The following is a 57671-nucleotide window of genomic DNA, read 5'->3' as shown; positions in this document are numbered from 1 at the left end:
TTTGCCAGCCTGGATCCAACGCTGCTGCTGGCTTCGATTGCCCGCGAGACCTCGAGGATCGGGCTGCTTTCGACCGCGTCGACGACCTTCTTCCCGCCTTATATCGTTGCCCGACAGATCCAGTCGCTGAACTGGCTAAGCAACGGCCGCGCGGGCTGGAATATCGTCACGGCGCTGGACGGCAACGGCAATTTCGGGCTCACCGAAATGCCCAGTCCGGAAGACCGCTATGCAAGGGCAGCCGAGTTCACCGAAGTCGTCCGCCAACTCTGGGCGAGTTTCCCGCAGGATGCCCTGAAGCTGGACAAGGCGAGCGGCCGTTTTGCCGACCCGGACGAGGTCAAGGCGGTCGATCATCAGGGGGCTTTTTTCAGCGTCAAGGGACCGCTCAACCTGCCGCGCTATGACAAGGCCCCGATCCCGCTGGTACAGGCAGGCGCCTCGGATGCCGGTCGGGCTTTCGCCTCCTCGGTGGCCGACGCGATCTTTGCCTCGACACCGGACATGGCCGCCGCCATCGACCTGCGCTCCGACCTGCGCAGCCGCGCCGAGGCACAGGGACGGCACGGAGACGACATCCGCGTCCTGCCGGGCCTGAGCCTTTACCTGGCCCCGACACAGGCCGAAGCGCAGGATCTCTTTGCCGAGACGAACGCGCGCATGAGCCGCCAGCGGGCCTTCGCCACGGTGCTGGAGATGACGGGACTGGACCTGTCCGACTGGCCGACCGGCAGGAATGTGACCGCGTCGGATCTGCCGCCACCGCCGGAAAAGGTGCGCAGCCGGACCCATTCCCAGCTGCTGCGGCGCATGATCGAGCGGGATGAGCCGACCGTTGAAGACCTGCTTCGGCGACCGGAAGTCATCGGCTCCGCCCACTGGCTGGTTGTGGGTACGCCAGCCGATGCGGTGGCCGCGATCAAGGACTGGGCGACCGGGGGAGCCATCGACGGTTTTGTAGCCTTCCCGGGCGGATCGGTGGAGTCGGTGCGGTTGTTCCTGGAACAGGTCGTTCCGGCGCTCGGCGATCTTGGCCTCTTCCGCAAGGACTACCGGGGCACGACCTTTTTCGATCATCTGAACGACCGCTGACCGGAAAGAACCAGCCGGCACCGCTGCCGTTCAAGGGGTGCCCGAACAATCGAGGGAGACGCGCGCAGCCTGCAAACAGGCTTTCCGAACCGGAGGAGATTCGAATGACCACGAAAAAGATTCTCAATTTTCTGGACCGCCGCGACCTCGCCGACGGGCCATGCCTTGTCGTTGATCTGGAGATCGTCCGGAAGACCTACCGCGCGCTGCAGCGGTCCCTGCCGCAAACCAGAATCCACTATGCGGTCAAAGCCAATCCCGCGCCCGAGATCCTGGAGTTGCTTGTCGGGCTCGGAGCCTCGTTCGATGTCGCTTCCGTTGCCGAGGTGAACATGGTTCTGGAGGCGGGAGCTGCCGCCTGCGACATTTCCTATGGCAACACCATCAAGAAAGAACGCGACATCGCGCAGGCGTACCGTATGGGTGTTCGGCAATTCGCGGTCGATTGCCCGGCGGAAGTCGAAAAGATCGCCCGCGCCGCCCCCGGCTCTCAGGTGTTTTGCCGGCTATTGACCGACGGGGCCGGCGCCGAATGGCCGTTGTCGCGAAAATTCGGCTGCGATCCTTACGTCGCGATCTGCGTCATGCATCTTGCCCGGCAACGCGGTCTCGATCCCTGCGGCCTGTCCTTTCATGTCGGTTCCCAGCAGACCGATCCGGCCGCCTGGCAGCGCAGCCTGGAACAGGCAGCGAAAGTGGTTCAGACGCTGGCCGACGAAGGCGTCCTGATCAGGTGCCTCAATCTGGGCGGCGGCTTTCCGGCGCGGTATCTGAGCGACGTTCCCGGACCGGGCGATTACGGCCGGGAAATCCGGCGCGCCCTGAGAGCCCATTTCGGCAACGCGCTTCCCGACACGGTGATCGAACCGGGCCGCGGTCTCGTCGGCAATGCCGGCACCATAAGGTCCGAAGTCGTGCTAATTTCCAGTAAATCCCCAGGAGACCCGCTGCAATGGGTTTACCTCGACATCGGCAAGTTCGGCGGTTTGGCGGAAACCATGGACGAGGCTATCCGCTATCCGCTGACGACCAGATACGGAAACACGGCAACGGTCCCGTATATTCTCGCGGGACCGACCTGCGATTCAGCCGATGTGCTTTACGAACAAAGACCCTGCCGTCTGCCGCACAATTTGCAGATCGGCGACGACGTCCTGATCGAGGGAACCGGCGCCTACACGTCGACCTATGCCTCGGTCGGCTTCAACGGCTTCGGGCCGCTTGCTGTTCATGTCGTGTAGGACTGTTTGCCGTGCGCCCATGTGGCCAGATCAGCTCCAGCTTGCCAGCGCTCTCTAGCTTCACCCGGCCTGGCGCTCAAATCCGGGCATGAAATGCTCTGTTTTCGTTTCGCGGTTTCTGGCGGTGTCGGCGAGCCAGGTGAACAGCCCGAGTTGATTGCGCGTGAAGGGCATCAGTTCGGGGTGCCACTGGACGCCAAGTATCTGCGGGCGGGAGACCGACTCGATGGCCTGAATGATGCCGTAGTCATCTGTGGCGCTCACTCTCAACCCCTCTCCGAGAGAGTCCACCGACTGGTGGTGCAAGGCATTCACACGGCAGCCGTCACACTCCAGAATCGTGTCGAGCCATGAGTCTTTCGACACTGTGATCCGCTTGCGCGGCAGCACAGTGCGTATTTCGGGCGCGCTCTTGAACGCTTCCCAAACGTCGGCATGGAGATTTCCGCCAAGCGACACATTGATCATCTGCGCGCCGCGGCAGATGCCCAGAACGGGCAACCCGCGGCTGACCGCCGACCGGATGAGCTTAGTTTCGAGCGCATCGCGTTCCGGATCGAGCCGGACGTCCGGTATCAGGCTGCCACCGTAGAGCGTCGCGGAAATATCATCGCCGCCGCCGGCGATGATGCCGTCAAGCTCGTTCAGATCATATGGTTTTCCGGCGGTGATGCGCCTTGCGGTCGCCCCGGCGCGCCAGAGCGCAAAGCGGATCGCCAGAAAGGACCGCCAGCCGCCGCGCGCGGATGTGGAAACTCCGATCAGCGGTTTCATTTGCCGATCACCCGCTTGAGTATCCGGGTAAAGGTCCCCGTCTCTTCCTGTTTGGTGTCGGGCATTTTTCGTGCGGACAGAGCGGCCTTGAGCCTGTCCTCATCCACTGCCAGCGCCTCCACGGACAACCAGCGATCCCATTCCTTTTCGATCGACCAGTTGCTCTCGCCAAGGGAGGCGTTGGGCAGACGGTAGTGGAACGCGGGGCGCACGGCCTCCGGCGGGTGACCGAGCGCTTCCGCGACGGTGTCCTCATCAATCGAAGCGAGCAGCGGCAACAGGTCCAGCTCGCGGTTCTTCGACGGGTTGGCGCGGCAGTAATCGACGACAAAGCGCTTGAAATCCGGTTGGTAGTCCGGGGCCAGAACCTTGTCCTGATAGTCCTCCGGAAAGTGACCGATAAACGGCAGCAGTGTCCTCATCGGATCGGGCGCAATCTCACGGCGGAGGTCAGGCGAACTGATCAGGTAGGCCTGCAGGATACGCAAGATGGGCAGGATATCCCGGTCGTTCCACTCGACATTGAGATGCAGCCCGCAGGCCAGATGAAGCTGCTGCGTGCCGAGCGCCCCGGCTGCGACGAGGCGGTCAAGCAGCGCGTCGATTTCCCCGATCCGGGAAACCGGCAAAGGATCGGTGACCAACTCGGTCGGAACGATCGGTCCTGTCAGATCACCGGCAAAGCTGCGGACCTTGCGTTCCAGGTCCGAGGCGTCGTCCTCGCTGTGCACGTATTTGCTGTCGAGCTCGACCTTGAAGTCTCCCAGCGCCGTACCAACGAGACGGTAGCGGTGCCTGTCGATCTTCTCGATATCGCCCCCAAGCTGCGCAACGACGACTTCGGCTGCTTCAATCGCGGTCAGTCCGCCGAATTCGATTTCGACGCCGACGCGACGTGTGGACCGGGCGCCAGACGGCTCCGGCAGCTCCTGCCTGTTCTCTTCAGAAAATTCCATGCGATATACCCCGCTGTTGCGGGGCAAACGCCTGAAGTGAAGATCCGTTCCAACTTTAGGGAAAATGCGCGGAGATCAGCGGAGCGGCGGGGCGCGCCGCGCCTGCAGCATGGCTGCACACCGGAAAACATCGAACCGCAGCGGGCTTTCCAGGCGGAAATTCACCCGGATACCTTCAGGCGGCTGACCGCATTGCGGTCAGGAAATCGTCAGTTCCAGGGCGGGGTGCAGACGCTGCAGGTTACGGAGGGATTTCGATTGCCAGGGGATCGACTTCGACCCGAGAACCCGGACGCCGACTTCCGGCTGCTTCCTGATTTCGATGGTGAATTTGGCAAGCAGGTTGATGCCCGAGCTGTTGAGAAACTGCAGGCTAGTCAGGTCAAGCGTGATGAGTTCCGGCTTGGCGGCCAGAATGGAATTCATGGCTTCCAGGATCGGCGCGTAGGCATCCGTGCCGGAGAGCCGCATCGTACCTTCATAGTGGATGGTCGAACCTTCAGTCCAAACGCGGTAATCGTTCGTGCTGATTTCCATTGTGGTGTCTTCCTTTGGAATATTTCAGCGATCAGGAAAGTCGCAAAGACGCATAGGTCGTCAACTCTACGCCTTCACTTACATGCTCGGAGGCGAAAGACCAGCCCAATTTGGCTTCGTAATCGCTCATGAGCGTGAGGATTCCAAGTCCCGAACCGGTCGAGTCCGGATTGAGAGCATTTTCCTCGATGCGCTCCAGCAACAGCTCGCCCGGCTCACGCTCGAGCAGTTGCGCAAGGTGTGCCTTGAAGCTTTCCGCCGTGCCCGCATCGATCCGGTTCCTGATCAGGAGTTCGAACGTCCCGTCCTCCAGGCTGCCGGTGATGTCGATATTGCCGCCTTTGCGGAACTTGATGGCGTTTTCCAGGATCTCGTTGATCATGTAGCTGATGCTGTGGCGGGCGTCCACAGCATCCACGCTGCCGTCGCAGGCGCGGCTGAAATACTCGCCGAAGAAATCGGAGGTGACACCGCAATGATGCCAGCTCAACTCCAGTGGCTCCGCCATCAGCTTGAGGGCAAAGCGCCTGGCATCGGCGCCGTTGACTGCAGCCGTATTTCCGTAATCCTCGACCATACCCTACCTATGCTTCAGTACGACAAGTGTGATGTCATCGAATACCTTATGCCCGCCAATATGCGACTTGACATCAAGTATGACCGCTTCCGCAATACCCTTCGCCGATTTCAGCCGGTTTTCATGTGCACTCTCGCTGAGCCGATCGATGCCGAACATCTCGCCCTTGTCGTTTTCCGCTTCGGTGATGCCGTCCGTGTGCAGGATGAGAACATCCTCCGGCCCGAAGGGCATGTCCAGGGTGGCGACGAAGGGTGAGATGTCCTCTTCAAGACCGACCGGGAAGCCGAGATCGATGGTGTCGATGCGTTCCGTTTCGCCGTTCGCGCGAATGATCAGAACCTCTTCGTGCTGGCCGGACAAGGTCACCTTGCCTTCGTGATAATCGACAAAGGCCAGCGTCAGGTGCTTGTCGGAGCGGGTCCTGGTGATGTTCTTGAAGACCGCCCGGTTCAGGACATCGAGAAAGGCGACAGGATCCCTGTCACCCTTTTCCTGCAGCGCCAGGGCGACAGACTGGACCATCAGCATCAGGACGCCGCTTTCCAGCCCGTGACCGGTCACGTCGCCGATACCGACCTTGATGTGCTCGCCGTCGAACAGAACGTCGTAATAGTCTCCGCCGACCTCGTCCGCCGGCTCCATGAAGGCGGCGATCTCGATCTGCGGGATGATTTCCAGCTCGCTGAGGCGCGGAAGCACCATCTCCTGAATACGCTTGGCGATGTCGAGCTCGGCGCCCAGCCTGCTGTTTTCGGACTTCAGGCGTGCATTCAGCGCGACGATCTCGCTGTTGGCGGTCTCCAGCTTTTTGGTGCGTTCCTCGACCAGGTTTTCCAGGTTCTCGGTATGATAGCTGATCTCTTCCGCCATGCGATTGAACGCCAGGCCCACCGCCGCCACTTCGTCACGGGTGGGGATCTCGACGCGGACGGAATAGTCCTTGTTCTGCAACGCCCTGGCAGCATCTGCCAGCCGCGACAGGCCTTTGGTGATACGACCGGAGATCGCGTAGACAGCCAGGAAGACCACCACGATGCTGAAGAAGAAAGCGATGATCTGATAGTTCAGGATGCGCGTCGTTGCGGCGGAGATATTGTCGGTCGCGTCGATCAGGGACTGGTAGATTTCCCGCTCCGAGACGACGAACCCGAGGGTCATCGTTTCACCGGTGATCCCCGCCCCGTCCCACAGGTTGGTGGGATTGAGCTGCTTGAGCACGAGAAGATAGGGCACTTCCTCGCCGCCCTGATCGAGGAAGATATGCTCGATGACCGTTTCATGGGTCGCATTGAGCTCAAGCGAGGCAATCGCGGCCTGGCTGCTTTCCTTCAGGTTCCGGTTGACCCCGGTGACGCCCTGACCGCTGACATCGGTGGAAACGAGACCCAGGGTTTCCTCGCCTATGGAGTTGGTCGCCACCACATTGCCGTCGGACATGGCCAGGAAGCCGAAGCCGGTCTCGGAAATTTCAAGACTCTCGACCAGCGATGTGAGCTGTTCAAGGGTGATGTCGACCGCCACCATGCCGGCCAGGTCCTTGCGGTCGCTCGACCATAGCGGATGAAAGAAGCTGACGATCAGTTCGCCGGTGATCGCGTCCACATAGGGCGCCGTGGTGACGATGTTGGAGTCCACCGGCTTCGAGGACGGGTCCGCGATCCATGCCTGCCAGCCTTCATAGACGCCGGGGAAAAAGAAGTCCCAGAAGTTCGGGCCTTCGTTGTGTCCCGGATAGAGCAGATCGAACGTCTGCGCCTGTTCGGAATAAGGGGTCGCCCGCATGATCGAGGCGTCTTTCGGGCCGACATAATAGATTTGCAGCTTGGGCGCGCCCGTCGACATCATCGAAGGGCCGACGAGGCTGAGGAAGGCACTCTTTTTCAGCTCTTCGGCGGCTTTGGGCACCGGTTGCCTGTTTTCGTCGAGCAGGTATCCCCAGACGCTGACGGCCGAGGGCACGCCGGCCTCGTTCTGGGCCCATCCACCGTTGGCGTCATAAGCCAGAGGCGAGGAAAAATCCGGGCTGCCGGTCACGGTATCGCCGACCGCTTCCTGGATTTCAGGATGATCGATCAGCGTCTGCATGGTGGTGGCGAGCGTCGCGAGTTCCGAGTGCACCCGCTCGATCAGCAGATCGGCCCGGAACGCCGTCGTGTCGATATAGGTCTGGAGATATTCCTCGGTCGCCGTGGTGAGACCGTCACCGACCTGCTGGGTGGCGTCCTTAGACAGCCGCTGGACGTTCCAGATGCCGATGCCGCCTGCAAGCGCGAGGTCGAACAGAACCGCGGCGCCCACGACCAGCATGAACTTGGCGCGGAAGCTGCGCAGCGAAAAGCGGCCGATCTGCTTTTCGCTCGGCGAAGTGGTAGCCGGTGTCGTCATAGCGGCTTGCGCCCCGAGGCCACCCAGATCGGCCATCCGGCATATCCCTTGGGGTGAAGCGCCGCAAAGATGTGGTCGTCAAATCCCTTGGCGAAACGCTCGACAAAAGCCGCATCGTCACCGCGCTCGCTTGCCATCTTGCCGGCGAAGAGGTTCTTCCACGAGGCAATGATATCGGCGAAGCCCTGCGGGTCACCATCGGTGCTGGTGACCATGAAGGAGCCGATGGTCACATCCTCGAAGCCGCCTTCGATCAGCAAGCGCCGGCTTTTCGGGCCGATCTCGATGTCCATGTCGAAATGATGCCAGAGCTTGGCGACCTCGTTGTAGGTCCACTGGATCGACTCGCCGCGCGGCTCGCCCAGGCAATGGGAGTTCTTCTCGTTGGTGACGTAGATCCGGCCGCCCGGTTTGCAGATCCGGAAGAGTTCCTTGAGGATCAGTTCGGGTCGGTCGAAAACCTGGAGGGAATGCCTGCAGGTGACGAAATCGAACTGATTGTCCTCCAGCAGCATGTCGGCCGCATCGCCGAAAACATAGTCGATCCCCTTGATGCCGAAGTCCGCGGCAACCTGACGCGCATAATCGAGGCTCGATTTGGAATGATCCAGCGCGACCAGCCGGTCCGGGCTGAATTCCTTCTGCAAAAGGACCGCGAAATCACCGATCCCGCAGCAGATGTCGGCAACCTGCATGCCGGGCTTCAGGCCGTGCTGTCGCAGCAGGTCCTTTTCATGCTTCCACGTCAATTTCGTCTGGGTGCGCAGGACGTGGATGAATTCACTATCCTCGACAAAGGACTGACCCGGGTAGAACTCGCTGTCGTATTCGCTCACCGTGATCTTGTCGGACATGGTTTCCAGGACCGCGAACTTTCGCGTTGCCCAGCCAACAACGCTCGACGTGGTCACATGGACGTCGAGGTCGCTGCGACCGCGCACCAGATCCAGGATCTTGCAGGCGATGGCATGGAAGGCGACATTGTTCATGCGCACCAGGCGGCGGACATTCACGTAGAATTTGCCGCTGACGTTGGAAACAGACTGATCGAGCGCCGAAATGCAGTTGCTCAGCTCTTCCGCCTTCTGCGGGCGGAGGCTGCCGTGCAGGGCGAACTCCTGATCGTTTTCGTTATAGGTCCACTGAAACGCCTGGGTGGAATTTTCCGCAATCATTCGTTTTCGTCCTCAAGCGTGAGTTCGGCGACCAGACACATCCGGCCGTCGCCGGCCCGGTCGATGGCAAGCCTGGCGCCGTAATCGACACCGAGTTCCAGAAGTCCCAGACTTGCGTCCGGTTCGTCCTCGGTAAACAACGCTTCCAGATACAGCTTTTCCGCATCCTTGCCGGACAGCTTGTCGATCGCTTCGCTGTAAACCCGGAACGTGTCTTCGTCCGCCGGAAAAACCAGTTCGATCCGGTCCAGACCACCCTGCCGCCGGACCGAGCATTCCAGCTTGCCCGACTTGCCGTGAACCCTGAAAACGGTTTCCAGCAATTCGTTCAGCGCGGAGGAATAAAGATTTGAAAACAGGAGTGAATCGAGGCGGTTGTGACTGACCATCCGGGCGAGATATGCGGAAAGAAGATCGCAATGCGCCCAGTTCGAGCAAAAATCCCCGATATCCAAATCCATCTGAAGCATCTGCGGCAAATCCGAGCCCGGCAACGAGACTTCAGAAGGTTCAGGCATTTCTATTCCCCCGTTGGCGTAGTCCATCGTACCCCGATGCGGTGAGATACGGTTTTACGATGAACCTGGAAATTCAGCCGTTATCATACGTGTCATCGATAATAAGTGTATTTAACAATACGGTGTCGCCTATTTCCAAAGAATTATCAACAGCAACGCTCGCGCCGATTTCTTTCACTAGCGGCACGAGAGCGGGATTTCATCTTTGACTTGCCCTGTCATGCCCGGGTCCGGCAGGACAGATACGCGAGCCCCGTCGGGGGCGGAAGCCCGGCAGATCCTGCGGCGGACGTCCATTGCGCCGCAGACATCTGCGAATGAGCCGTCATGACACGCCGGCGTTTTTCCAGAGCATGTCGCGCTAAATTGAATTCAGGAAATCGCTCGAACGCATCGCAATGCTAGTGCTGCCGCGAGCGTCTTCCCGAATCCATCTATCCGTTTGAACGCGACGCTCTAGCCGACGATGTTGTGCTCCGGACCGAACGGAAAACCGGTTATGTTTTCAGCGCTGGTTTCCGTCACGATCAGGATGTCGTGCTCGCGGTAGCCACCTGCGCCTGCCTGGCCTTCCGGGACCATGATCATCGGTTCCATGGAGACCACCATACCCGGTTCAAGCACCGTATCGACATCCTCGCGCAGTTCCACCGAGGCCTCGCGGCCGTAGTAGTGGCTGAGAACGCCGAAGGAATGTCCGTAGCCGAAGCTGCGGTATTTCAGAAGATCATGGCTGCGGTAGATGTCGTTGAGTTCTGCCGCAATATCGCGGCACCGGGCGCCCGGCCGGATCAGCTTCAGGCCCTCGCGATGCACATGGCAATTGACTTCCCACAGCCGCAGATGCGCGTCCGGGACGTGATCGCAAAAGAGGGTGCGCTCCAGAGCCGTGTAATAGCCGAAGATCATCGGAAAGCAGTTGAGGCTGAGAATGTCGCCGGACTCGACCTTCTTGTTGGTGACCGGGTTGTGCGCACCGTCCGTGTTGATGCCCGACTGGAACCAGGTCCAGGTGTCCATCAATTCCACGAAAGGGAACGATCCGGCGATCTCGCGGATCATGGCGTTGGTTGAGGCCATCGCCACTTCGTGTTCAGGAACGCCGGCCGCGACGGCCTCCACAAGGGCGGCTCCTCCAACATCGCATATGCGTGCGCCTTCGCGGATCAGCACATGCTCCTCCGCGCTCTTGATCGTGCGCTGCGCCATGGCGTCCGCGGCGATATCCACGAGCTCGACACCCGGCAGCGCCGCTTCAAGCTGCTTCAGGAGATCGAGAGAGACGTGATCGAACTCGATACCGATCCGTTTGACTGACGGGTTCGGCATCGCCAGCAGTGACTGGATGGCATGGAAATAATTGTCTCGCCGCCAGTCCGTATAGATGACCGTGTCGCCATGCGTCCGGCGCCAGGGCTGGCCGCCGTCGATGCCGGCGGCAATGGAGGTCGCGTTTTCCGGGGTAACGAGGAAGCCGTATTTGCGGCCGAAGTAGCAATAGAGGAAGCCGGAGTAGTAACAGATGTTGTGATAGGAGGTGAACAGGCAGGCGTCGATTTCCCGCTTCGCCATGAGCGTTCTGAGCCCTGTCTGCCGGCGGTCCATCTCCGAGGGCGAGAACGGTGAGAAAGCCTTTTCTCCATTGTTCATCTCGTAGATGCGGATCATGTCGTCACTCATGGAAGTTCTCCTTTTTCCTTCGGGTCCCCGACCCGGGTTGCTTTTGGCGTTGCCGGTTCCCAGGGTTCCGGCTTCCGGTTTTCGGGCCTGAAACGCAAAACGGGCCGGCTTCCGAAAAAGAAGCCGGCCCGCCAGGCCCGTAATCAGATTGTCTGCTGCCGGGAAAGTCCTTCGGACCCGTCCCCCGGTGGCTGGCGTTCCGCCACCGGCTCCTGTGGAATGCAGCGGAGCCGGTCGCGGCTCCTTGCCGGATCAGCCCGGCGTAAGTCCCCTCAGCCGTTCCGACCTGCGGCGCAGCATCTCCAGTACGGTCAGAAGGACGATCGAGATCGCCACCATCAGCGATGCCACTGCAAGGATGGTCGGTGAAATCTGTTCGCGCAGCCCGGTGAACATCTGCCAGGGCAGTGTCTTCTGCCCGGCCGAGCCCAGGAACAGGACGACCACCACTTCGTCGAAGGAGGTGATGAAGGCGAACAGGGCGCCGGAGACGACACCCGGGACGATCAGCGGCATCTGCACCTTGAAGAAGGTGGTGACCGGGTTGGCGCCCAGGCTTGCCGAGGCTCGAACCAGGGATCGGTCGAAGCCGACCAGCGTTGCCGTCACCGTGATGATCACGAAGGGGGTGCCGAGTGCGGCGTGGGCCAGCACGACACCCCAGTAGGTGCCCTGCAGCCCGATGCGCGAATAGAAGAAATACATGCCGGCGGCGGAAATGATCAGCGGCACGATCATCGGCGAGATCAACACGGCCATGATGGCCGGCTTGTAGGGCACATGGGACTGGGACAGGCCAACCGCGGCGATGGTTCCGAAGGACGTCGCCAGCAGCGTCGCCACTGGCGCGATCATCACCGAGTTGGTCAGGGCCTGCTGCCAGTCCGGATTGGTGAAGAAGTCCTGATAGTGCTTGAAGGAATAGCCGGCCGGGTTAAGCGCCAGCATTTCCTTGGTGAAGGTGAAGAAATCCTGCGCATTGAAGCTCAGCGGCAGGATCACCAGGATCGGAAAGATCAGGAAGAAGAAGATCAGTCCGCAGATCACCCGGAAGGAATAGTACCAGGTCCGCTGCAACGGGGACGCATAGGGGGGAAGTGCGCTCATAATCGTGACCTAGCCCAGTTTCACGTTATCGATGCCGACGATCTTGTCGTAGACAACAAAGAGAACCATCACGGCGACGAGGAGCAGTGTACCCAGAGCGGCTGCCAGTCCCCAGTTCAGCGACGAGGATATGTGATAGGCGATCCGGTTCGAGATGAAGATGCCCGATGTGCCGCCCACAAGTTCCGGCGTGATGTAGTAGCCGATTGACAGGATGAAGACGAGCACCGCGCCCGCCCCGATCCCCGGCACGGATTGCGGGAAATAGACCCGCCAGAACGCCGTCCAGTCATTGGCCCCAAGGCTCTTGGCTGCGCGCACATATGTCGGCGAGATGGTTTTCATCACCGAATAGAGCGGCAGGATCATGAAGGGCAGAAGGATATGCGTCATGGCGATGATCGTGCCGGTCTGGTTGTTGATCATCACCAGACGGCTCGCGTCACTGATCAGACCGGTCCAGACCAGGAAGTCGTTGATCACCCCCTGTTGCTGCAACAGCACTTTCCATGCGGATGTGCGGACCAGGAGACTGGTCCAGAAGGGCAGCAGCACGAGGATCATCAGAAGATTGGAACTGCGCAGCGGTAACGCCGCGAGCAGAAATGCAATCGGATAGCCGAGCAGCAGACAGGAAACGGTGATCACGATCGACAGGAACAGGGTTCTGCCGAACAGGAGCATGTAGATCCGCTCGTCCTCCGGCTTCAACTCGATACCATCGGCCGTCCTTTGCGCGTCGAAGGCGTTCAGAAAATACCCGTCGGTATAAGGCGGTGAGAATTGCCGCAGCACCTGCCAAGTGCCGATCTCGTCCCACTTGTCGTCGGCGTCAATGAACTGTTCCTTGAACGGACCGGCCTCGTCCATGCGGTTGACGCGCCGTCCGGTCTTGCGGAACAGGCTGGAAATACCGCTTTCCTCGTAGTTCAGCCGGGAGCCGAGGCGGGTATGTTTCTTTTCCTCAACGGCGACCACCAGATCTCCGTAAAGAGCGGCAAAGACTTCCTCGTCCGGGACCTGTCCGGACGCCGGGTCCCACTCACGCAGGGCGACGACGGTCCTGGGAAGCGTATCCTCGACGATGCTGTTTTCAACGGAGCGGAACAGCATGTCCACGATCGGTGCGACAAAGGTCAGCAGCACGAAGATGAGCAACGGCGCGATCAAGGCCAGGGAACGCAGTTTTTCCCGGCGCAACGCCCTTGCAAGGGCGGCCTTGAGAGGCTTTCCGTCCTTGGTGGTGAGAACCTGACCGGCTGTGGTATCGCTCATGAAACAGTCTTCCGCAAATCAATTTGAAGATCCGGGTGGGCATTGCCCACCCGGACCGGAGCCGCAAAGGCTTACTGGGACAGCCACGCCTGGAATTTGGCGTCGATGTCGTCGCGGTAATCCGCCCACCATTCGTAGTTATACAGGAAGGTGTTCTTGGCGTTGTTCGGATCGGTCGGCATATGCGGTGCCATGTCGATGCCGAGATCGGCGTGCTTGCCGACCAGCGGAGCGGACGACTTGCGGGCCGGGCCGTAGGAGATGTACTTCGCCTGATCCGCCAGACGCTGAGTGTCGGTGGCGAATTTGACGAAGTCCTTCACTGCGGCAAGGCGATCTTCCGGAAGACCGGCCGGGATGATCCAGCCGTCAAGGTCGAACACCTGGGCGTCCCACAGCATCTTGACCGGCTGCTTCTGCTCTTCGATCAGGGCAAACAGGCGGCCGTTGTAGGTGGAGCCGATGACGACTTCGCTGTCAGCCAGAAGCTGCGGCGTTTCCGCACCTGCGGACCACCAGACGACGCTGTCCTTGATGGTGTCGAGCTTGGCAAAGGCACGGTCAAGACCTTCATCGGTCTCCAGAACGTCATAGACGTCTTCCTTTGCAACGCCGTCACACAGCAGCGCCCATTCCATGTTGTTGATCGGACGCTTTTCCAGGGCGCGTTTGCCCGGGAATGCTTCCAGATCGAAAACGTCGCAAATGTCGTCCGGCTCCTTGCCGCCCCAGTCCGCAACGTCGGAGCGGTAGCCGAAGGTGGTGGAGTAGACAATCTGCGGAATGAAGCACTCGGAGACCAGCAGGTCGCCGAAATCGTCAGCCGCCGAAGTGCCGTCCGGAGCAGCAGCAAGGTCGGTGTCCGGATCGATTTCCATTGCCAGACCTTCGTCGCACAGACGAATGGCATCGGAAGCAACAACATCAACCAGGTCCCAGGTGATGTTGCCGGCTTCGTTCATTGCGCGCAGTTTCGCAACGGCTTCAGCGGAGGACTCGTCCCAGATGATGGTCACGTCCGGATGGTCCGCGACGTAGGGATCCGCGTAGGCAGCCTTCTGGGACGCCTGATAAGCGCCGCCCCAGGAGACCAGGGTCATGTCTTCAGCAACAGCAGCGCTGCCGGCGAATGCCAGTGCGGTGCCTGCAAGAATTACAGTTTTGAGCTTCATGGATTCTAGCTCCCTCTTTTAGGATTTTAACGGATGCTCTTCCGTTTTGGTCGCTGACGGCCGGAAACCGGCCGCCGGGCGATTTCAGACAACAGCGTCGAGTGCCTTGCAGTCGTTCAGCGCCCAGCCCACCTGGACTGTCTCGCCGACATTCAGCTTGCGCTTCTCTCCGCGGTTGCGAACCTTGACGATGAACTCTTTATTGCCGGCCACGTTCATGCGAACGCGAATGTGGTCGCCGAGATAAATGAGCTCCTCAATCTGGCCATTGACCAGATTGTCCATCGAAGTATTGGTGTCGAATTCAACTCTTTCCGGCCGCAGCGACACGGTCGTCTTGTCGCCGACAGCGGACACGTTCACCCTGTCCGCCTTGAGTTGAGTGCCGTCATCGAGTTCAACGAGGCATTCTTCCCCCTGAACCCCGATCACCTTGCCGTTCAGCTTGTTGTTCTCGCCGATGAACTGGGCGACGAACGAGTTCTGAGGATCCTCGTACAGGTCGTCCGGCGTCGACAGCTGCTGGATGATGCCGTCATTGAATACGGCCACCCGGTCGGACATGGTCAGAGCCTCTGTCTGGTCGTGGGTGACATAGACCACCGTAACGCCGAGATTCTCGTGAATGTGCTTGATTTCATACTGCATCTGCTCGCGCAGCTGCTTGTCGAGCGCGCCCAGCGGTTCGTCCATCAGCACGAGTTCAGGGTCGAAAACCAGTGCGCGGGCCACGGCGACGCGCTGCTGCTGACCACCGGACAGTTGCGCCGGACGGCGGTTGCCGAATGCGCCGAGTTCGACCATCTCCAGCGCCCGCTGGACTTTCTCGCTCTGATCGGCCTTGCCGACACCGCGAACCTGAAGCGGAAACGCCAGGTTTTCGGCCACCGTCATATGCGGAAACAGGGCGTAGTTCTGAAAGACCATGCCGATACCGCGCTTGTGCGGTGGCACATTGTTGATCGGTCGATCGTTGAGAAAGATCTCGCCATGGGTCGCCGGTTCAAAACCCGCCAGCATCATCAGGCAGGTGGTTTTTCCGGATCCCGACGGCCCGAGCATGGTCAGGAATTCGCCAGGTGGGATGTCGAGATTGAGGTTCTTTACGACAAGGGTTTCCCCGTCATAGCTCTTTTGAACGCCGTCATACTTAACAGCAGCGCCCCGTGTGTTCGCCATTTTGTCCCCAAGTCCGGTTTCGTTCATTATTATTAGAAGCGCAGCCAATAACCCTCAGGTGACGATCGTCCCCTTGGAGCTATCGAGTGACACGAACTCGCATAGAAAAACAAAAATGCCACCGCATTGAAAGGGGGCATTGAAAAAAAATGAATATTTTTTGATCAGGAGGCGAATTAATATTTTGCAGCGTAGCTGAATGGCGAGATTTCTACTCAAGACAAAGGCTCCGGAGAAAGAAATAACTTTTCCCGGAAGGAAGTATCCCTAAATCAACCAGCTTTCAGCAAAAGCAGTTACGTTGACCGATCTAGATGCGTCTGCGCCTTTTATCTGGCTTCGTCCATGAGCAGAGACCCCGAGAGCCCTGCACATCGGCGAACTACACAAAGAGCATAGCTTATAATTTCTTGTTCCAGTTGTCCGGAATCGTCACAAAACAATTCCGGACCGGCACCTCCTGCTACAAAAGGTTCGCCGGGGCGGGTATCTTGTGCTCCGGCGTGAAAGGAAACAGGTTCTAGGGTGTGAACTCAGATCGCATGCGTATAGTTGAGGCAAACAGCAATCACAGGACCTTGCAAGCATGAGCGATATCCGTCCGCATGAAATTTCCGTGTCGACCCCGGATCCCGACGATGCCCGGCTGCAATTCATCGGGCGCATACACACGCCCTGGACCGACAGGAAGGCATGTCCGCATCAGGGCAAGATCGACGGGCCGGAATGCCGGATCGAGATATTCGAACCCTGGGACCAGGCGCTCAAGGGCATTGAAAAATTCGAGCGCGTCGAAGTGCTCTACTGGCTCGACAAGTCCCGGCGCGACCTGGTGATCCAGAATCCAGGCCACAGCGAGGGAACCTCCGGCACCTTCGCCCTGCGGTCTCCCGTGAGGCCGAATCCGATCGGAACCGTCATCGCCAGGCTGGTCTCGGTCGAGGGAGCGAACCTGATCGTTCGCGGCCTCGATTGCCTGGACGGCACACCGCTCATCGACCTGAAACCCGACCGGTGCAGTTTTTCTCCCAAATCATCTCCTGCTCGCTGACGGCGAAGCCTTCGAGACGGTTTCCCGGCGGCGGGTTCGCTTGACAAGTCGGGGGCGGAAATGACACTCGACGGCGAAACCGCTCGTGCGAAGCGGTCGTGGGAGACCAAAATGCAGACAATTCCTGAAGCCGGTCCCGAAGCCGGCGAGATCGCTGTCAACGAAGTCGTGTCCATTGAACGGCAAGGGCCGGTCGCGCTTGTCGCGCTAGACAATCCACCGGTGAATGCCGCCTCTCATGCCCTGCGCACGGGCCTGTGTCAGGCGGTCGAACGCCTGCAGGACGACACGGATATCGCGGCCATCGGGCTCTACGCGAAGGGGCGGACATTCATTGCCGGTGCCGACATCAGGGAATTCGGCAAGCCGCCGCTCGACCCGTGGCTGCCGGAGGTCTGTAATTTTCTGGAGAATTCGGGCAAACCCATCGCCTGCGTTCTTCATGGCACGACGCTTGGCGGCGGTTTCGAGGTCGCGCTTTCCTGCCACGCCCGCGTCGCCCTCAAAGGCACGAAAGTCGGCTTTCCGGAAGTAACGCTCGGGATTCTGCCCGGCGCCGGCGGAACCCAGAGAGCGCCACGGCTGGCGGGCATACCGGCAGCTCTCGACATGATCACCAGCGGCAAGCAGGTCAGCGCGCAGGATGCCCTGGAATTCGGCCTTGTCGACAGGCTGAGCGAGGCTGATCCGCGCGAGGCCGCGCTGCAGGCGGCGCAGGACCTGATCGACGGCAAGCTGAAGGTGCGCAAGACCGGGGACCTGACCGTGGTGCCGGACGATACCGCTCTCCAGGCGATGCGGGAGAAGCTCGCAAAATCCCAGCCCCTTCTTTATTCGCCGCACAAATGCGTGGACGCCGTCGAGGCGAGCAGGCTGCCCATTGCCGAAGGCCTGAAGGAAGAACGCCGTCTTTATGACGCGTGTATGGATAGCCCCCAGCGCGCGGGCCTGATCCACGCGTTTTTCGCCGAACGGGCTGTTGCCAAGATCCCGGAAGCAGGCGTAAAGCCCAGGGACATCGCGTCCATTGGCGTGATCGGCGGAGGAACCATGGGTTCCGGCATCGCGACGGCGGCGCTGCTGGCCGGTTTTCCGGTCACCTTGAGCGAACGGGATCAGGCAGGACTGGATCGCGGCACGGCTGCTATCAGCCGCAATCTGGATGGCGCCGTGAAGCGCGGCAAACTCTCGCCGGACGGACGCGAGGCGATCCTCGCGTCGAAACTCGTGACGTCAACCGATCTTGCCGCCCTGTCACAGTCGGACCTGATCATCGAGGCGGTGTTCGAGGAGATGAGCGTCAAACGCGAGATCTTCGAAACCCTCGACAGGATCGCCAAACCCGGCGCCGTGCTGGCGTCCAACACATCCTATCTCGATATCAACGAGATCGCGGCGATGACGAACCGGCCGGAAGACGTCATCGGCCTGCATTTCTTTTCTCCTGCGCATGTGATGCGGCTTCTGGAAGTCGTTGTGGCGGAGAAGACCAGCGCAGAGACGGTCGCGACGGGCTTTGCGCTTGCCAAGGCCTTGAAGAAGATCGCCGTTCGCTCCGGCGTCTGCGACGGCTTCATCGGCAACCGCATCATGACCTTCTACAAGAAGTCTGCAGACTACATGATGATGGACGGCGCATCGCCGGAAGAGATCGACCGGGCGATGACCGGTTTCGGCTTTGCAATGGGCCCTTACCAGGTGGCCGATCTTGCCGGCCTCGACATCAGCTGGGCGGCCAACAAACGCCGCGCGGCCACGCGTCCTGCGGAAGAGCGCTATATCCCGATTGCCGACCGGCTGTGCGAAAACGGCTGGTTCGGCCGCAAGAGCGGCCAGGGATTCTATATCTACGATGCGGAGGGCAGCCGCCCCAATCCGGCCGCGCTCGAGATCATCGGCGAGGAACGCGCCAAGGCAGGGATCACGCCGCGCGGTTTCACCTCCGACGAGATCGTCAGCCGTTTCATGACCGCCATGATCCTGGAGGCGACCCGCGTTCTGGAAGAAGGCATCGCTCTGCGGCCCATCGATATCGACGCGGTGTTCCTCTTCGGCTACGGCTTCCCACGCTTCCGTGGCGGCCCGATGCACACCGCCGACCTTATCGGCGCCAGCGAACTGGTGCGCCGGATCGAGGCCTACGCGGTGGAGGATTCCTACTACTGGCGCGTCCCGGACCTGCTTCGCAAGATGGCCGAAAGCGGCGAGAACTTCGCGGATATGAACAACAGGGGGTGACAGGCGCAAATTCCTTCCCGGCGGTTCTCATCTCTGTGCCATGCATTACCGGTGCGAGGGATTTCAGGCCGGACTGGAACTCGTGGTACCGAAACGGCATGGATGCCATGGTCAAGCCATGGCAAGACGGACAAACAATGTTCTCCGGATCTTCATCGCCGACTTGTTCAGAGATACTCGGCGGATTTCTGATCGCGCCTGTTCTTAAAGGCATGCCCGCGGCTAGACCTTTTTCGCAGCTTCCAGCCCCCCCGCTGCATACCGCGGAACGGCGGCCGCGAGGCGAAGGCCCTGCTCCGGATTGGAGGCATTGCCGTCGAGCGCGCGCTTTCCGACCCCCTGGAGGATCGCGCCCATGCGGAAGAAACAGAAGGCGAGATAGAAGCCGAAATCCGGAATACCGGGAAGACCCGTGCGGGCGCAGTAGCTGTCGATGAAGGCTTCGTCCTCCGGAAGGCCCAGCGCTTTCCGGTCGACCCCGGCGAGGCCGCGTCCCTCCGAACCGGGCGGGAGACGCCACTGCATGATCAGCGCTGCGAGATCGGCGAAGGGATGGCCGATGGTTGAAAGTTCCCAGTCGAGAACGGCAACGCAGGCCGGGCCATTTTCGGCAAAGAGCAGATTGTCGATGCGGTAATCGCCGTGAACCAGGGTCCGCATGCCATCCTCTTCCGGGACATTGGCATCCAGCCAGGCGATCAGGTCGTCCATGGCCGCAATCTCTCCGGTTTCGCTCGCCCGGTACTGTTTGGTCCAGCGATCAATCTGCCGTCGGTAATAGTTGCCCGCAGGTCCGAAATCCGACAGGCTGCGCGCCTGCAGATCCACGCTGTGAATGGCCGCAAGAACGCGGTTCATCTCCTCATAGATGGCAGCACGCATCTCAAAACCGATGTCCGGAAGACGCGGATCTTCGAAGTTGCGGCCCTGAACCAGGCCCATCACGTAAAAGGCGGAGCCGATGACGCTTTCGTCCTCGCACAGGACATGCATGCGGGCGACAGGAACGTCCGACCTGGCCAGCGCCTTTTGCACCCGGAACTCCCGCTCGACAGCATGGGCGGACTTCAGCAGCACGCCGGGAGGCTTGCGGCGCAGGACGTAGTCGCCGGATGCCGCGCGCAACCTGTAGGTCGGATTGGACTGGCCTCGATCGAACTTTTCCGCCCGCAGCGGGCCACGGAACCCGGGCAAGTGCCCTTCGAGCCAGGTACCGAGAGCCTCAAGGTCCGGATCCACCGCGCCTGCTGTCATGGTCAGGTCTCGGAATTTGCATATTTGCGCAGCTCCATGCGGGCCACCTGGCGGCGGTGCACCGCATCCGGCCCGTCGACAAAACGGAGCGTGCGCAAATTCGTCCACATGGCCGCCAGCGGGAAGTCCTGGCTGATGCCGCCCGCGCCGTGAAGCTGCATCGCCTCGTCAACGATTTTCAGCGCCATCAGCGGCGCCACCACCTTGATCTGGCTGATCCAGGGCTGGGCTGCGCGGGTTCCCTGCGTGTCCATCACCCAGGCGGCCTTCAGACACAGCAGCCTGGCCATCTCGATTTCCATGCGTGCATTGGCGATGATGTCGTAATTGCCCCCCAGCTCGGCAAGCTTCCTTCCGAAGGCTTCCCGGCTCAATGCTCGCGCGCACAGGATCTCAAGCGCCTTTTCCGCCTGGCCGATGGCGCGCATGCAATGGTGGATGCGGCCGGGGCCGAGCCGGCCCTGCGCCACTTCAAAGCCCCGGCCCTCGCCCAGGACCAGATCCTCTTGCGGCACGCGGACATCGGTGAAGCGGATATGCATGTGGCCGTGCGGGGCATCGTCCGACCCGAAGACCTGCATCGGCCGCAGAACCTCTATCCCCTCCGTGCCCGCCGGCAGCAGGAACATGGAATGACGGCTGTGCTTGTGTGCCTGCGGATCCGTCAGGGCCATGACGATATAGAGCTTGCAGCGCGGGTCGCCCGCCCCGCTCGACCACCATTTCTCGCCGTTAAGAACCCAGTCTCCGCCGTCCCTGACCGCAGTCAGGGAAATGTTCGTGGCGTCGGACGAGGCAACGTCGGGTTCGGTCATCAGATAGGCGGAGCGGATCTCCCCCTCGAGCAGAGGCTTCAGCCAGCGCTGCTTGTGGGCCTCGGTGCCATAGCGTTCCAGCACTTCCATGTTGCCGGTGTCCGGCGCGTTACAGTTGAAAATCTCCGCTGCGATGCCGACCTTGCCCATTTCCTCCGCAAGATAGGCGTATTCGACGGTTGTCAGTCCGTAGCCGTGTTCGCTGCCGGTCAGCCAGAAATTCCACAGGCCGCGTTCCCTGGCCTTCGCCTTCAACCCATCGAGAATTTCCACTTGCCTATCTGTCAGCTGGAAGCGGTCCCCGGAGGGATGACGGCCCACCTCATGGTGAAATTCGACATCCAGCGGTGCGATCTCGGTCTCGACCATATGCCGGACCTTTTCGACAAGCGGGCGCACCCTGTCCGAAATACCCAGATCCATGTTTTCTCCCAAGTGCTTGTCCCTTCAAAAAGAATCTTTGCCGCATCCCCGGATCCCGGCGGGCATGCATTTTCACACAGACACGGCATCCGGATTGCGGCATGTGCGCTCACTCATAGGCTTCCTGGAACAGGTCCGGCCCGGTTTCGACATTGATCCCGCCGCTAAGCGGCAGGATCGCGCCGGTGACATAGGCGCCGCCGCGTCCACAGAGAAACTGCATCGCGGCAGCAATGTCCTCCGGCCGCCCGACACGGCCGAGCGGCACCTGTGCTCCGACCCGGGAGCGGACTTCCTCGTCCGCGGTGGCGAAGGCGGTCATCTTGCTGACGAACGGCCCGGGGGCCAACGCATTGACCGTGATGCGTCTTTGCGCGAGTTCGCTGGCGAGTATCCGGGTGAGGTGGTGCACGGCGGCCTTGGAGGCTGCATAACTGTAAGCCCTGTCACCATGCGGCGTTTCGCCCATCACCGAGCCGACATTGACCACCCGTGCGGGATCGTCATCGCTTGCCGCCCGCTCAAGCAGCGGCAAAAGTCCCTGGGTCAGCTGGAAAAGCCCGGTGACGTTGACACGCATCACCCTATCCCAGGCGGCATAGGGAAATTCGCCGAGCGGCATGCCCCAACTGGTCCCGGCATTGTTCATCAGAATATCGAGGCGATCGCAGCGGCCGCCGACACCCTCGACCAGCGCGGCAATTCCCTCTTCGCTGGCGACATCGCCGCCGAAGCCTTCCGCTTTTCCCTCATGGCCGAGGGCATTCAATTCATCCGCGGCGGTTTTGCAGGCGTCTTCCTTGCGGCTGCATATCAGGACCCGGGCGCCCGCGGCCACAAGGCCCTCGGCAGCCATTCTGCCGATGCCCGTCGCTCCGCCGGTCACCAGCGCGGTCTTGCCCGAAAGGCCGAACAGATTGTCCGGCGTCATGCTTTGTGTCGTCATGCGGACGTCCCTGTAAATTCTTTTCTCAAGGTCAGCTTGGACACCTTGCCGGTCGCCGTCAGCGGCAGCGCATCCACATAGACGACGTCATCCGGCAATTGCCACCTGGCGACATGCTCCGCCAGCAGATTCAGGAGGTCTTCCTTGGGCGGTTCCTCATCGTCCTTCGCCTGCACCACCAACAGCGGGCGTTCATCCCATTTGGCGTCGGACACGGCGATCACAGCGCAATTGGCGACGCCCGGATGGGACATGACGATGTTTTCCAGAGCCAGCGAACTGATCCATTCCCCACCCGATTTGATCAGGTCCTTGGACCGGTCGGTAATGGTCAGAAAGCCGTCGGGATCGATGGACGCGATATCGCCGGTGCAGAACCAGCCATCTTGGTCAAAGGCCGGCTTCGAGGCTTCGGGGTTTTCGTAGTAGCCGGAGGTGACCATGTTGCCGCGCACATGGAGATGCCCGGGTGTCTTGCCGTCATGCTGGAGACGGTTGCCGGCGTCGTCTACGATTTTCATATCGACGCCGAATATCCGGCGGCCCTGGGACTGTTTGCGGTCGATGCGCTTTTCAAGAGGAAGGCCAGCCAGGTCCGGCGACAGGTTGCACTGGGTTCCGAGCGGGCTCATCTCGGTCATGCCCCACGCATGACAGACATTGACCCCTTTCGTCTCGAAGGCCTCGATCAGCGAGCGCGGTGCGGCGGAGCCGCCGATGACGACGTCGCCGAAACCTTCCGGCAGCCGGCCGCGCCGGTTGATTTCCGCCATCAGTCCGATCCAGACGGTCGGCACGCCCCAGGCGGAATAGACTTTCTCGCTGTCCATCAGCTCGAACAGGCTTGTGCCGTTCAGCGCTCCACCCGGAAAGATCAGGCTGGCGCCCGAAAGCGGCGCGCCGTAAGGCAAGCCCCAGGCGTTGACATGAAACAGCGGCACGACCGGCAGGATCCGCCTGCCTTCTCGAAGTGCATCGGGAATGGTCACGCACATGCTGAGGGCATGCAGCACCGTTGAACGATGCGAATAGAGCGTGCCCTTGGGATGGCCGGTGGTCCCGGAGGTGTAGCAGAGCCCCGCCGCCTGATCTTCCGGCAGATCCGGCCAGTCGATCTCCTCCGGCTGGCCTTCGAGAATATCTTCGTAGCACGACACATCCTGCAGAGAAGTCTCCGGCATATGGCCGGGATCGGCCATGATGATGATGCGGAGATTGTCCGGCAGCTGCGGACGCAGTTTTTCAAGAATTGGAACGAAGGTGAGATCGCAGAAAAGCAGGCTGTCCCCCGCGTGGTTGACGATATACGTCATCTCCGCCGCCGACAGGCGGGGGTTGATCGTATGGCAGACCGCGCCAATACCGGAAATCGCGTAGTAGAGTTCAAAATGCCGGTAGCCGTTCCAGGCAAGCGTTGCGATCCTGTCGCCCTCCTTCACGCCAAGCGCCTTCAGCCCGTGCGCGAGCCGGGCGATGCGCTTGGCTGTCTGCCGGTAGGTCGTACGGTGAATATCGCCTTCCGTGCGCACGGAGACGATTTCGCCCGAGGGATATTTTTCTGCTGCGAACGTGATCAGGTCCGCGATTTTCAGCGGACGGTGCATCATCATTCCCTTCATGTGTTTCCTCCCAGAACACGGCTGCTTGCGCAGACCTTTAAAGGGTGAGACACGGACCGTAGCGCGGCTGCCATGCCGTGGAAAGGTCCCTTTCCGTGAAACCCTTTGACAGCGCGCCGGTCTTGCGCCAAACCGGTCCCGATCCGATCCGCAGCAGAATGAAGAGACCGAGACCCCTTGATGACCCAGAAACTGGTCATTGCCGTTTGCACGGCGCAGCGGCCGAAAATGCTGCAGTCCTGCCTTGAAAGCCTCGACAATCTGATCCAGCCGGAGAATTCCGAGCTGTCCATCGTCGTTGTCGAAAACGATCCGCAGCCGCATTTCACGGGCAAGGCCGCCGATGAGCTGAAAGCCCGGCTATCGCTGCCGGTATTCTTCCATCATGAAAGCCGCAGGGGCATTCCCTTTGCCCGCAACACCGCCCTGGAAGCAGCGCTGGAACACGATCCGGACTGGGTCGCGCTGATCGACGACGACGAGCGCGCCGAACCGGACTGGATCGAAAAGCTTCTGACGGCCTGCACACAGCACCAAGCCGAGGTCGCGAACGGGCCCGTGCGGCGGATCTATGAAAAGCCCGCGCCGCACTGGTGGAAATCCCAGCTCCTGAAATCCCGCCCCACGGGCACGGTGATCACCGAGGCGCCGACCAACAACATCCTGTTGAGTGCCCGGATCATCTCGAAAAACGGGTTGGGCCTGCGTTTCGACGAGCGCCTGACCTTCGGCAGCGAGGACATCGACTTTTTCCGCCGCACCCATGCGGCCGGCGCGAAGATGATCTGGGTGGACGACGCTTTCGTGGAAGAGGATATCCCGGCGTCGCGCGTTACCACCGGCAGACTGTTGAGCCGCATGCACATGGCGGCAACCTCGGGCGCCTTCAACATGGTGTTGCGCGAAGGCCGGCTGAAGGCCGCGCTGCATTTCATCCCCAAGAGCACACGGCGGATGTTTTTCGGGCTGCTGGCGACGGTTATCGGGTTCGTGATCAAACCCTTTGCCCGCAAACGGGGCGAAAAGCTGTTCTATTACGGCCTGATCCGTCTGATGAAGGGATCGGGAAACCTGCGCGGCCTCTTCGGCCGGGCCCATAACTACTACGACGTGATCGATGGCCACTGACGGCAAGCCGGGAAAACTCGCTCATATTCATCTGGGTGTCGACGGAGGCGCGGAGCGTTTTTTCGTACGCCTTGCGGGTGCCCTTGCGCGCCGGGGCGTCGAACAGGTTGCCTTCATCCGCAAGGACCGGCCCTGGCGGGACGAACTGGCCCGGCATTGCGACGTGCGGGAGATCAGGTTCAGCCGTTCCCATCTGAAGCGCCATTTCGTCCGCTGGAGCATTTCCCGGCAGATCCGCGCCTTCGGCGCCACCACCACGCTGGGTTGGATGAGCCCGGCAAGCAAATGGATGCCGAAACCTGGCCCGTCGATGCGTACCTTCCTGCGTCTCGGCGACTGGCCGGACGGCTTTCACACCTACGGCAATGTCGAGGACCTGATTGGCAACACGCCGGAGATTATCCGGCAGGCGGTCGAGATGGGCTGGCCCGCGGACAGGGCGCATATGATCAGCAATTTCGTCGATCCGCTGCCGGAAGATCTCAAACCGGTCAAACGCGCGGATTACAACACCCCGGAAGATGCCACCGTGCTGATCCACCTGGGTCGCTTTGTCGAGCGCAAACGCTTCGACCTGGCCATCCAGGCAGTGGCGCGCCTGCCGGAGCATGTGCATGCCTGGCTGATCGGTGACGGCGACCTTATGGACGACATGAAAGCGCTGGCAAAAACCAGAGGTATCGAAAAACGCGTTCATTTCCTGGGCTGGCAGCGCGACCCCGCGCCCTTCCTGAAGGCCGCCGACATTCTGCTGTGCCCGACCGACGCGGAGCCGCTCGGTAACGTCGTCCTGGAAGGCTGGAACGCGGGCCTGCCCGTTGTCGCAACGGCCTCCCCCGGCCCGAGCTGGCTGATTGAAGACGGAAACACAGGACTGCTGTCACCCTGCGGCAATGCCGATGGACTGGCCGCTTCCGTTCTCAGGATTCTGGAGACGGAAAACCTTGGAAAGGACCTTGCGGCCAACGCGCGCGCGTTTCTCCAAGGCAATTATTCCGAAGACGCCATCGCGGATTCGTACCTGAAACTATTCAGGCAGGGCGTTTCGCGCTAACGGCTTCAGGATCGATCGGTCCAGGGTAGGGACTCAGTCCATCACCTTGAGAAATAATAGCTCTTGCCGATGCGCCTTACGATCGAAAAACCACTCTCATCCAGGAACCCGCAAAGGTCCTCGATCTTGTCCGCGCCGACGACGTGCGGATGCATCTCGATGATGATCTTGTTTATCTTGCGCAGATTGCAGCTTCTGAGCAGATCGATCTCCGCGCCTTCCACATCCATGACAAGAGCCGAAGGCTTGTAGTTTTCAATCACTTCGGAAATCGCGTCGGCGGCCACGCGTGTGGCACAGCCATGCTTGCGGTCGATCAGCGAGGACGACAGCACCTCTTCGTCAAAAAAGAACTCGACTTCGCCCGGCGCTGTCGCCAGAACCTTGCTGCGCAAATTCGGCCGCATGCCGTTGAGAGCATAGTTCTTTTCGATGACGGGCTTCATGGCCGGGTTGGGTTCATAGGACAGGATGTTGTCCTGCCCGCATATGCGGGCACAGGCAATGCCGATAAAGCCGATCCCCGCCCCGACTTCCAGAACCCGGTCCGCCGGCATCAGGGCCTCGCGCACCAGAAGAAATTCCTGACTCTCGTAGTTCTTCTGGTAGAGCTGCTTGCGGATACCCTTGGGAACGTCCTGCAGGTCTGCGGTGAGCGTGATGCCGTTAAGCTTGATTGTTTTCGGCGCGAGTTTCCGCCTGACCTTGTAGGCGAGCCGGCGTCCGAAATGTCCGAGCATATGGGTCATTCCCTGTTTCAGAAACCGACTCGGAGCATCCGGGCATCGGGCCCGTCGCGGCGCTACGACCGTTATCTGATTGAATTTCAATGCAGAGGTTGAGATGAAACCTGAACAGTCACACTTGCTACGGCTTTGAGCTGTCCTGATCGGCACCGCTCGAATTTTCCGCCATCCAGCGCCGGAAGCCACTGCTCTCCCGCATCAGGCCACAGTCGATAAGCGATTGAGTACCGGAAAACAAGGCACTGCCGGAATAATGCAGCCCTTCATTGAGCAATCTGCTCATCTGGGCATTGTAATCGACATAATGCCCCGCATTGTCGGTGTGCTGCTTGCGCTCAAGGGCTTCGGAAACTTTGCTTTCGAAGTCGTCGAGATATTTGAAGTGCAACAGGGCGCCCCAATCGGGGGCAACCGCGATCTGCCTGTCGATGCCGTGGACACCACCGGAAAACCTGTAACCTTTCTCCCATTTGAGCAGAGGGATCTTGCTCTGCACGGCCGCCGGGCTTGGGAGAGCGTTCTTGACCGGCTTGAACAGCAGATGATCGAGCTTCCTGCCAACCCCACCTTGAGGCGCGGTGGCGCGAAGCGAGAAGAGTGTCGACAGCAGCAGCTTATCGAGAAGGGTCTTCGGCCGTTTGGCGGCCTGGTGGAACAACCGCTCGCGCGTGCCGCCGAAGACGTGCCTTTCAGGCGTCCTGTAGCGCTTGGCGTGACTGCCCTTCAGCGGATTGTAGCGGTAACCCTCGGCATCGAACCAAGGGCATGTTTTAAGGAAACTCTCGCCCGCCCGGTAGGAAAGCTCCTTCAGCGGGCCTTGCGGATACATGTCCACCATCGGACAGAAGAGCGCCCTGAACCCGCCTTCGTCCAGATAGGCCGCGAGACTTCCGACCGGAAGATCCGGCCATCCCGGATAGACGAAAAGCTCGTCCACATCGGGAAAGAGAACCCAGCGATCCTCAAGGTACCGGTCGCAAAGCAATTGCCGCCATTCGGACTTGTGGTCCTTGTAGGGCTTTTTCGTCGGGATGACGCTGACGTCGGACTGGTTCGCCAGCAAGGCGTCCGTTCCGTCCGTTGAATTGTTGTCAATGACGATGAAATGACGAACGCCCAACGCCCGGTAGTGCTCCAGGAAATACGGAAACCGGAGCGCCTCGTTATAAGCGAGGATCACCGCGATCACTCCATCCGCGGGCAGCTTCAAACTGTCAGCGATCGGCGTGCCGAACGCATCCCTCAACCGCTCGCTCATCTGGTTCACCAACGTTCTGCCTTCACCTGGTTTCAATTGTCCGAAAAATACGTGTTCTTCGACGCCGGTGTGTCGAAATCGAAACCGAAGCGCTCGATATCCGCTGCGTACCAGTCGGCGACGATGCGAATCGTCCGGGGGCTATAGATGTCCCGGTAGTCCGCGCGGGAGGCCTTGCTGATATTGCGTCTTTCCAGCTCACTTTCGAAGTTCAAATAGTCTTTCAGTTCTACGCCGAGCCGCTCCTGGCGCAGGACATCAACGGCAACTTCATTGTGCTCGTCCAGCACATAGTCCTCCTGCGGATACCAACCTCCGACCGCACGGTGCCAGAAATACGGCTCAGCGCCCCATTGGTGACGCTCTTCCAGAAATTTTTCGAATTCCTCTTTCGAAAAGTCCGGCGCCAAACCGGAATATTTCCGCGTCTGCAGCGCAAACTTGAACCTTGAGACCGTGCGAGACCATGGATTACGCACGATCGCGAAAGGTTTTGTGGCCTTGCGGACCGAAAGGTCAACATCCCTCAACCTGGCGTGTTCATATCCGGGGTTAGTGCCTTTTTGCTCCATGTGGCTTTTGAGCCCATCCGCATAGGCCTTGCTTTTGAGGCGCCTGCGGTTGGCGAGCACCAGTTTTCCCTGGAGCTGGGGAGCTTCGCGAATGGCCATCCCGCCATTTTTGGGAATATGGATGAAGAGGTGTTTCCTGGGCGTCAGCCCTAGCCGCGCGGGTGCGAACTTGAGAAAATTCCTGAGCTGATATTCGTCCATGCTTTCCGTGCTACCATCTGGCCCCGCCTCCCGGAACGCGACTGCAAATCCGGAACACTTTAACTCGAGTATCTCATCGCGGCGACCGACCCGGTGGTGCCTTATCGGAAAGCGCAGAGCCTGTCCAATTTTCAAACGGGAAGCCGGGTCAGCTCGGCCGCGCTATTTCGCGTTTCGTTGACCGCACAAGTCAGCGAGTCTAATTAACAGCACGCTTTTCCTGAATCGGGATCGCTGCGGCTGTATCGCCAGACGACGAATTACGGATGGAACCGTTGAGCAAACCCAAAGTCCTAGTCCTGTTTCCCATCTACAACGGCGAAAAAACCATGCGGGAAAGCCTCGATTGCATCGCCAATCAGGACTTCACGGACTTCCGGGCAATCATCGTCGATAACAAGTCGACGGACGGAACCGCGGAGATTGCGCGGGCCTATTGCGAAAAGGATCCCCGCTTCGAGGTGCTGACGCAGGACGAGCATCTTTCCGCGGTGAAGAATTTCATTTTCTGCATGAAATACGGCAAGGAGCACGCGGATTATTTCTGCCTGCGCGCCTGCGATGACCTGTCGAGCGCGAACTTCCTGTCCGAGCTGGTGAAAGCGCTGGATGACAATCCGGACAAGCTGCTCGCCGCTCCGACCGTCAGAAGGGTCAATGGCGACGTCGAACGCGTTTTGCGGCCCGACCCGATCATTTTCGGATATACCGAGTCACTCGCTGGAGGCGTTGTGCCGCGCAGCCTCGCCTATCCTTCGGAATGGTGCTACGGGCTCTGCCGTGCCGAGGGCGGCGCGGATATACTCATCCGGCGCTGGAGCGAATATCCGCATGCCTGGTGCGTCGCATCCTATGTGGTTGCGGAATTCGTGATGCGCGATCTGGCTGTCTGGGCCGAGGATGCCGAGTTCATCTTTGTCGAGGGCTCGGGATCGTTCGAAAAATACGGCGCGAAAACCTTCCTTGGCAAACTGCAGCAGCGGCTGAACTACACGATTGGCTGCTACAAGGTCGTCCACAAGCTGCCGGACGTTTCGCTGCGCACCCGGATAAAACTGTTCCGGAGGCTCTGGCGCGACTCGAGGATAAAGACCCGCTACGATCTGGAAGATCATTTTCTGAAAGCCATGAGACTCAGAAAGTGAGCCAAACCTGTTTGCAGCCGGTACCTACCTTGATAGATACGTCGCAAACAATAACCGGGCCGGCGTGCTTGTTTCAGTCCTTTGACGGTGTATAAAAATGAAAGCAGTTATTCTGGCCGGTGGATTGGGAACCCGCATCAGCGAGGAATCGCATCTCAAACCCAAACCCATGATCGAGATCGGCGGACGGCCCATTCTCTGGCACATCATGAAGATCTACGCGGCCAACGGGATCACCGAATTCGTCATCTGCTGCGGCTACAAAGGCTATGTGATCAAGGAGTATTTCGCCAACTATTTCCTGCATATGTCGGACGTCACCTTCCACATGGACGAGAACCGCATGGAAGTGCATCGCCGTCAGGCGGAACCCTGGAAGGTCACGCTGGTCGATACCGGCGAAAGCACGATGACGGGCGGGCGCATCAAGCGGGTGGCGGATTATATCGATGACACGTTCTGCCTCACCTACGGGGACGGCGTCGCCGACATCCGGGTCGACCGGCTGGTCGCGCAACACAAGACCAGCGGCCTTGAAGCGACCGTGACCGCCATTCAGCCGCCGGGACGCTACGGATCTCTGGAAATATCGGATGGCCGTGTGGTCAACTTCCTTGAAAAGCCCCTTGGCGACGGCCAGTGGATCAATGGTGGCTATTTCGTTTGCGAGCCTTCCGTCCTCTCGCGTATCGTCGGCGACGATATTCCCTGGGAAGCGGGCCCTCTGGAAGGTCTTGCGAAGGACGGTCAACTGGGCGTTTTCCGGCATGAAGGCTATTGGGCCGCCATGGACACGCTGCGCGACAAGAACCAGCTTGAAAATCTATGGCAGTCCGGAACAGCGCCCTGGAAGATCTGGTAGATGGCGATGAGCTTCTGGCAAGACAGAAAGGTTCTCCTGACCGGGCATACGGGTTTCAAGGGAGCCTGGTTGAGCGAACTGCTGATCGGACGGGGTGCCGAGGTTTCCGGCATCGCGCTTCCCGCCGAGGGAGACAGCAGCCTATATGCCGGCCTGAAACTGGACACCCGGATGAGAAACGCCCTTCTCGACATCCGCGATGCGGATGCGCTGCAGAAGGAAGTTGCCGCGACCCGGCCGGAAATCGTTCTTCATCTTGCGGCCCAGTCCCTGGTCCGCCGTTCCTACAAGGATCCGGTCGGAAACTGGGCGACCAATGTGATGGGCACCGTTCATCTTCTGGACGCGCTGCACAGGCTGGATCGACCGGTGACGGTCATCGTCGTGACCACCGACAAGGTCTATGAAAACCACGAATGGGCGTATGCCTACCGCGAGAACGATCCGCTCGGCGGATACGATCCGTATTCGGCCTCCAAGGCAGCCACCGAACTCGTGTCCGCCAGCTGGCGCCGGTCCTTCGGCGGCGGCGGTTTGAAGATAGCAACGGCCCGGGCGGGCAATGTCATCGGTGGTGGGGATTGGGCGGAGGATCGTCTGGTTCCCGATATCATCCGCTCCCTGCAAGCCGGAAATCCGGCAGAAATCCGCAATCCCGCCTCGATCCGTCCCTGGCAGCATGTGCTCGATCCGCTCGAGGGTTATCTCACTCTGGCCGAACGCGTGCATTTGGCGGCAGATGCGCGGTTCCAGTGCGGATATAATTTCGGCCCCGAGCCGGCCGATGTGTTTTCCGTTCGGGACCTGGCCGATACCATCCTGCAACACTGGCCCGGCAAATGGACCGACGCGTCCGACGCGCATGCCGTCCACGAAGCCGGCCGTCTTTCGCTGTCGATCGACAAGGCACGCTGCGACCTCGGCTGGGCGCCTGCCTGGCGGTTCGCGAACGCGATCGAAAAAACGGTCACCTGGTACCGCCAGGTTGCGGAAGGCGCCGACCCACTTCAGGTTACCCGCGACCAGATCGCCACTTTCGAGGCCGACAGATGAAGTTCACGCCTCTTTCCCTTGCCGGCGCCTATCAGGTTGGCCTGGAGCGCAGGGGCGACAGCCGGGGCTTTTTTGCCCGGATGTTCTGCCGTGAAGAGTTCCAGCGGCATGGACTGGCCGGGACCTGGGAACAGTGCAACGTGTCTTACAGCGCTGAGAAGGGCACCCTGCGCGGCATGCATTTCCAGCGGCCGCCGAAAGCGGATGCAAAACTGGTGAAATGCATGCAAGGCGCTGTCTTCGATGTCATCGTCGATCTTCGCAAGGGCTCCGAAACCTTCGGGCAATGGACTTCGGTGACGCTCAGTTCGGAAGGTGGAGAGATGATCTACATTCCTGCCGGGTGCGCGCATGGCTTCCAGACACTGACACCGAATGCGGAGCTGCTGTATTTCCACTCGGACAGCTACAGCCCCGAAAATGAAGGCGGATTGCATCACGCAGATCCGGACGTCGCCATCGCCTGGCCTCTGGAAATCGGCACGCTTTCCGAACGTGACCGAACCCTGCCGCCCCTGAAGAATGTGGACCCGATTTCATGAACCAGACCTGCCGTCATTGCGGACGCGACCTGACCCGGCAATTCCTCGACCTCGGCTATGCACCGCCGTCGAACGCCTATCTTGCGGAAGAGGATCTCTCGGCACCGGAACTGACCTATCCGCTGCGCCTGATGGTCTGCGACGGATGTTTTCTGGTGCAGACACAGGACTATACCGACGCCGGCAGCCTGTTCGACAAGGACTATGCCTATTTCTCGTCAACCTCGAAAAGCTGGCTGGCGCATGCGGCCGACTATTGCCGCAAGATCACCGCGCGGCTGGGCCTTGACGACAACAGCTTAGTGGTTGAGACCGCTTCGAACGACGGCTACCTCCTGAAGAATTTCGTCGCGGACGGCATCCCCTGTCTCGGCATCGAGCCGACCGCTTCCACTGCCACGGCGGCGGAAGCTCTCGGCGTTCCGGTGATGCGTGAATTCTTCGGTGCGGCTCTTGCCAAAGAGCTCGCAGCCAGCGGAAAGCAGGCCGACCTAGTCATCGGCAACAATGTCTATGCCCATGTTCCGGATATCAACGATTTCACCCGCGGCCTCGCCCAGTTGTTGAAACCTTCCGGCGTTGTGACACTGGAATTTCCGCATCTCATGCGTCTGGTGGAATTCTGCCAGTTCGACACGGTCTATCACGAGCATTTTTCCTATCTTGCCCTTGGAACCGTTTCCCGCATCTTTGCCGCCGCGGGCCTCAGGGTCTTCGATGTCGAAGAGTTGCCGACACATGGCGGCAGCCTGAGGGTCTATGGCTGCCTCGAGGACGCCCCGCATGCGGAAAGCAGCGCGGTTGCGAACGTGCTGTCGGAAGAACGGCGGCGGGGCATGGAAACACCGGAATTCTACGCCTCTTTCCAGCAGCGCGCGGAACGGGTGAAAAACCAGTTCCTGGGTTTTCTGCTGGACGCCAAACGGGACGGCAGGACCGTGGCCGGTTACGGAGCGGCCGCAAAAGGCAACACGCTTTTGAACTTTGCGGGCGTCAGACCTGATCTGCTGCCATTCGTCTGCGACGGGGCACCGGCAAAACAGGGAAAGTTCCTGCCGGGCAGTCACATTCCGGTCCTGCCGCCGGAGGCGCTGAAAGACCGGCGGCCGGACTATCTGATCATACTGCCGTGGAACATCGCGGAGGAAATCAAAAAGCAGAACGCGGATCTTGCCGCCTCCGGCACCAGGTTCGTCACCTTTATTCCCGAAGTCCGGGTGCTTGAAGGCAGCCCCTGACGCACCGGTTTGCGGCAAGCGCCTTTGACAGGGCGCGGACTTCCGGCATGCTGCTGCGACAGACACAGACCTCCTGAAAGAAACTGGCAACACCGTCCCATGACCCTAGAGATCGACCCGACAGCCCGAATATCGAAACTGGCCGATATCGAAGACAGCGTGCGCGGCTCGGTCATACGGATCGGCGCCCGTTCCACAGTTGACAGTTTCGTGAAGATCAAACCAGCCGGAGGCTCCGGTGACGTCGAGATCGGCGAGAATGTCACCCTCAATTCCGGCTGTGTGATTTATTCCGGCCATGGCCTCAGGATCGGCGACAATGTCGCCATCGCGGCCAACTGCACGTTCGCCCCGGTCAATCATGCCTTTGCGGACCGGAGCCGACTGATTGTCGAGCAGGGCTTTCAGCCGAGCCGGGGCGGCATTACGATCGGCGACGATGTATGGATCGGTGCGAACTGCGTGTTTCTCGACGGCGCCGTCGTCAACAGCGGATGTGTGATTGGGGCGGGAACCGTCGTCAGGGGCACCGTTGCGGCCTATACGATCGTCACTGGCAATCCGATGCGCACAATCGGAACGAGGACATGAAGGCTACTGTTTTAGGCGCGAGCGGATTCATCGGCCGAAATATCGTCCGGCATCTTCGGGGGAAGAGCTATGACGTGACAATGCCGGGACGGGCGGAGCTGGCAACGCTCGCAGGCGATCTGGGCCATGTCTTTTACTGCATCGGTATGACCGGCAATTTCAGGAAATACCCTCTCGCAACGGTGGAGGCCCATGCGGGTCTTCTGGCAAGGCTGCTGGAAACGACGTCGTTTGAGTCGTTCCTGTATTTTTCGAGCACCCGGATCTACGGCCAGGCCAGCGGATGCGAAGAGACCGCGGAAGACGCCCCGATCGGCGTGACGCCGTCGGCCGACACGACCTATGACCTTTCGAAAATGCTGGGCGAGGCACTTTGCCTTGCTACGCCGGGGGTTCGCGTTGTCCGTCTGTCGAATGTTTACGGACCGGACCAGAGCCAGAGCACTTTCCTCGGATCCCTTTTGCGGGATCTGCTAACGGCGGGACGTGCGGAGATTCTGGAATCCGCCGGATCTTCAAAGGACTATGTTTCCGTCGAAGACGTCGTGGCGATGGCCGAGAGGATCGCGCAATCGGGCCGGCAGCGGATCTACAATATCGCCAGCTGCACGCAGACCCGTCACGGCGACATTGCCCGCACACTCAAGCAGGAAGGCTATTCGTGCTCCTTCCGGCCCGGTGGCGCATGCAGAGCCTTTCCCGCGATCAACATCGCCAGACTTCAGAGCGAGTTTGATTTCTCGCCAAGAAAACTCATCGAGGACCTGCCTTCGCTGCTACGCATGGCGGGCAACGGCCCGACCTATTCAGGAGTTGAACAATGAACAACAACAACAATCCGGTCACAGAATTCGAGAGCGAGCGGGAAACCCGGATTTCCGGCTATGCCGGACAGGAAGAGTGGAAGACCCTTTCCCGCGACTGGATGAAGACCGCCTTCGACGAAAAATACATGTACAATTTCGCTTGGGGCGGTCGGCCAATCATACAGCTCCCGACGGACATGGTCGTCTTCCAGGAAATCGTCTGGGCGACCAAACCGGATCTGATCATCGAGACAGGGATCGCACATGGCGGTTCGCTGATCATGAGCGCCTCGCTGCTGGCGATGCTGGATTATTGCGAGGCGGTTGAAACCGGCGGTGTCGTCGATCCCAAAGCCGTCAAAAGGCGCGTACTCGGAATCGATATCGACATCAGGTCGCATAACAGGGAGGTGATCGAGGCCCATCCCATGTCGTCCAAGATCGACATGTTCGAAGGATCCTCCATTGAAGACGCGATGATCCAGCGGGTGGCCGAATATGCCGGAAACTACAAGCGCGTCCTGGTGTGCCTCGACAGCAATCACACCCATGACCATGTGCTGGCCGAGTTGAATGCCTATGCCGGATTGGCTACGAAAGACAGCTATTGTCTCGTCTTCGATACGGTGATTGAGGATCTGCCGGAAGGCACTTTTCCGGACCGGCCGTGGGCGCCAGGCAACAATGCCAAGACAGCTGTTCACGAGTTTCTGAAATCGCATCCGGAATTTTCAATCGACCAGAGCATCAACAACAAGCTGCTGATATCGGCGGCACCCGACGGCTGGCTGAAACGGGCAAAATAGGCGGGCGGGTGAAACAGACAGAGGGATCCGCGTCAGCGCCGCAGGTTGATCTGGTGGTGCCTGATGCCGATTTCCCAGGACTGGCCGTTCATCGGCTCGCCGTCCAGATTGAACTGCACGCTGTCCTCGGTCTGGATGGTGACGTTGCGCACCTTCTTTTGAATAAGGGCGTTGTTCAGACCTTCCGCGCCGCTGTCCAGCAGCATGGTCAACAGGTCGATCGCCCGGCCTGAGGTGGGGAAAGGCAGGATGGTCAGGTCGAGGAAGCCGTCGTCGAGTTTGGCGTGGGGACACAGCCGGATACCGCCTCCGGCGCGCTGCCCGTTGCCGACGGCAAGGGCCAGGAATGCACCTTCCCAGGTGAAATCCTCGGCCTCGATCCGGGCTTCACAGGCCGCCAGTTCGGAAAAGCGCTGCAGGCCTGTGAACAGATAGGCGGCCCCGCCCAGAACCTTCTTGAGGTTCGGATCGGTTTCTGACGTCACGCGGGTCCCGAAACCTCCGGTGGCCATGTTCACGAACACGCAGCCGTTGACCTTGCCGATGTCCGTGGGCTTGGCTTCGGCACGCGCGGCAAAGCGCAGGCAGGACAGAATGTCGTCGGCATCCAGATCTATCTGGCCGGCAAAATCATTGGCGGTGCCGAGCGGAAGCACCGCGAAGGCGAATGGCGGCTTTTCATCCTCGGCCAGTTCATGAAGCGTCGCATCGACCACCTCGTTCAAGGTGCCGTCGCCGCCGCCGCTCACAAGCGTGTCGATCCGTTCGCTTGCGTGATCGCTCAGGGCCTCCCTGACGAGACGGGGAATGTCGCCGGGCTCATAGGTGGTGCGAACGGACACTTCGTGTCCCATGGACCGCACCTCGTTCACGGCCTCACGCACATCGTCCCGGCCCGCCGACTTGCCGTTGAGGATCAGGCGCAGATGCTGCTTGTCCAATTGCTTCTCCCTTGGAAAGTCCCGCGCTCGGATGAACAGCGGACGTTCTTTCACTTCCAGATCGATCACCCCGGCAGCATGGCTTCGCGATCTGCCCGGGCCATTCTGGCCTCTTCCATAAGCCACTTCCGAAAGGCCGCCACCACGGGCCGGATGGTCCGCCCCTCCGGATAAACGAAATAATAGGCTGTCTGCTGGTCCAGCGACAGGTCAAACAGGCGCACGAGGCGTCCCGAGGCCAGTTCGGTTTCAACGAAGAACCGCGGGATCAACGCCGCGCCCGCGTGATGGATCGCAGCCTCCGAGATCATCACGAACTGCTCGAACCGCGCGCCCTGGAACGCCGTGTCCGTTTCGACGCCCGCCAGATCGAACCAGTGGCGCCAGGCAAGAGGCCGGGTTGCCAGCTGCAGGCGCGGAACACGCGCCAGATCAGCCGGCGTGCGGATCTCGTGTCTGTCCCTGAAAGCGCGCGAGGCTACAGGAATAACTTCCTCGTCGAACAATCGTTCCGCAATGGCTCCGGCCCAGACCGGATCGCCGTGATGAATGGCCCCGTCGAACGGCTCCTCCTCGAAATCGAAGGGCTGCAGACGAACACTCAGGTTCAATCCGGCGTCCGGATGACGGCGGGCAAAATCCGCCAGACGCGGCGCCAGCCAGCGGGTCCCGAAAGTCGGCAGCACGGCCAGATTCAGAACATCGGCGCTGCCGGCATAGGACATCACCTGCCGCGTCGCGGAGGTCATCTGTTCCAGCGCGCCACGGATGTCGTGCAGATAGATACGGCCTGCATCGGTCAGCACAATGCGCTGACGCACACGTCGGAACAGCTCGACGCCGAGACGGTCCTCCAGATGGCGCACCTGCTTGGACACCGCCCCTTGCGTCAGATGAAGTTCCTCTGCTGCCCGGGTGAAGCTCAAATGCCGGGCGGCGCATTCGAAAGCGATCAGGGTGTCCGCTGGCGGGACAAAGGCACGTCGCACGAACTCTCCTCCACTTCATTCCATTTTGTCATGAATGATGGAGCAGCTTTCGCTTTTCCGCAAATGAAATTACGGCAAGACTGGAGAATAAAGAATGACCCCGGCTGATGACAGGCCGACAGAGATGGGCTGAGGCAACCGGCCCGGGAGAGACTCATGAACGCTTCGGCACACGTTAAATCCTCGCCCTCCGGCGGCGGCACATTCGACTGGCAGGACCCGTTTCACCTGCGTGATCAGCTCAAGGAAGACGAGCAGCTCATTCAGGACACTGCCCGGGCGTATGCGCAGGAAAAGCTGCAGCCGCGCATTATCGAGGCCTACCGCGAGGAGAAGACCGACCGGGAAATCTTCAACGAAATGGGGGCGCTCGGCCTGCTGGGCGTCACGCTTCCGGAGGAGTACGGTTGTGCGGGCGCTTCCTATGTCGCCTACGGCGTCGTTGCCCGGGAAATCGAGCGCGTCGACAGCGGCTACCGCTCGATGATGAGCGTTCAATCCTCGCTGGTGATGTATCCGATCTATGCCTACGGCTCCGAGGAGCAGCGGCAGAAATACCTGCCGAAACTGGCCTCCGGAGAATTCGTCGGCTGTTTCGGCCTGACCGAACCGGATGCGGGCTCCGACCCGGCCGGAATGCGCACCCGTGCGGAAAAGATCGACGGCGGCTACAGGCTGACCGGTTCGAAAATGTGGATCTCCAACTCGCCGATCGCCGATGTATTCGTGGTCTGGGCGAAATCGGAAGCCCATGACGGCGCCATTCGCGGCTTCGTGCTGGAAAAAGGCATGAAGGGCCTCAGCGCCCCGAAGATCGGCGGCAAGCTTTCCCTGCGTGCCTCGATCACCGGCGAAATCGTCATGGACCGCGTCGAGGTGGGCGAGGATGCGCTGCTGCCGAATGTTTCCGGTCTCAAGGGGCCGTTCGGCTGTCTCAACCGCGCCCGTTATGGCATTTCATGGGGCTCCATGGGCGCGGCGGAGGACTGCTGGATGCGCGCCCGCCAGTACGGTCTCGACCGCGAACAGTTCGGACGCCCGCTGGCGCAGACACAGCTTTTCCAGAAGAAGCTTGCCGACATGCAGACCGAGATCACGCTCGGACTGCAGGCGGCACTCCGTGTCGGCCAGCTCTTCGACGCAGGCGAGGCTTCGCCGGAAATGATTTCGCTGATCAAGCGCAACAATTGCGGCAAGGCGCTGGATATTGCCCGGCAGGCTCGTGACATGCACGGCGGCAACGGCATCCAGGAAGAATATCATGTCATGCGCCACTCCCAGAATCTGGAAACCGTCAACACCTACGAAGGCACGCATGACGTCCATGCGCTGATCCTCGGACGCGCCCAGACCGGCCTGCAGGCTTTCTTCTGATCCGGCTTCGGATCCGGAACACCCGGCGGGCGGACCTGATGTCCGTCCGCCCTCCTTTATCGGCGTTCTCCTGAACGCGGGCTGGCCACGGAGGCTGCATGGCAGAGCGGACTGCGGATGTCGTTGTCATTGGCGGAGCCGTCATGGGCTCCTCCGTTGCCTGTCACCTTGCCGGGCGAAAGGATTTTACCGGCCGCATCCTTGTCGTTGAAGCCGATCCTGCGTATGAGACCTGCGCTTCTGCCCGATCGGCGGCGTCCATCCGCCAGCAGTTCTCCACGGCCATCAACATTGAAATCTCGCTGTACGGTATCCGGTTCCTGAGGGAGATCGGCGCGAGGCTCGAAGTGAACGCGGAGCGCCCCGCGATCGACCTGCACGAGGGCGGCTACCTGTTTCTGGCAACGCCGGACAAGGTGGACATCCTTGAAGAGAACCACCGGCTGCAGCAAAAGCTTGGCGCGGATATCGGATTTTTCGATTCCGCCGGGCTCAAGCGAAAATTCCCCTGGCTGGACGTCTCGGACCTCGCCGCCGGTTGTCACGGACTGACCGGAGAGGGCTGGTTCGACGGCTACGGCCTGATGCAGGCCTTCCGGAAAAAAGCCCGCGCCCTCGGTGTAGAGTATATCGCTGCGCAAGCCTCGGTGGACGCTGCCGGCGGCGGGGACTGGCGGATAAAGTTGTCGAACGGAGACACATTGACGGCACCGGTCGTCGTGAATTGCGCGGGGGCGGCCGGGGGCACGGAGATCTGCAGGCAGGCAGGGCTGGAGGTTCCGGTCGTGCCGCGCAAGCGCTGCGTCTTCACCTTCGACTGCCGGGAGAAACTCGACCATTTTCCGCTGCTGATCGATCCGACAGGCACCTATGTGCGCCCGGAAGGAGCGGGCTATATCTGCGGATCGGCTCCGCCTGAGGACCGGGATCCGGATTGTTCCGATTTCGAGGTCGACCATAGCCTCTTCGAAGAGCATATCTGGCCGGCCCTTGCCGCGCGTGTGCCGGCTTTCGAGGCCATCCGCCCGGGGCCTTCCTGGGCCGGCAGCTACGACATGAACCTTTTCGACCACAACGCTTTCATCGGCGCAGTCCCCGGCCTGAAAGGCTTCTATCTGGCGCTGGGTTTTTCCGGCCACGGATTGCAGCAGTCACCGGCCGTCGGCCGGGGCCTGGCGGAGCTGATCGCGACAGGCGCCTATCAGACCCTGGATCTGTCGCCCCTGTCGATCGAGCGCCTCGCGGCGCAAAGGCCGATCCTTGAAAGAAATGTTGTCTGAGATCACCGAACGGTCGTGACCATCCGGAGCTTTTAGCGCGTTACTCCGCCACAAGAAGCGGTGCAACCGGGCCTTCCTTCACATCCACGAGCCGGGAACCTGCAACTTTCGGCAACTCCAGGGGATCGGCCGGAATGATCTTCTCAGCGCTGCGGTCGGCGGAGACGCCGCTGGCGCAGGCCTTTCGAGGAGCGGCGCTCCTGGTTTCCGGATGGCCTGTATCCGGCAGCGTATCCGAGGCTATCTCCGGCTCCCGAGGCATAGGTTTCGTACCAGCGGTTCCCGGGCTCTCCGCCCAATCGACCACGCCCGACATCGTTTTTGCCAGGACTGCGCTCAAACGGGGCGTCCTGGTCTTGTCCGGCTCGAAGGGCGGGGTTTCATGACGCAGGTAGGCCCGCTGCGCGAGAAGCAGGGTCACGACATGAATTCCCCGGTTCGGTCGCCCGTAAGAGCGTTCTATGAAGCCACCACCGGCATATCCGTCCACGCCGACGGAATAGTCCTCATGATCCCTGAAAGCGCCGACAAGCTGATTGCGGAGTTGCGGATCACAGGACGTACCGTTGGAACTGCCGATGCTGATCAAGGGCAATCCCGTGTCCGTCACACCCTTGATGTTGGAGCGCATGGACTGGCAGTTGACGATAACGATCCTGTCGTGTTTGCGCAGCAACCGGTCGATCTGTTTGCGCAACGCCCGGAGAAACGGCATGCAGAACAACAGGGAGCGCTGCTCGATCTCCGTCGGGCCCGGCTCCTCGCCCGGCTGGTAGATCCTCTTTCCGTCAAGGGTCGTGATCGGACACAGGGCAGTTGCCGGATCCTGGGCCGCGCTGAGCGGTGTCTGCGGGTCCTTGTCAACGTCAATGACATAACGGGAAATCGAGGAGCGCAGCAGTGTCGCATCCAGTTCCTTGTGAAACCCGAAAACCCGCTCGATCCGCCAGGACAAATCGGTCTGGAGCCGCCCCGTTGCGTTCAGCCTGTTCAGCACAGCATTCGGGATTTCCGTGCCGCTGTGAGGCAGGCACAGAATGAGCGGGCTTTGTCCTTCTTCAACCAGGATCATATGGAACGCCTAACCGACAAAAGCGATTGACCTCTAACTTGAAGAAATTACTTAACGGAAACAAGACATTTTCGCATCTTAAAACGGGTGTATCAATGCATATCGCAATCAATAAATGGAATTTATATCATGTGAATCAATTCCTTACAGAGATTAACCCTAGAACGCAATCGTAATTGCAACCACTGATTTTTCTCTCGTTGCGTTAACTTTTCTTGCACTGTGGCCCAGGGCAGCTGACCAACGCCCCGAACCGGACAATCGGTCTTCCCTGCTTGACGGAACTGTCCCGGCAGGCAATTTTCCGGTTGAACACCTCTTGCGGCAGACAGTGCCGAACCATCCTTCCAACCCTGGATCTGCACTTTGAACAAGGAGCCCGCCATGTCCCTTCGCAATGGCAAAGAGTTTTTGATGATTCCGGGGCCGACCAATGTTCCCGATGAAGTCCTGAGGGCGATGCACAAGCCCGCTGTCGACATTTACGAAGGGCCGCTTCTCGAAAACACCCAGTTCTGCATGGATAGCCTCAGGAAGCTGTTTCGAACGGAAGGCAAAACCTACATCTATGCGGCCAACGGTCATGGTGCCTGGGACGCAGCTCTGTGCAACACGTTGAAACGGGGTGACAAGATCCTGGTTCTGGAATCGGGCCGCTTCGCGCTTGGCTGGGGCGACGCCGGCGGCATTGCCGGCCTGGACGTCGAGGTCCTGGCCGGACAATGGGACAAGAGTGTCGATGCCGCCCGCCTGGAAGAACGGTTGAAACAGGACACCTCCCACGAGATTGCCGCAATACTGGTGGTGCAGGTCGATACCGCATCCGGTGTCTGGAACGATATCGCCGCGCTTCGAAGAGCCATCGATGCCGCCGGTCACCCGGCGCTCTACATGGTCGACACGATCGCATCGCTCGGCTGCATGCCGTTTGAAATGGACGCCTGGGGAGTCGATGTCGCCCTGACCGGCTCGCAAAAAGGTCTGATGTGTCCTCCCGGTCTTGCCTTCGTGGCGGCAGGGCCGAAAGCCGACAAGGCCCACGAAACCGCGAACCTGAGAACCAACTACACCGACTGGACCTTCCGGCAGGGGCCCGAGCATTACCAGAAATACTGCGGCACGCCTCCGGAACACCTGTTGTTCGCCTTCCGCAAGGCGCTGGAGCTGCTGTTCGAGGAGGGGCTGGAGAAGGTCTGGCACCGGCATGCGCTGCTGGCCGAGGCCACCCGCCGAGCCGTGGCCGAGTGGTCCAGGGACGGCGCCATTCACTTCAGCATCAGCGAACCGCATGCCCGCTCCAACAGCGTGACCGTAGTGCGCATCGACCAGGGTGACGTGGCAGCGCTACGCAGCTTCACGAAGGACGTCTGCGGCGTCACTATAGGCGGCACCATCGGCGAATTGTCCGGCAAGGGCATCCGGATCGCTCATATGGGCCATGTGAACGCGGTCATGCTGCTCGGCACGCTTGCCGCCATCGAACTCGGCCTGACGAAACTCGCGATCCCGCATGGCCGGGGCGGTGTTCAGGCCGCCATGGATTATCTAGCGGAAGCCATTTGACTGCCGCATCGGTCCTCTGTCGCGGCAGGCTGCTCCACAGCCCATGAAAGCGGGTAAGACATGACTGTACTCCTGAATTTGGCCGGCGCGCTCGGGCTGTTCCTTTATGGAATGAAGGTCATGAGCGACGCTTTGTCGGAGCTCGCGGGACGCGGCCTGAGAACCACGCTTGGAGACCTGACCTCCAACCGCTTCAAGGCGCTCTCCATCGGCGTCTTTATCACCTGCGTCATCCAGTCCTCGTCGGCGACGACCGTGATGGTCGTCAGCTTCGTCAATGCGGGCCTGTTGCCACTGACAGGTGCGATCCCGGTGATCATGGGTGCCAATATCGGCACCACATTCACCGCATGGCTGATCGCCCTTCTGGGCTTCGGCCTGTCGATGACCGCCATCGCCATCCCGCTGATGGCGCTCGGCTTTGCGCTGTTTTCGGCGCCGGCAGGCCAGGCCCGCAAATGGGGCGGCATCATCATCGGTTTCGGGCTGCTGTTCATCGGTCTTGAATTCATGAAGGACGCGGTGCCGGATCTGCAGAACAATCCGGCCGTCTACGCATTCATCGGAACCGTCTCGGGCTACGGCTTCTTCTCGACACTGCTTTTTCTCCTGATCGGTACGATCCTGACCGTTGGCCTTCAGTCCTCAAGCGCGACGATGGCGATCACCATTGTTGCGGCGAGCCAGGGCTGGCTGCCGTTCGAGGCAGCCGCCGCGATCATCCTGGGGGAAAATATCGGCACCACGATCACAGCGAACCTTGCCGCGCTGGTCGCCAATGCAAACGCCAGGCGGGCGGCCCTGGCGCATTTCTTTGTCAATGTCTTCGGGGTGATCTGGGCGCTGCTGCTCCTTCGTCCGCTGATCGGCCTCGTGAACGAAGCCGTCATGTGGGGCGGCGGCGGATCTCCCCTTGATAATCCCGCGGCCATTCCGCTCGGCCTCGCCCTGTTTCACAGCATCTTCAATATACTGAACGTTTCGCTGCAAATCGGTTTCGTCAGCAGGCTTGCAGATCTGGTGACGCGCATCATTCCCGATAAACCCGATCCGGGTCTGGAATTCGCGGTTCCGAAATATCTTACCGCTTCCGCGATCAAATATCCCGAAACGGCCGTGGATGCCTTCCTGAAGGAATCCCGGCGGCTCTTCAACAACGCGCTCTTTGAGAGCGTCGCGCACAGTCTGTCCCTTTCGCGCCGGCAGATACAGTCAGATGAACCTTTCGAGCCCTGGCTCAGACAGGCAGGCCCCATCCATCCCTATGACACGCAAGCGCATTTCCTGAGCCGGATTGAGCCGCTTTTTGAGGAGATGCTGCGCTATTCGTCGGAGATTCTGGCTAATCATAACCTGACCGAAGTTCAGGATCACCAGATCCAGGCCATCCGTCTCGCCGATCGGCGCATGCTGGACATCGTCAAGAACAGCGCCGTTCTCAACATGATCGCCACGCGGGAGGCAGGAGACAGAAGCCCGGAATTCCATCAGGAGATGGATTCGATCCGTCTGGTGATCGCAAAACTGCTGCGCTCGCTCTTCGAACTGTTCAGCCAGGACCCGGAGTTACGGACCCGCGAAGCATTCAAGGCGCTGCGACGGGACGCGCAATCCCTCGACAGGAAAATCTTCCGTGAGACGGATGAGCTGATCCGAAGCCGGAAGCTGACTCCCGCGGAAGGTGCCACGCTCATCAACGCGAGCTCCATCTGCAAGCATATGTCGCGCGACCTGGTGAAAACCGCACGCACGCTCTACAGCGATTTTCACAGCATCCCGGCATGACCATCGGCCTTGCCGACGCCTTCAGAGCTTCTCCTCAAGTCGATCGCACACCGTCTTCAGAACCTTGACGCGGGCATGGCGCTTGTTTTCGGCGGAGACCAGCGTCCAGGGCGCGTAATCGGTCGACGTCCGGTCGATCATGTCGCCTGCAGCGATCGCGTATTGATCCCACTTGAGGCGATTACGCCAGTCGTCGTCGGTGATCTTGTGCTGCTTGTAGGCGGTGTCTTCACGCGCCTTGAACCGGCGCAGCTGTTCTTCCTCGGAAATCGCCAGCCAGAACTTGCAGACGATATAGCCGAAGTCCGTCAGTTCCTGTTCGAACTCGTTGATCTCGTTATAGGCGCGCAGCCAGTCATCGTGGCCGGCATAGCCTTCCACCCGTTCGACCAGCACGCGCTCGTACCAGGACCGGTCGAAGATCGCGAAATGCCCCTTGCCGGGGACCCGGCGCCAGAATCTCCACAGATAGGGCCGCGCCTTCTCCTCGTCGGTCGGCGCCGAAATCGGATGGACCTTGTAGATGCGCGGATCGAGCGGCCGGATGACCCGCCGGATAGCGCCACCCTTTCCGGCTGCATCGTTACCCTGGAAGACCAGCACCACGCCAGTTTTCGTCATGGATTTTCGGTCGGAAAGTTCCGACAGCACCTTCTGGTACCTGTCACGCTGCTCTTCGTATTCGGCTTTGCCCAGCTTCTCGGTGAGATCGATCATATCGACCGCGGTTTCGCGTTTCAGGCCACCGACAACGGGCGGCGCCGAGACGGAATGCGTTTCTCCATCTTCCAGTTTCAGTTTCATGGCTGCTGCCACTGTCTGGGCGAGCGCGGCGTCGCGGTATTCCGGGTCCTGCGAGGGGATGACGAACCAGGGCGCAAATCCCTTGCTGGTTTCCAAGATGATCTTTTCGCCTGCCTGACTGGCCTTCTTGTGGTGTTTCAGGGCCGCCCAGTCCGCAAGCACGTGACGGGCGGCGTGTTTTTTCTCGATGCGTTTCAGCCGTTCTTCCTGAACCTCCTTAGGCAACACGAACCAGAATTTCAGGATCAACACATCTTCATTCGCCAGCATTTCCTCGAACCGGCGGATGCGGACAAGCGCCTTTTCGAAGGCGTCTTCATCGATCTTCTTGTAGATCCAGTCCCTGAGGACGGACTGGTACCAGCTGCCGAAGACAATCGCCGTGTCGCCTTTGGCCGGCAGGTCCCGCCAGTAGCGCCACAGCGGCGGCCGCCGGCGCGCCTCGTCCATCGGTTCGCCATAAGCGTTACAGACGAGGTGGCGGGCATCCATCCAGCCGTAAAGACGGGCAACGGCTTCGCCCTTGCCGGCGCCGTCGAGCCCGTCCACCAGAATCAGCGTTGAAAACGGCTGCTTCTCGATCATCGGCAATTGTGCCGCCAGCAGGGACTCCCTGAGTTCCGGCTCGAGCTTCTTGAAGGTCTTCTTGTCCATTTTCTGCGGCAACCGGGCCGATTCAAACATAAAAACCTCCATGAGACGTGTCGTCTCTTTCATTGTTAAACAGCTTCGGGCCCGGAGAAACCGTTTTTTCGCTATTGGATGGAAGGATGCACGCCTATATGAAGCGGTAATCAAACAAATCGGACGCACGAACCGTCCCGCAATTGACCCTGGAAACGCCTTTTTTCATCAACCGACTGACATCCGTGACCGAATATTTTGACCTTGTCCTGACCTTCATTGCAGACAATCCGTCGCTGGCAGGCCTGATCTGTTTCCTGGCGGCCATGGGCGAAGCGCTGTTCCTCATCGGACTGTTCGTGCCGTCCACGGTGGTGCTGGTGGGTGCGGGAACGCTTGTCGGTCTTGGAAAACTCGACCTTGCGCCGATCTTCATCTGGACCGCTCTGGGCGCGACGGCGGGCGATGCGATCTCCTATTGGATCGGCTACGCGTTCAAGGACAAGATCAAGAGCATGTGGCCGCTCAGCAAGTATGCCCACATTATCGAGAGCGGTGAGAAATTCTTCGCCAGACACGGTGGCAAGAGTGTTTTCTTCGGTCGCTTCGTACCGGGGGTCAAATCCGTTGTTCCCGGTATTGCCGGGATGGCGGGCATGAATTTCTCCCGCTTCTCGGTCGTCAACATCACATCCGCCGTCGCCTGGACCATTGCCCATCTGGGACCGGGCATCCTCGCCGGATCGGCGCTGGGCGCCATCGGCCAGATCAGTGGACGCCTGGCGCTGGTGCTGGGCGCCCTGCTGCTCGTGGTCTTCCTCACCGTAATGCTGGGACGGTGGCTGATCGTGATCATCCTGCCGCTGTTTCCGAACGCGCATGCAGCCATCGTTTCCTGGTTCGTCAAACGTCCGGGCCGGATTTCGCAGTGGATCGCACGCAATTTCGACCCGGCCCACCCCCGCTCCGCCGGCATGCTTGCCTCCGCGCTGCTGCTGCTGATCTCCATACCGGCCTTTTTCTGGATCGTCGGCGAGATCGCCCCGGGCGAACCGATGGTGCGGGCCGATCTTGCCATCCTCAACCTGTTCGACAGTCTGCGCACACCGATGGGCGACAGGATCATGGTCTTCCTGACCACCCTGGGTGACGGGATCGTCGTGACGGCCGTAACATTGGCCGTTGCCGCCTATCTGTTCCTGCGCAAGGCCTGGAGACGGGGGACAGGCTTCGTCATCGCCATGGCCGGAACGGCGCTGTTCGTGCCGTTGTTCAAGCTGGTTCTGCACCGGTCGCGGCCGATCGAACTTTACGCGGGCGCGGATGCCTACAGTTTCCCGAGCGGCCATGCGACGCTGAACGCCGTCCTTTTCGGGATCTGCGCAGTGCTGATCGCTCATGACCTCAGCCGCTGGGCCAAGGCGGGCGTCTTTACCGTCACCGCCACCTTCGTGATCGCCATCGGGTTTTCCCGGATCTATCTCGGTGCCCACTGGATGTCCGATGTGCTGGCGGGACTGTTCTTCGGAACGGCGATGGTCTCCGCCTTTGCCTTTGTGTTCGGCCCTATCCACAACGAGAAAATCGGACGGGCGACCGTTGCCGTCATTGCCATCCTGACCTTGGGCGTCTTCGGGGGCTGGCACCTGTCAGGGACCTACCAGCACGCCTTGCAGACCTACGAGCCGCGCGCAAGCAAGGAGGTACTGACGGCGTCCGGATGGAAGGAAGGGGGCTGGAGGCTGCTGCCCGCGCGGCGGATCGAACTCAACGGCGACACTGAAGAACCGCTTGTCATCCAGTATGCCGGAGAACTCAACCGGTTCGCGGAACTTGCCGGCAAGGCCGGCTGGCAGCAGCCACCGAAATGGTCGCTGTCTTCGGCCACCGGGTTCGTGGAAGGCAAGACCTCCCCGGACTCGCTGCCCATCCTGCCGCGCACCCAGAACGGCCGCCAACCAGCCCTGATGCTGATCCGCGAAGACCCGAATGATCGCCAGGGCGGCCGCTGGGTGCTGCGCCTCTGGCCCAGCCGCTATGAAATCCTGAATCACGGCAAGTTGCAGGCGCTTTATCTCGGCAGTGTGGTTCACGAGGATATCCTGCGGCCGATGGGCGAATTTTCCGGCCCCAGAACAAACGTCGATGTACCCGTCCCGGCGGATAATCCAGCCCTTCTGATGACATCAGCTGTGACCCGCAAACGCTTCGACGGCACCCTTGTTGTGCTGAGTTCCGGGTCTGAACCTCCTGAGTCCCCCGGCAAAACGACCGGCGTGGCACCCGCCCGCACCCGATAGAAGCGGCGCGTCCGCCCGGGAGTCCCTTTCCGGCGAAATCCATTCCGGCACGACATCAACTCTCCGCCCGCGATCTGAAAAGATTCCCCTTGAAACCCATCCATTATATTCATATATTCGAATATATCTTAATAAGAGGCCATCATGACTGAATTCACACCACTACTGAGCTTCGCAGGCGGAATGGTGATCGGGCTTGCCACGGTCGCATTGATGGCCGTGCACGGAAGGATCGCCGGTATCAACGGCATCCTGAACGGCTTTCTGACCACGCAGTTCAATCAGGACTGGGCCTGGCGCGCCGCCTTTCTCGCCGGCATGATCGTCAGCCCTCTAGTCCTGCTCGGAGTGACCGGCCAGATGCCGGAAATCTCCGTCCCCTCGGCCACTCCCCTTCTCCTGATCGGCGGGTTTCTGACGGGGATCGGCACCACATACGCCTCCGGCTGCACCAGCGGCCACGGGGTATGCGGCATATCGCGACTGTCGGCACGCTCGATCGTTGCCACCGTCACCTTCATGACGGCCGCCATCGCGACCGTTTTCCTGACCCGTCACGTATTTGGAGGCTGATCGCATGAAAGCTCTTCTCGCATTTGTCTTCGGCCTTGTGTTCGGTTGCGGCATCCTGATCTCCGGCATGGGCAACCCGGCCAAGGTCCTGAACTTCTTCGACATCGCCGGCACATGGGACCCGAGCCTTGCCTTCGTCATGGGGGGTGCTCTCCTGGTGACCGCAATCGGCTACCGTCTGGTCTTCCGGATGGGCAAGCCGCTGCTCGCGGGCTACTTCAGCCTGCCGACGCGGCAGGACCTGGATGTCAGGCTGATCGGCGGTTCCGCGGTTTTCGGAATCGGCTGGGCATTGACCGGCTTCTGCCCGGGCGGTCTTGTCCCGGTCCTCGGCCTGGGAACGGCCCCGCTCATGACCGGTGCGGCCATTCTGGCCGGTATTCTGGCGGCCAGATGGATGATCCAGTTGAGTTATCGCAAGGCAGCCGTTCAAGCTTGAGATTAGGGTGCTGACCCATAAAATGACGGAGAATCCTGTCTGCGGTCACTTGAACGCAAGATGGTCAAGAATTCCGCCCAATTTGTAATCAGGGAGAAAAGAATGAGCAGTTCGAATTACCCGGTCGATATGACCGTCAAGCCGGATGTCAAAGCATTCTTCGACCCGGCGACCAACACGATCAGTTATATCGTCAAGGATCCGGCGTCCAATTCCTGCGCTGTTGTCGACAGTGTCATGGACATCGATTACGCGGCTGGCCGCATCACTTATGACCATGCCGACGCCATCATCGCCCATGTCCGGGACAGTGACCTCGAGGTGGAATGGCTGATCGAAACCCATGTTCACGCCGACCACCTGTCCGCCGCGCCCTATATCCAGCAGAAACTCGGTGGCAAGCTGGGCATCGGTGACAAGATCACCGTCGTTCAGGACACGTTCGGCAAGGTTTTCAACGAAGGCACCGAGTTCCAGCGCGACGGCAGCCAGTTCGACCGGCTGTTCAAGGACGGAGACACCTATCAGATCGGTGGAATGACGGCCTTTGCCATGTATACCCCCGGACACACGCCCGCCTGCATGGTGCATGTGATCGGCAATGCGGCCTTTGTCGGCGACACCCTGTTCATGCCCGATGGCGGTTCCGCCCGTGCCGACTTCCCGGGCGGCGATGCGGCGACCCTTTACGATTCCATTCAGAAGGTGCTTGCCCTGCCGGACGAGATGCGCCTGTTCATGTGCCACGACTATGGCCCCAACGGCCGCGACATTGCCTGGGAGACCACGGTCGGCGCCGAGAAGGCCCACAATATCCACGTCGGGGGTGGCAAGACGAAGGAAGACTTCGTCAAGTTCCGAACGGAACGCGACGCCCAGCTGGACATGCCGAGGCTGATCATCCCCTCGCTGCAGGTGAACATGCGCGGCGGCAAGATGCCGCCTGCCGACGAAAGCGGCAAAACCTTTCTGAAGGTGCCGGTGAACGCGCTCTGAAGCAGGCAGGCCCTGAACATCATCAGGATCGGGAGGAAGGCTGACCCGCGCCACGCAGCAAGACGTGGGTGCGGGTCAGTCCGACATGCGATCCGGAAACTGAACCCGCCGGGAGGAAACGGCTGTGAACATGAAACCTATCAACACACAGATATACGTCTCCCCGCAGATCCGCCCGGAAGACCTGGCGGAGATCGCCCAGCAGGGGTTCCGCTCCATCATCTGCAACCGGCCGGACGGGGAAGGCGCGGACCAGCCCACCTTCGAGGAAATGGAAGCGGCGGCGAAAAAATTCGACATTGAAATCCGCTATCTGCCAATTGTCGCGGGCAAGGTGCGGGACGAAGACGCAACGGACTTCGGCGCACTCATGGAAAAGCTGCCGAAACCTGTTCTGGCCTACTGCCGGACCGGAACGCGCTCGGCGACGCTGTGGTCCCTCTCCCAGGCGAACAAGCAACCTCTGGCGGATATTCTGTCACAGACCAAGGCAGCCGGCTACGACATGGCAGGTGTGGTGCGCCGCATCGCCAACGGCGGGCGCACACCAACGGAAACAGCCGAAGACGCCAGGTATGACGTGGTCATCGTCGGTGCCGGCGCGGCCGGTATTTCGGTCGCCTCCAGTCTCCTGGCACGCAAGTCCGATCTGGAAATCGCCATCATCGATCCTGCGGACGTGCATTATTACCAGCCGGGCTGGACCATGGTCGGCGGCGGTATCTTCGATGCCGCGGACACGGCCAAGACCATGGGATCGCTGATCCCCAAGGGCGTTCACTGGCTTAAGTCGGCTGTCGCCGCCTTCGAGCCGAAGGACAACGCCGTCATTCTGGACGGCTGCCGTGTTGTCAAATACGGGCGCCTGGTGGTGTGTCCCGGACTGAAGCTGGACTGGCACCGGGTGGAGGGGCTCGTGGAGACCCTCGGCAAGAACGGCGTCACGTCCAACTACCGTTACGACCTGGCGCCCTATACCTGGAAGCTCGTTCAGGAGTTGAAGGGGGGACGGGCTCTCTTCACCCAGCCGCCGATGCCGATCAAATGCGCCGGGGCGCCGCAAAAGGCCATGTATCTCTCCGCCGATCACTGGACGAGAACCGGCAGCCTCGGCAATATCGACATTCAGTTCATGAACGCGGGCGGAGTGCTCTTCGGGGTGAAGGACTATGTCCCCGCGCTGATGGATTATGTGAAGCGCTACGGTATCGACCTGAACTTCTTCCACAACCTGATTTCCATCGATGGCCCTGCGAAAAAAGCGGTCTTCGAAGTAAAGGAACCAGAGAAAGACGCCCGTCAGGTGGAGGTCGACTTCGACATGATCCATGTCACGCCGCCCCAGACCGCCCCCGACTTCATCCGCGTCTCGCCGCTTGCCGACGCAGGCGGCTGGGTCGATGTGGACCAGTCGACGCTGCGCCACAAGACCTATGACAACATCTGGTCGCTGGGCGACGTGATGAACGCCCCCAATGCAAAGACCGCCGCCGCCGCGCGCAAGCAGGCGCCTGTTGTTGCTGAAAACGTGGTTGCCGACATCCGCGGCAAGAGCGCGACGGCACAGTATGACGGCTACGGATCCTGCCCGCTCACCGTCGAGCGCGGCAAGATCGTCCTTGCTGAATTCGGCTATGGCGGAACGCTGTTGCCGAGCTTCCCGCGTTGGCTGGTGGACGGGACCAAGCCAACGCGGGCTGCATGGCTCCTCAAGGAACGCATCCTGCCCCCCATCTACTGGCGCGCCATGCTGCGCGGCAAGGAATGGCTGGCGAAACCTGAAAAGATCTCGGCTTCGTAACCGCTCCGCCCCTGCAGATGCCGTGAAAGAACGTCGAACAACCGCCTCGATCAAGGCTGGAGCCAAAGGAAAAACCACACCATCGTCATCCCGGATGCAGCGAAGCGGAGATCCGGGATCGTGGAGCCCGGATCATCAGCCAGAATACCGCCGCTTCAGAAACCTGTGGCTCACCGATCCCGGCTCACGCTAGGCTTGGCCGGGATGACCACTATCAGAGGTTTTGCTCAATCGGGTCCAAATCTCTTTCAGTAAAAAGTTCAAACACATGAAATCGCTTCAGCGCTATTTTCCCATTCTCTCGTGGGGGAAGCAGTACGACAAGGAAACGGCGACCAGCGACCTGGTCGCCGCGATCATCGTCACCATCATGCTGATCCCGCAATCGCTCGCCTATGCGTTGCTTGCCGGATTGCCGCCGGAAGTCGGGCTCTACGCCTCCATCCTGCCGCTCGTGGCCTATACGATTTTCGGAACCAGCCGCGCGCTGGCCGTTGGTCCGGTGGCGGTCGTGTCGCTGCTGACAGCCTCCGCCGTGGGCGAATTCGCGCAACAGGGCACCCCGGAGTATCTGGGCGCCGCCATCGTGCTTGCCTTCCTGTCCGGCCTGATGCTGGTCGCAATGGGGCTGTTCCGGCTCGGCTTTCTCGCCAGTCTTCTCAGCCATCCGGTTATTTCCGGGTTCATCACCGCTTCCGGCCTGCTGATCGCGTCCAGTCAGCTCAAGCATATTCTCGGCGTTCCGGCACAGGGGCACACGCTCTACGACATCCTGCTGTCCATCGGCGGCAATCTGACGGAGATAAACTGGATCACCTTCGCCATCGGCGGTTCCGCGACGGTGTTCCTGTTCTGGGTGCGCAAGGGCCTGAAAAAGCTGCTGCTGAGCCTCGGTTTCAAACCCTTTTTTGCGGATATCCTGACCAAGGCCGGACCCGTCGCGGCCGTCGCGGTCACCACCCTCATCGCAGCGTTTTTCGATCTGGGCGCAAAGGGCGTACGGATCGTCGGTGACATTCCCTCCGGCCTGCCGATGCCGCAACTGCCTTCCTTCGACAGCGAGCTGTGGCTGGCGCTGGCCGGTCCCGCTTTGCTGATTTCGGTGATCGGTTTCGTGGAGTCCGTTTCCGTCGCCCAGACACTGGCTGCGAAGAAGCGCCAGCGGATCGAGCCGGATCAGGAGTTGATCGGCCTCGGAGCGTCGAACATCGCCTCGGCCATTTCCGGCGGCTATCCCGTCACCGGCGGTTTTGCGCGGTCCGTCGTGAATTTCGACGCCGGTGCGGCCACTCCGGCGGCCGGTGCTTTCACCGCCGTCGGCATCGCCCTGGCCACGCTGTTTCTCACGCCGCTGCTGACACATCTGCCGCAGGCGACGCTGGCTGCGACGATTATCGTTGCCGTGCTGTCGCTGGTGGATCTGGGTGCGGTCAAGCGCACCTTCCTCTATTCGAAAAGCGATTTCGCCGCGATGGCGGCAACCATCCTGATCACGCTGTTTTTCGGCGTTGAGCAGGGCGTGGTTTCCGGGGTCGCGCTTTCCATCGCGCTTTATCTCTACCGTAGCAGCCGCCCGCATATGGCAATCGTCGGTATCGTTCCGGGGAGTGAACATTTCCGCAATATCGACAGGCACACCGTGGTGACAGGCGAGCGTGTGCTCTCGCTTCGCGTCGATGAGAGCCTGTTCTTCGCCAATTCCAGGTTTCTGGAAGACCGGATCTACGCGCTTGTCGCGGAACGGGAAAACATCGAGCATGTGGTGCTGATGTGCACGGCGGTGAACGAGATCGACGCCAGCGCGCTGGAAAGTCTTGAGGAAATCAATCACCGCCTGTCGGATTCCGGCGTGACCTTCCATCTCTCGGAGATCAAGGGCCCTGTGATGGACCGGCTGAAGAAGACGGAGTTCCTGAAACACCTGACCGGCAGGATCTTCCTCAGCCAATATGAAGCCCTGTGTACGCTGGACCCGGAAACCACGCATATTTCGGAATCGCGGACACCGAAAAAACCGGCCCGCTCCGACATGTGGTCCGGGCCGGAGATCTAGAGCCCGGTATTATTTGATGCTCAGTTGCTGGCGGCTCGCAGGATCGGGATGATTTTCTGGCAGAAGTGAAACTGGACCGGGGGACGTTCGCCCTCCTGCACCATCAGCACGCTGGTTCCGCGCGGGCGAACCGTCACCAGTTCGATCGCTTCTCCGCCGTCCGTGAGCAGGCAGTTGATTGCCGCGCGCTGGGTTTTGCCGTCGCTCTGTTCAGCACCATAGACCTGGCAGATGCGGCCCGGCGTTTCCAGCAGACCGCGGTAGATCGCCAGCGTTGTGCCCGGAACGCTCCGGTCGATGCTCGGCGCCGGGCAATAGTCGAGATCCGTCACCCAGATCCCTTGCGCGAATTTGGCGAACCGCAGATCAAGCGTTTTTCCCTGCAGGAGAGGCGCGGATTTGGGGACCTGGATTTTGAGATCCCCCTTTTGTGCATATGCAGGCCCGCCTGTCACAGCACACAGTACGGCCAGCAAGACGCATCGTTTCAAAAATTCCAGCCTCATTTACCCCTCCCGGATTGCCCGGTGCTGTTTCCTGCTCTGCCCGACCAGACTTATGATCGATCATCTTTCGGAATTTCAATCGACGTCGATAGAACACGCAATTTCCGGCCCGCGTCAACTTTTGCATTGAGCGCCTTGTCAATAACGAACAAATGTGGAACAAAATTCCGATGACGAACAGGATCCTGCAGCCTCCCGGCCGTCTTCAGTTGGACGATCCCTTGAAAGACGGCCGGCAATCGGAAACCGCGCTCATGGTCTGGCGCGGGACCGCCCGGCTGCTGCGCCAGCTCGATTTCGCCTGCATGCCGGAAATAACTCTCGCTTCCGGCCGCCGTGCGGACCTTCTGGCGCTCGGGCCGAAACACCAGCTCTGGATTGTCGAGGTCAAATCCTCGATTGCCGATTTTCGGGCGGACACGAAGTGGCCGGACTACCGACAGCATTGCGACCGGCTTTTTTTCGCCACCCATCCGGATGTGCCGGCGGATATTTTCCCGGAGGAGGCAGGGCTCATTCTTGCCGATGGGTTCGGTGCGGAAATTCTCCGGGAGGCCCCGGAACACAAGCTGGCCGCAGCAACCCGCAAATCGGTGACCCAGAGGTTCGCACGCAGCGCCGCAAACCGGCTGCATGACCTGAGCGATCCCGACGGCCTGCGGTTCTCAGACCGGGTTTGATGTTCCGGCTGCAAACAGCTTTCGATTAGGGACGGCCCTTCAGGGCGTCCTCACCCCAATGTCTATCCGCTTCGGACGAACCACTGACAGCTCGCCGCCCCGACCTTGAGCCGGGGCCACGTGGCAGGTCCCGGCTCAAGGCCGGGACAGCACGGAGGTGCGGTTCACACGAACAGGTTCACCAGGCTTTCCAGATATTCCTGCTTGCCGGATTTCGGCTGCGGTTCCAGATCACTTGCATGAACGCGGTCGGCCAGTGCTTCCAGGGAGGAACCGCCCTTCAGGATTTCCGCGTTTTCCGGGTGCGACCAGCCGGCATAACGCTCATCGACAAAGCCTTTCAGGCGGCCGTCCTCGATGATCGCGGCAGCGGCCTTGAGACCCTGGGCAATGGCGTCCGCCGAACCGACGTGACCCTGAATCAGGTCGACCGGATCGATGGACTGGCGGCGCAGCTTGGCGTCGAAATTGGTGCCGCCCGTCGTGAACCCGCCGCCCATCAGGATCTCGTAATAGGCCAGCGCCAGCTCCGGTACGTTCATTGCGAAATGGTCGGTGTCCCAGCCGCACTGATAGTCGTTGCGGTTCATGTCGACGGAGCCGAGAATGCCGAGCGAGCGGGCCATGTGCAGTTCGTGCTCGAAGGAATGACCGGCGAGAATGGCGTGGCCCTGCTCGATGTTCATCTTGACTTCGTTCTCGAGGCCATAGGCCTTCAGGAAGCCGAAGACGGTGCCGACATCGTAGTCGTACTGGTGCTTGCTCGGCTCCTGCGGCTTCGGCTCGATCAGGATCGTGCCCTTGAAGCCGATCTTGTGCTTGTATTCCACCACCATGTTGAGGAACCGGCCGAGCTGGTCGAGTTCCTGGCCGATATTGGTGTTGAGCAATGTCTCGTAGCCTTCACGTCCGCCCCACAGAACGTAGTTCTCGCCGCCGAGGCGGAAGGTCGCGTCCATGGCGTTTTTCACCTGCGCCGCGGCATAGGCGAAGATGTCCGGATCCGGATTGGTCGCCGCACCGCCCATGAACCGGCGGTTGGAGAACATGTTGGCCGTGCCCCAGAGCAGCTTCACGCCGGTGTCGGCCATCTTCTTTTCGAAGATGTCGGCAATAGCGTTCACGTTGGCGTTGCTCTCCGCCAGGGTTTTCCCCTCCGGCGCGATGTCGCGGTCGTGGAAGGTGAAGAACGGCATTCCCAGGATCTGGAACATTTCAAAGGCGACATCCGCCTTCAGCTTTGCCTGTTCCATCGGGTCGCCACCGGCAGCCATCCAGGCGCGGTTGAAGGTTTCACCGCCGAACGGATCGGTGCCCGGCCAGCAGAAGCTGTGCCAGTAACAAACGGCGAGGCGCAGATGGTCTTCCATGCGCTTGCCGAGAACGATCTCATCCTTGTTGTAGTGGCGATAGGTCAGGGGATCGCGGCTGTCGGGGCCGGCGAAAGGAATCGGCTGAAGATCGCCAAAGAACCCAGTGCTCATTTTTTTGTCTCCTCAAAAACCGGCTTGTTTGAGCGCCGGATACAGTTTCCGCCATTGGCCATAGGCCTCGGCATAGGTTTCAGTAAGGGCCGGAACAGGATCGATGCTGGCCTTGAGTTGCGGCCTGGTGAAGATCCCTTCCGTCGTCCCGAGCGCTGCGGCGTGACCGAGCCTGGCCGCTCCGAGCGATGCTCCGAAATCGCCGTCCACCGGCACATCCACCGTGACGTCGAGAAGGCTGGCAATGATCTCCAGCCACAGTTGCGACCGCGACCCTCCGCCAACGGCAAGCACCCGGTCGATTTTCGTCCCCGCAACGCTCAAGGCTTCGAGACAATCCTTGAGGGCGAAGGCGACGCCGTCGAGCACCGCATGGGTCAGGTCGGCA

Annotated in this window: 51 protein-coding genes (2 of these 51 cut by a window edge); 25 read left to right on the top strand and 26 right to left on the bottom strand. The window is 60.4% G+C overall.

Annotated features, from left to right (window positions below; translation table 11 throughout):
- Together Q1B40_RS01335 and Q1B40_RS01330 are read left to right on the top strand one after the other, a co-directional pair.
- Nucleotides 1-1092 carry the 3' portion of an NtaA/DmoA family FMN-dependent monooxygenase gene (locus Q1B40_RS01335; protein ID WP_299808872.1) on the top strand. Its footprint begins 216 nt before the window's first position, so the window shows 1092 of its 1308 coding nt (coding positions 217-1308); its start codon lies beyond the left edge, outside the window; it ends in the stop codon at nt 1090-1092.
- Between the two features lie 104 nt (nt 1093-1196).
- Nucleotides 1197-2333, top strand: a complete 1137-nt coding sequence (locus Q1B40_RS01330) for a type III PLP-dependent enzyme (protein ID WP_299808869.1) — start codon at nt 1197-1199, stop codon at nt 2331-2333.
- A 60-nt stretch (nt 2334-2393) separates the two neighbouring features.
- Here Q1B40_RS01330 and Q1B40_RS01325 read toward each other — a convergent pair whose 3' ends face one another.
- The 12 genes from Q1B40_RS01325 to Q1B40_RS01270 all read right to left on the bottom strand — a co-directional run bounded on the left by Q1B40_RS01325 (nt 2394) and on the right by Q1B40_RS01270 (nt 15671).
- Complete coding sequence (locus Q1B40_RS01325) at nt 2394-3107, bottom strand: gamma-glutamyl-gamma-aminobutyrate hydrolase family protein (protein ID WP_299808865.1); 714 nt, start codon at nt 3105-3107, stop codon at nt 2394-2396.
- The gene (locus Q1B40_RS01320) at nt 3104-4063 is read right to left on the bottom strand and encodes an amidoligase family protein (protein WP_299808862.1); all 960 of its coding nucleotides are present in this window, start codon (nt 4061-4063) and stop codon (nt 3104-3106) included. Before Q1B40_RS01320 ends, Q1B40_RS01325 begins: the two co-directional genes overlap by 4 nt.
- A 198-nt stretch (nt 4064-4261) precedes the next feature.
- Nucleotides 4262-4600, bottom strand: coding sequence for a hypothetical protein (locus Q1B40_RS01315; RefSeq protein ID WP_299808859.1), 339 nt, complete (start codon nt 4598-4600; stop codon nt 4262-4264).
- Nucleotides 4601-4631: 31 nt separating this feature from the next.
- On the bottom strand, nt 4632-5177 hold the full coding sequence (locus Q1B40_RS01310; RefSeq protein WP_299808856.1) for an ATP-binding protein: 546 nt from the start codon (nt 5175-5177) through the stop codon (nt 4632-4634).
- Nucleotides 5178-5180: 3 nt separating this feature from the next.
- Nucleotides 5181-7565 carry a SpoIIE family protein phosphatase gene (locus tag Q1B40_RS01305; RefSeq protein WP_299812471.1) on the bottom strand — a complete coding sequence of 795 codons (2385 nt, stop codon included), beginning with the start codon at nt 7563-7565 and terminating at the stop codon, nt 5181-5183.
- On the bottom strand, nt 7562-8740 hold the full coding sequence (locus Q1B40_RS01300; RefSeq protein WP_299808853.1) for a class I SAM-dependent methyltransferase: 1179 nt from the start codon (nt 8738-8740) through the stop codon (nt 7562-7564). The genes Q1B40_RS01305 and Q1B40_RS01300 overlap by 4 nt, the downstream gene beginning before the upstream one ends.
- A complete protein-coding gene (locus Q1B40_RS01295) occupies nt 8737-9258 on the bottom strand; it encodes a ubiquinone biosynthesis methyltransferase UbiE (RefSeq protein ID WP_299808850.1) in 522 nt (173 codons plus the stop codon). Before Q1B40_RS01295 ends, Q1B40_RS01300 begins: the two co-directional genes overlap by 4 nt.
- Before the next feature lie 456 nt (nt 9259-9714).
- Nucleotides 9715-10938: a M24 family metallopeptidase gene (locus tag Q1B40_RS01290; RefSeq protein ID WP_299808847.1), complete on the bottom strand. Its 1224-nt coding sequence runs from the start codon at nt 10936-10938 to the stop codon at nt 9715-9717.
- Between the two features lie 252 nt (nt 10939-11190).
- On the bottom strand, nt 11191-12045 hold the full coding sequence (locus Q1B40_RS01285; RefSeq protein ID WP_299808844.1) for an ABC transporter permease: 855 nt from the start codon (nt 12043-12045) through the stop codon (nt 11191-11193).
- Nucleotides 12046-12054: 9 nt separating this feature from the next.
- Nucleotides 12055-13320, bottom strand: coding sequence for an ABC transporter permease (locus Q1B40_RS01280; RefSeq protein ID WP_299808841.1), 1266 nt, complete (start codon nt 13318-13320; stop codon nt 12055-12057).
- A 71-nt stretch (nt 13321-13391) separates the two neighbouring features.
- Nucleotides 13392-14492, bottom strand: a complete 1101-nt coding sequence (locus Q1B40_RS01275) for an extracellular solute-binding protein (RefSeq protein WP_299808838.1) — start codon at nt 14490-14492, stop codon at nt 13392-13394.
- 84 nt (nt 14493-14576) lie between these two features.
- Nucleotides 14577-15671: an ABC transporter ATP-binding protein gene (locus tag Q1B40_RS01270; protein ID WP_299808835.1), complete on the bottom strand. Its 1095-nt coding sequence runs from the start codon at nt 15669-15671 to the stop codon at nt 14577-14579.
- Nucleotides 15672-16257: 586 nt separating this feature from the next.
- On the opposite strand from Q1B40_RS01270, the gene tsaA reads away from it, so the two are divergent.
- On the top strand, nt 16258-16722 hold the full coding sequence (gene tsaA / locus Q1B40_RS01265; RefSeq protein ID WP_299808833.1) for a tRNA (N6-threonylcarbamoyladenosine(37)-N6)-methyltransferase TrmO: 465 nt from the start codon (nt 16258-16260) through the stop codon (nt 16720-16722).
- A gap of 111 nt (nt 16723-16833) precedes the next feature.
- Nucleotides 16834-18960 carry a 3-hydroxyacyl-CoA dehydrogenase NAD-binding domain-containing protein gene (locus Q1B40_RS01260; protein ID WP_299808830.1) on the top strand — a complete coding sequence of 709 codons (2127 nt, stop codon included), beginning with the start codon at nt 16834-16836 and terminating at the stop codon, nt 18958-18960.
- Nucleotides 18961-19182: 222 nt separating this feature from the next.
- Here the strand turns inward: Q1B40_RS01260 and Q1B40_RS01255 are convergent, their stop codons facing one another.
- The 4 genes from Q1B40_RS01255 to Q1B40_RS01240 form a co-directional block, all read right to left on the bottom strand.
- A complete protein-coding gene (locus Q1B40_RS01255) occupies nt 19183-20214 on the bottom strand; it encodes a phosphotransferase family protein (protein WP_299808827.1) in 1032 nt (343 codons plus the stop codon).
- A 2-nt stretch (nt 20215-20216) separates the two neighbouring features.
- Nucleotides 20217-21452 carry an acyl-CoA dehydrogenase family protein gene (locus Q1B40_RS01250; RefSeq protein WP_299808824.1) on the bottom strand — a complete coding sequence of 412 codons (1236 nt, stop codon included), beginning with the start codon at nt 21450-21452 and terminating at the stop codon, nt 20217-20219.
- A 109-nt stretch (nt 21453-21561) separates the two neighbouring features.
- Nucleotides 21562-22383 (bottom strand): SDR family NAD(P)-dependent oxidoreductase, encoded by an 822-nt coding sequence (locus Q1B40_RS01245; protein ID WP_299812469.1) that lies wholly within the window; start codon nt 22381-22383, stop codon nt 21562-21564.
- A gap of 11 nt (nt 22384-22394) precedes the next feature.
- Nucleotides 22395-24017, bottom strand: a complete 1623-nt coding sequence (locus tag Q1B40_RS01240; protein WP_299808821.1) for a long-chain fatty acid--CoA ligase — start codon at nt 24015-24017, stop codon at nt 22395-22397.
- 180 nt (nt 24018-24197) lie between these two features.
- On the opposite strand from Q1B40_RS01240, the gene Q1B40_RS01235 reads away from it, so the two are divergent.
- Both Q1B40_RS01235 and Q1B40_RS01230 read left to right on the top strand, forming a co-directional pair.
- A complete protein-coding gene (locus tag Q1B40_RS01235) occupies nt 24198-25145 on the top strand; it encodes a glycosyltransferase family 2 protein (RefSeq protein WP_299808818.1) in 948 nt (315 codons plus the stop codon).
- Nucleotides 25135-26199, top strand: a complete 1065-nt coding sequence (locus Q1B40_RS01230) for a glycosyltransferase (RefSeq protein WP_299808815.1) — start codon at nt 25135-25137, stop codon at nt 26197-26199. Before Q1B40_RS01235 ends, Q1B40_RS01230 begins: the two co-directional genes overlap by 11 nt.
- A gap of 41 nt (nt 26200-26240) precedes the next feature.
- On the opposite strand, the gene Q1B40_RS01225 is transcribed toward Q1B40_RS01230, so the two are convergent.
- From Q1B40_RS01225 to Q1B40_RS01215, 3 genes are all read right to left on the bottom strand, one after another.
- The gene (locus tag Q1B40_RS01225; RefSeq protein WP_299808811.1) at nt 26241-26948 is read right to left on the bottom strand and encodes an FkbM family methyltransferase; all 708 of its coding nucleotides are present in this window, start codon (nt 26946-26948) and stop codon (nt 26241-26243) included.
- Between the two features lie 118 nt (nt 26949-27066).
- Entirely contained in the window at nt 27067-28203 is a 1137-nt protein-coding gene (locus Q1B40_RS01220; protein WP_299808808.1) for a glycosyltransferase family 2 protein, read from the bottom strand.
- Between the two features lie 32 nt (nt 28204-28235).
- A complete protein-coding gene (locus tag Q1B40_RS01215; RefSeq protein WP_299808806.1) occupies nt 28236-29111 on the bottom strand; it encodes a sulfotransferase family 2 domain-containing protein in 876 nt (291 codons plus the stop codon).
- Nucleotides 29112-29251: 140 nt separating this feature from the next.
- On the opposite strand from Q1B40_RS01215, the gene Q1B40_RS01210 reads away from it, so the two are divergent.
- The 8 genes from Q1B40_RS01210 (at nt 29252) to Q1B40_RS01175 (ending at nt 36019) form a co-directional block, all read left to right on the top strand.
- Nucleotides 29252-30121 (top strand): glycosyltransferase family 2 protein, encoded by an 870-nt coding sequence (locus Q1B40_RS01210; RefSeq protein WP_299808804.1) that lies wholly within the window; start codon nt 29252-29254, stop codon nt 30119-30121.
- Nucleotides 30122-30218: 97 nt separating this feature from the next.
- Nucleotides 30219-30983, top strand: coding sequence for a glucose-1-phosphate cytidylyltransferase (gene rfbF / locus Q1B40_RS01205; protein ID WP_299808802.1), 765 nt, complete (start codon nt 30219-30221; stop codon nt 30981-30983).
- Between the two features lie 6 nt (nt 30984-30989).
- The gene (rfbG, locus tag Q1B40_RS01200; protein WP_299808800.1) at nt 30990-32036 is read left to right on the top strand and encodes a CDP-glucose 4,6-dehydratase; all 1047 of its coding nucleotides are present in this window, start codon (nt 30990-30992) and stop codon (nt 32034-32036) included.
- On the top strand, nt 32033-32578 hold the full coding sequence (rfbC, locus tag Q1B40_RS01195) for a dTDP-4-dehydrorhamnose 3,5-epimerase (protein ID WP_299808798.1): 546 nt from the start codon (nt 32033-32035) through the stop codon (nt 32576-32578). The genes rfbG and rfbC overlap by 4 nt, the downstream gene beginning before the upstream one ends.
- Nucleotides 32575-33816: a class I SAM-dependent methyltransferase gene (locus Q1B40_RS01190; protein WP_299808796.1), complete on the top strand. Its 1242-nt coding sequence runs from the start codon at nt 32575-32577 to the stop codon at nt 33814-33816. The genes rfbC and Q1B40_RS01190 overlap by 4 nt, the downstream gene beginning before the upstream one ends.
- 99 nt (nt 33817-33915) lie before the next feature.
- Nucleotides 33916-34407: a DapH/DapD/GlmU-related protein gene (locus Q1B40_RS01185; protein ID WP_299808793.1), complete on the top strand. Its 492-nt coding sequence runs from the start codon at nt 33916-33918 to the stop codon at nt 34405-34407.
- Complete coding sequence (locus Q1B40_RS01180; RefSeq protein ID WP_299808790.1) at nt 34404-35231, top strand: NAD(P)-dependent oxidoreductase; 828 nt, start codon at nt 34404-34406, stop codon at nt 35229-35231. The genes Q1B40_RS01185 and Q1B40_RS01180 overlap by 4 nt, the downstream gene beginning before the upstream one ends.
- Nucleotides 35228-36019 carry a cephalosporin hydroxylase family protein gene (locus Q1B40_RS01175; protein WP_299808787.1) on the top strand — a complete coding sequence of 264 codons (792 nt, stop codon included), beginning with the start codon at nt 35228-35230 and terminating at the stop codon, nt 36017-36019. The genes Q1B40_RS01180 and Q1B40_RS01175 overlap by 4 nt, the downstream gene beginning before the upstream one ends.
- Nucleotides 36020-36051: 32 nt before the next feature.
- On the opposite strand, the gene yegS is transcribed toward Q1B40_RS01175, so the two are convergent.
- Nucleotides 36052-36960 (bottom strand): lipid kinase YegS, encoded by a 909-nt coding sequence (yegS, locus tag Q1B40_RS01170; RefSeq protein ID WP_299808784.1) that lies wholly within the window; start codon nt 36958-36960, stop codon nt 36052-36054.
- Nucleotides 36961-37025: 65 nt separating this feature from the next.
- The gene (gcvA, locus tag Q1B40_RS01165) at nt 37026-37949 is read right to left on the bottom strand and encodes a transcriptional regulator GcvA (RefSeq protein WP_299808781.1); all 924 of its coding nucleotides are present in this window, start codon (nt 37947-37949) and stop codon (nt 37026-37028) included.
- Between the two features lie 156 nt (nt 37950-38105).
- On the opposite strand from gcvA, the gene Q1B40_RS01160 reads away from it, so the two are divergent.
- Both Q1B40_RS01160 and Q1B40_RS01155 read left to right on the top strand, forming a co-directional pair.
- Nucleotides 38106-39323 carry an acyl-CoA dehydrogenase gene (locus tag Q1B40_RS01160; RefSeq protein WP_299808778.1) on the top strand — a complete coding sequence of 406 codons (1218 nt, stop codon included), beginning with the start codon at nt 38106-38108 and terminating at the stop codon, nt 39321-39323.
- Nucleotides 39324-39421: 98 nt separating this feature from the next.
- Nucleotides 39422-40603 (top strand): FAD-binding oxidoreductase, encoded by a 1182-nt coding sequence (locus Q1B40_RS01155; RefSeq protein ID WP_299808776.1) that lies wholly within the window; start codon nt 39422-39424, stop codon nt 40601-40603.
- Between the two features lie 40 nt (nt 40604-40643).
- Here the strand turns inward: Q1B40_RS01155 and Q1B40_RS01150 are convergent, their stop codons facing one another.
- Complete coding sequence (locus tag Q1B40_RS01150; RefSeq protein ID WP_299808775.1) at nt 40644-41675, bottom strand: N-formylglutamate amidohydrolase; 1032 nt, start codon at nt 41673-41675, stop codon at nt 40644-40646.
- Between the two features lie 384 nt (nt 41676-42059).
- Between Q1B40_RS01150 and Q1B40_RS01145 the strand changes: the two genes are divergently transcribed.
- The gene (locus tag Q1B40_RS01145; protein ID WP_299808773.1) at nt 42060-43238 is read left to right on the top strand and encodes an aminotransferase class V-fold PLP-dependent enzyme; all 1179 of its coding nucleotides are present in this window, start codon (nt 42060-42062) and stop codon (nt 43236-43238) included.
- Between the two features lie 60 nt (nt 43239-43298).
- Nucleotides 43299-45023, top strand: coding sequence for a Na/Pi symporter (locus Q1B40_RS01140; protein WP_299808771.1), 1725 nt, complete (start codon nt 43299-43301; stop codon nt 45021-45023).
- A 21-nt stretch (nt 45024-45044) separates the two neighbouring features.
- Here Q1B40_RS01140 and pap read toward each other — a convergent pair whose 3' ends face one another.
- Nucleotides 45045-46511, bottom strand: coding sequence for a polyphosphate:AMP phosphotransferase (gene pap, locus Q1B40_RS01135; protein WP_299808769.1), 1467 nt, complete (start codon nt 46509-46511; stop codon nt 45045-45047).
- Nucleotides 46512-46696: 185 nt separating this feature from the next.
- Between pap and Q1B40_RS01130 the strand changes: the two genes are divergently transcribed.
- From Q1B40_RS01130 to Q1B40_RS01105, 6 genes are all read left to right on the top strand, one after another.
- Nucleotides 46697-48751: a bifunctional DedA family/phosphatase PAP2 family protein gene (locus tag Q1B40_RS01130; protein WP_299808767.1), complete on the top strand. Its 2055-nt coding sequence runs from the start codon at nt 46697-46699 to the stop codon at nt 48749-48751.
- A 144-nt stretch (nt 48752-48895) separates the two neighbouring features.
- Nucleotides 48896-49324 carry a YeeE/YedE family protein gene (locus Q1B40_RS01125; RefSeq protein WP_299808765.1) on the top strand — a complete coding sequence of 143 codons (429 nt, stop codon included), beginning with the start codon at nt 48896-48898 and terminating at the stop codon, nt 49322-49324.
- Nucleotides 49325-49328: 4 nt separating this feature from the next.
- Nucleotides 49329-49763 (top strand): DUF6691 family protein, encoded by a 435-nt coding sequence (locus Q1B40_RS01120; RefSeq protein ID WP_299808763.1) that lies wholly within the window; start codon nt 49329-49331, stop codon nt 49761-49763.
- A 102-nt stretch (nt 49764-49865) separates the two neighbouring features.
- Complete coding sequence (locus tag Q1B40_RS01115) at nt 49866-50759, top strand: MBL fold metallo-hydrolase (protein WP_299808760.1); 894 nt, start codon at nt 49866-49868, stop codon at nt 50757-50759.
- A gap of 124 nt (nt 50760-50883) precedes the next feature.
- Nucleotides 50884-52560, top strand: a complete 1677-nt coding sequence (locus tag Q1B40_RS01110) for a bifunctional protein tyrosine phosphatase family protein/NAD(P)/FAD-dependent oxidoreductase (RefSeq protein ID WP_299808757.1) — start codon at nt 50884-50886, stop codon at nt 52558-52560.
- 268 nt (nt 52561-52828) lie between these two features.
- Nucleotides 52829-54613: a SulP family inorganic anion transporter gene (locus tag Q1B40_RS01105; protein ID WP_299808754.1), complete on the top strand. Its 1785-nt coding sequence runs from the start codon at nt 52829-52831 to the stop codon at nt 54611-54613.
- Nucleotides 54614-54633: 20 nt separating this feature from the next.
- Here Q1B40_RS01105 and Q1B40_RS01100 read toward each other — a convergent pair whose 3' ends face one another.
- Nucleotides 54634-55119, bottom strand: a complete 486-nt coding sequence (locus tag Q1B40_RS01100; RefSeq protein ID WP_299808751.1) for a hypothetical protein — start codon at nt 55117-55119, stop codon at nt 54634-54636.
- A gap of 170 nt (nt 55120-55289) precedes the next feature.
- On the opposite strand from Q1B40_RS01100, the gene Q1B40_RS01095 reads away from it, so the two are divergent.
- Entirely contained in the window at nt 55290-55799 is a 510-nt protein-coding gene (locus Q1B40_RS01095; protein WP_299808748.1) for an MmcB family DNA repair protein, read from the top strand.
- Between the two features lie 164 nt (nt 55800-55963).
- Here Q1B40_RS01095 and xylA read toward each other — a convergent pair whose 3' ends face one another.
- Nucleotides 55964-57283: a xylose isomerase gene (gene xylA / locus Q1B40_RS01090; RefSeq protein WP_299808745.1), complete on the bottom strand. Its 1320-nt coding sequence runs from the start codon at nt 57281-57283 to the stop codon at nt 55964-55966.
- 12 nt (nt 57284-57295) lie between these two features.
- A protein-coding gene (xylB, locus tag Q1B40_RS01085) for a xylulokinase (protein ID WP_299808742.1) crosses the window boundary here: on the bottom strand, nt 57296-57671 show its 3' portion. The gene runs 1076 nt beyond the window's last position; only the last 376 of its 1452 coding nucleotides appear in the window; its start codon lies beyond the right edge, outside the window; the stop codon is at nt 57296-57298.

The sequence above is a fragment of the uncultured Roseibium sp. genome, from assembly GCF_947496995.1.
Classification (GTDB): Bacteria; Pseudomonadota; Alphaproteobacteria; order Rhizobiales; family Stappiaceae; genus Roseibium.
This window is presented reverse-complemented; position numbering and strand designations above follow the sequence as displayed.

Bases quoted from the DNA above. Each gene is read 5' to 3' on its own strand.
- Q1B40_RS01280 (WP_299808841.1), bottom strand. From the start codon at position 13,320: ATGAGCGATACCACAGCCGGTCAGGTTCTCACCACCAAGGACGGAAAG.
- Q1B40_RS01155 (WP_299808776.1), top strand. From the start codon at position 39,422: ATGGCAGAGCGGACTGCGGATGTCGTTGTCATTGGCGGAGCCGTCATG.
- Q1B40_RS01220 (WP_299808808.1), bottom strand. From the start codon at position 28,203: ATGAGCGAGCGGTTGAGGGATGCGTTCGGCACGCCGATCGCTGACAGT.
- Q1B40_RS01230 (WP_299808815.1), top strand. From the start codon at position 25,135: ATGGCCACTGACGGCAAGCCGGGAAAACTCGCTCATATTCATCTGGGT.
- Q1B40_RS01260 (WP_299808830.1), top strand. From the start codon at position 16,834: ATGCAGACAATTCCTGAAGCCGGTCCCGAAGCCGGCGAGATCGCTGTC.
- Q1B40_RS01185 (WP_299808793.1), top strand. From the start codon at position 33,916: ATGACCCTAGAGATCGACCCGACAGCCCGAATATCGAAACTGGCCGAT.
- Q1B40_RS01245 (WP_299812469.1), bottom strand. From the start codon at position 22,383: ATGACGCCGGACAATCTGTTCGGCCTTTCGGGCAAGACCGCGCTGGTG.
- Q1B40_RS01145 (WP_299808773.1), top strand. From the start codon at position 42,060: ATGTCCCTTCGCAATGGCAAAGAGTTTTTGATGATTCCGGGGCCGACC.
- Q1B40_RS01140 (WP_299808771.1), top strand. From the start codon at position 43,299: ATGACTGTACTCCTGAATTTGGCCGGCGCGCTCGGGCTGTTCCTTTAT.
- Q1B40_RS01290 (WP_299808847.1), bottom strand. From the start codon at position 10,938: ATGAGTGACGACATGATCCGCATCTACGAGATGAACAATGGAGAAAAG.
- Q1B40_RS01180 (WP_299808790.1), top strand. From the start codon at position 34,404: ATGAAGGCTACTGTTTTAGGCGCGAGCGGATTCATCGGCCGAAATATC.
- Q1B40_RS01235 (WP_299808818.1), top strand. From the start codon at position 24,198: ATGACCCAGAAACTGGTCATTGCCGTTTGCACGGCGCAGCGGCCGAAA.
- rfbG (WP_299808800.1), top strand. From the start codon at position 30,990: ATGAGCTTCTGGCAAGACAGAAAGGTTCTCCTGACCGGGCATACGGGT.
- Q1B40_RS01310 (WP_299808856.1), bottom strand. From the start codon at position 5,177: ATGGTCGAGGATTACGGAAATACGGCTGCAGTCAACGGCGCCGATGCC.
- Q1B40_RS01295 (WP_299808850.1), bottom strand. From the start codon at position 9,258: ATGCCTGAACCTTCTGAAGTCTCGTTGCCGGGCTCGGATTTGCCGCAG.
- Q1B40_RS01270 (WP_299808835.1), bottom strand. From the start codon at position 15,671: ATGGCGAACACACGGGGCGCTGCTGTTAAGTATGACGGCGTTCAAAAG.
- pap (WP_299808769.1), bottom strand. From the start codon at position 46,511: ATGTTTGAATCGGCCCGGTTGCCGCAGAAAATGGACAAGAAGACCTTC.
- Q1B40_RS01325 (WP_299808865.1), bottom strand. From the start codon at position 3,107: ATGAAACCGCTGATCGGAGTTTCCACATCCGCGCGCGGCGGCTGGCGG.
- Q1B40_RS01320 (WP_299808862.1), bottom strand. From the start codon at position 4,063: ATGGAATTTTCTGAAGAGAACAGGCAGGAGCTGCCGGAGCCGTCTGGC.
- Q1B40_RS01120 (WP_299808763.1), top strand. From the start codon at position 49,329: ATGAAAGCTCTTCTCGCATTTGTCTTCGGCCTTGTGTTCGGTTGCGGC.
- tsaA (WP_299808833.1), top strand. From the start codon at position 16,258: ATGAGCGATATCCGTCCGCATGAAATTTCCGTGTCGACCCCGGATCCC.
- Q1B40_RS01250 (WP_299808824.1), bottom strand. From the start codon at position 21,452: ATGGATCTGGGTATTTCGGACAGGGTGCGCCCGCTTGTCGAAAAGGTC.
- rfbF (WP_299808802.1), top strand. From the start codon at position 30,219: ATGAAAGCAGTTATTCTGGCCGGTGGATTGGGAACCCGCATCAGCGAG.
- Q1B40_RS01095 (WP_299808748.1), top strand. From the start codon at position 55,290: ATGACGAACAGGATCCTGCAGCCTCCCGGCCGTCTTCAGTTGGACGAT.
- Q1B40_RS01225 (WP_299808811.1), bottom strand. From the start codon at position 26,948: ATGACCCATATGCTCGGACATTTCGGACGCCGGCTCGCCTACAAGGTC.
- Q1B40_RS01255 (WP_299808827.1), bottom strand. From the start codon at position 20,214: ATGACAGCAGGCGCGGTGGATCCGGACCTTGAGGCTCTCGGTACCTGG.
- Q1B40_RS01100 (WP_299808751.1), bottom strand. From the start codon at position 55,119: ATGAGGCTGGAATTTTTGAAACGATGCGTCTTGCTGGCCGTACTGTGT.
- Q1B40_RS01115 (WP_299808760.1), top strand. From the start codon at position 49,866: ATGAGCAGTTCGAATTACCCGGTCGATATGACCGTCAAGCCGGATGTC.
- Q1B40_RS01330 (WP_299808869.1), top strand. From the start codon at position 1,197: ATGACCACGAAAAAGATTCTCAATTTTCTGGACCGCCGCGACCTCGCC.
- Q1B40_RS01275 (WP_299808838.1), bottom strand. From the start codon at position 14,492: ATGAAGCTCAAAACTGTAATTCTTGCAGGCACCGCACTGGCATTCGCC.
- Q1B40_RS01285 (WP_299808844.1), bottom strand. From the start codon at position 12,045: ATGAGCGCACTTCCCCCCTATGCGTCCCCGTTGCAGCGGACCTGGTAC.
- Q1B40_RS01240 (WP_299808821.1), bottom strand. From the start codon at position 24,017: ATGAAGGGAATGATGATGCACCGTCCGCTGAAAATCGCGGACCTGATC.
- Q1B40_RS01150 (WP_299808775.1), bottom strand. From the start codon at position 41,675: ATGATCCTGGTTGAAGAAGGACAAAGCCCGCTCATTCTGTGCCTGCCT.
- Q1B40_RS01315 (WP_299808859.1), bottom strand. From the start codon at position 4,600: ATGGAAATCAGCACGAACGATTACCGCGTTTGGACTGAAGGTTCGACC.
- xylA (WP_299808745.1), bottom strand. From the start codon at position 57,283: ATGAGCACTGGGTTCTTTGGCGATCTTCAGCCGATTCCTTTCGCCGGC.
- rfbC (WP_299808798.1), top strand. From the start codon at position 32,033: ATGAAGTTCACGCCTCTTTCCCTTGCCGGCGCCTATCAGGTTGGCCTG.
- Q1B40_RS01175 (WP_299808787.1), top strand. From the start codon at position 35,228: ATGAACAACAACAACAATCCGGTCACAGAATTCGAGAGCGAGCGGGAA.
- Q1B40_RS01105 (WP_299808754.1), top strand. From the start codon at position 52,829: ATGAAATCGCTTCAGCGCTATTTTCCCATTCTCTCGTGGGGGAAGCAG.
- Q1B40_RS01305 (WP_299812471.1), bottom strand. From the start codon at position 7,565: ATGACGACACCGGCTACCACTTCGCCGAGCGAAAAGCAGATCGGCCGC.
- Q1B40_RS01160 (WP_299808778.1), top strand. From the start codon at position 38,106: ATGAACGCTTCGGCACACGTTAAATCCTCGCCCTCCGGCGGCGGCACA.
- Q1B40_RS01125 (WP_299808765.1), top strand. From the start codon at position 48,896: ATGACTGAATTCACACCACTACTGAGCTTCGCAGGCGGAATGGTGATC.
- Q1B40_RS01190 (WP_299808796.1), top strand. From the start codon at position 32,575: ATGAACCAGACCTGCCGTCATTGCGGACGCGACCTGACCCGGCAATTC.
- Q1B40_RS01300 (WP_299808853.1), bottom strand. From the start codon at position 8,740: ATGATTGCGGAAAATTCCACCCAGGCGTTTCAGTGGACCTATAACGAA.